This window comes from Mesorhizobium caraganae (genome assembly GCF_016836705.1).
In the GTDB taxonomy this organism is placed as follows: Bacteria; Pseudomonadota; Alphaproteobacteria; order Rhizobiales; family Rhizobiaceae; genus Mesorhizobium; species Mesorhizobium caraganae.
Genome location: NZ_JAFCGY010000003.1, coordinates 1 through 53,075 on the forward strand (window position 1 = coordinate 1; position 53,075 = coordinate 53,075).

66 protein-coding genes and 2 pseudogenes (1 of these 68 running past the window's edge) are annotated in these 53,075 nt (G+C 62.4%); 56 read left to right on the plus strand and 12 right to left on the minus strand.

From position 1 onward, the window contains the following. The 38 genes from JQK88_RS09775 to JQK88_RS09960 form a co-directional block, all read left to right on the plus strand. Positions 1-126, plus strand: a 126-nt coding sequence (locus JQK88_RS09775) for an EF-Tu C-terminal domain-related protein (protein ID WP_446669874.1), incomplete at its 5' end; no start/stop codon positions are given. 67 nt (positions 127-193) lie between these two features. Then, positions 194-502, plus strand: coding sequence for a 30S ribosomal protein S10 (gene rpsJ / locus JQK88_RS09780; protein ID WP_010909272.1), 309 nt, complete (start codon positions 194-196; stop codon positions 500-502). A gap of 61 nt (positions 503-563) precedes the next feature. Then, entirely contained in the window at positions 564-1,292 is a 729-nt protein-coding gene (gene rplC / locus JQK88_RS09785) for a 50S ribosomal protein L3 (protein ID WP_023682606.1), read from the plus strand. Next, entirely contained in the window at positions 1,292-1,912 is a 621-nt protein-coding gene (rplD, locus tag JQK88_RS09790; protein WP_192254280.1) for a 50S ribosomal protein L4, read from the plus strand. Before rplC ends, rplD begins: the two co-directional genes overlap by 1 nt. Further along, positions 1,909-2,202 (plus strand): 50S ribosomal protein L23, encoded by a 294-nt coding sequence (locus JQK88_RS09795; protein ID WP_027170367.1) that lies wholly within the window; start codon positions 1,909-1,911, stop codon positions 2,200-2,202. The genes rplD and JQK88_RS09795 overlap by 4 nt, the downstream gene beginning before the upstream one ends. A gap of 22 nt (positions 2,203-2,224) precedes the next feature. Next, positions 2,225-3,058 (plus strand): 50S ribosomal protein L2, encoded by an 834-nt coding sequence (gene rplB, locus JQK88_RS09800; RefSeq protein ID WP_023706515.1) that lies wholly within the window; start codon positions 2,225-2,227, stop codon positions 3,056-3,058. A gap of 16 nt (positions 3,059-3,074) precedes the next feature. Next, positions 3,075-3,353 carry a 30S ribosomal protein S19 gene (rpsS, locus tag JQK88_RS09805; RefSeq protein ID WP_006205463.1) on the plus strand — a complete coding sequence of 93 codons (279 nt, stop codon included), beginning with the start codon at positions 3,075-3,077 and terminating at the stop codon, positions 3,351-3,353. Between the two features lie 2 nt (positions 3,354-3,355). Then, positions 3,356-3,745 (plus strand): 50S ribosomal protein L22, encoded by a 390-nt coding sequence (gene rplV, locus JQK88_RS09810; RefSeq protein WP_006205462.1) that lies wholly within the window; start codon positions 3,356-3,358, stop codon positions 3,743-3,745. Then, a complete protein-coding gene (gene rpsC, locus JQK88_RS09815) occupies positions 3,745-4,470 on the plus strand; it encodes a 30S ribosomal protein S3 (protein ID WP_013895697.1) in 726 nt (241 codons plus the stop codon). Before rplV ends, rpsC begins: the two co-directional genes overlap by 1 nt. 26 nt (positions 4,471-4,496) lie before the next feature. Next, entirely contained in the window at positions 4,497-4,910 is a 414-nt protein-coding gene (gene rplP, locus JQK88_RS09820) for a 50S ribosomal protein L16 (RefSeq protein WP_006205460.1), read from the plus strand. Positions 4,911-4,923: 13 nt separating this feature from the next. After that, positions 4,924-5,124, plus strand: a complete 201-nt coding sequence (gene rpmC, locus JQK88_RS09825) for a 50S ribosomal protein L29 (protein ID WP_006205459.1) — start codon at positions 4,924-4,926, stop codon at positions 5,122-5,124. Between the two features lie 11 nt (positions 5,125-5,135). After that, positions 5,136-5,375: a 30S ribosomal protein S17 gene (rpsQ, locus tag JQK88_RS09830; protein ID WP_010909280.1), complete on the plus strand. Its 240-nt coding sequence runs from the start codon at positions 5,136-5,138 to the stop codon at positions 5,373-5,375. A 71-nt stretch (positions 5,376-5,446) separates the two neighbouring features. Beyond that, positions 5,447-5,815, plus strand: a complete 369-nt coding sequence (rplN, locus tag JQK88_RS09835) for a 50S ribosomal protein L14 (RefSeq protein WP_006205457.1) — start codon at positions 5,447-5,449, stop codon at positions 5,813-5,815. A gap of 12 nt (positions 5,816-5,827) precedes the next feature. Then, complete coding sequence (gene rplX / locus JQK88_RS09840; RefSeq protein WP_013531428.1) at positions 5,828-6,142, plus strand: 50S ribosomal protein L24; 315 nt, start codon at positions 5,828-5,830, stop codon at positions 6,140-6,142. Then, on the plus strand, positions 6,135-6,734 hold the full coding sequence (gene rplE, locus JQK88_RS09845) for a 50S ribosomal protein L5 (RefSeq protein WP_013531429.1): 600 nt from the start codon (positions 6,135-6,137) through the stop codon (positions 6,732-6,734). Before rplX ends, rplE begins: the two co-directional genes overlap by 8 nt. A 27-nt stretch (positions 6,735-6,761) precedes the next feature. After that, complete coding sequence (rpsN, locus tag JQK88_RS09850) at positions 6,762-7,067, plus strand: 30S ribosomal protein S14 (protein ID WP_010909282.1); 306 nt, start codon at positions 6,762-6,764, stop codon at positions 7,065-7,067. A gap of 12 nt (positions 7,068-7,079) precedes the next feature. Next, complete coding sequence (gene rpsH / locus JQK88_RS09855) at positions 7,080-7,478, plus strand: 30S ribosomal protein S8 (protein WP_006205453.1); 399 nt, start codon at positions 7,080-7,082, stop codon at positions 7,476-7,478. Positions 7,479-7,519: 41 nt separating this feature from the next. Continuing rightward, entirely contained in the window at positions 7,520-8,053 is a 534-nt protein-coding gene (gene rplF / locus JQK88_RS09860) for a 50S ribosomal protein L6 (RefSeq protein ID WP_023682603.1), read from the plus strand. An 87-nt stretch (positions 8,054-8,140) separates the two neighbouring features. Continuing rightward, the gene (gene rplR / locus JQK88_RS09865; protein ID WP_112562358.1) at positions 8,141-8,500 is read left to right on the plus strand and encodes a 50S ribosomal protein L18; all 360 of its coding nucleotides are present in this window, start codon (positions 8,141-8,143) and stop codon (positions 8,498-8,500) included. A 131-nt stretch (positions 8,501-8,631) separates the two neighbouring features. After that, on the plus strand, positions 8,632-9,195 hold the full coding sequence (rpsE, locus tag JQK88_RS09870; RefSeq protein ID WP_006333394.1) for a 30S ribosomal protein S5: 564 nt from the start codon (positions 8,632-8,634) through the stop codon (positions 9,193-9,195). Positions 9,196-9,219: 24 nt separating this feature from the next. Further along, a complete protein-coding gene (gene rpmD / locus JQK88_RS09875) occupies positions 9,220-9,417 on the plus strand; it encodes a 50S ribosomal protein L30 (protein WP_203278192.1) in 198 nt (65 codons plus the stop codon). Positions 9,418-9,439: 22 nt separating this feature from the next. Further along, the gene (gene rplO / locus JQK88_RS09880; protein ID WP_142865528.1) at positions 9,440-9,913 is read left to right on the plus strand and encodes a 50S ribosomal protein L15; all 474 of its coding nucleotides are present in this window, start codon (positions 9,440-9,442) and stop codon (positions 9,911-9,913) included. 191 nt (positions 9,914-10,104) lie between these two features. Further along, the gene (gene secY, locus JQK88_RS09885; RefSeq protein WP_192254278.1) at positions 10,105-11,445 is read left to right on the plus strand and encodes a preprotein translocase subunit SecY; all 1,341 of its coding nucleotides are present in this window, start codon (positions 10,105-10,107) and stop codon (positions 11,443-11,445) included. After that, on the plus strand, positions 11,442-12,050 hold the full coding sequence (locus JQK88_RS09890; protein ID WP_203278193.1) for an adenylate kinase: 609 nt from the start codon (positions 11,442-11,444) through the stop codon (positions 12,048-12,050). Before secY ends, JQK88_RS09890 begins: the two co-directional genes overlap by 4 nt. 207 nt (positions 12,051-12,257) lie before the next feature. Then, the gene (rpsM, locus tag JQK88_RS09895; RefSeq protein ID WP_006205445.1) at positions 12,258-12,626 is read left to right on the plus strand and encodes a 30S ribosomal protein S13; all 369 of its coding nucleotides are present in this window, start codon (positions 12,258-12,260) and stop codon (positions 12,624-12,626) included. 126 nt (positions 12,627-12,752) lie between these two features. Beyond that, positions 12,753-13,142 (plus strand): 30S ribosomal protein S11, encoded by a 390-nt coding sequence (gene rpsK, locus JQK88_RS09900; protein WP_203278194.1) that lies wholly within the window; start codon positions 12,753-12,755, stop codon positions 13,140-13,142. Between the two features lie 101 nt (positions 13,143-13,243). Beyond that, positions 13,244-14,254, plus strand: a complete 1,011-nt coding sequence (locus tag JQK88_RS09905; protein ID WP_032933403.1) for a DNA-directed RNA polymerase subunit alpha — start codon at positions 13,244-13,246, stop codon at positions 14,252-14,254. A gap of 104 nt (positions 14,255-14,358) precedes the next feature. Further along, a complete protein-coding gene (rplQ, locus tag JQK88_RS09910) occupies positions 14,359-14,790 on the plus strand; it encodes a 50S ribosomal protein L17 (RefSeq protein WP_192254274.1) in 432 nt (143 codons plus the stop codon). 189 nt (positions 14,791-14,979) lie between these two features. Continuing rightward, on the plus strand, positions 14,980-16,473 hold the full coding sequence (locus tag JQK88_RS09915) for a DegQ family serine endoprotease (protein ID WP_203278195.1): 1,494 nt from the start codon (positions 14,980-14,982) through the stop codon (positions 16,471-16,473). Positions 16,474-16,574: 101 nt separating this feature from the next. Next, positions 16,575-17,885 (plus strand): replication-associated recombination protein A, encoded by a 1,311-nt coding sequence (locus tag JQK88_RS09920; RefSeq protein ID WP_203278196.1) that lies wholly within the window; start codon positions 16,575-16,577, stop codon positions 17,883-17,885. A 165-nt stretch (positions 17,886-18,050) separates the two neighbouring features. Further along, positions 18,051-18,881, plus strand: a complete 831-nt coding sequence (locus JQK88_RS09925) for an aspartyl/asparaginyl beta-hydroxylase domain-containing protein (protein ID WP_112562348.1) — start codon at positions 18,051-18,053, stop codon at positions 18,879-18,881. 31 nt (positions 18,882-18,912) lie between these two features. Then, positions 18,913-19,299 carry a fluoride efflux transporter CrcB gene (gene crcB / locus JQK88_RS09930; protein WP_192254268.1) on the plus strand — a complete coding sequence of 129 codons (387 nt, stop codon included), beginning with the start codon at positions 18,913-18,915 and terminating at the stop codon, positions 19,297-19,299. Positions 19,300-19,424: 125 nt separating this feature from the next. Then, complete coding sequence (locus tag JQK88_RS09935; protein ID WP_246501659.1) at positions 19,425-19,796, plus strand: CrcB family protein; 372 nt, start codon at positions 19,425-19,427, stop codon at positions 19,794-19,796. After that, entirely contained in the window at positions 19,793-20,131 is a 339-nt protein-coding gene (locus tag JQK88_RS09940; protein WP_203278197.1) for a DUF190 domain-containing protein, read from the plus strand. Before JQK88_RS09935 ends, JQK88_RS09940 begins: the two co-directional genes overlap by 4 nt. Positions 20,132-20,194: 63 nt before the next feature. Then, positions 20,195-21,175, plus strand: a complete 981-nt coding sequence (locus tag JQK88_RS09945; protein ID WP_142865539.1) for an RluA family pseudouridine synthase — start codon at positions 20,195-20,197, stop codon at positions 21,173-21,175. 62 nt (positions 21,176-21,237) lie between these two features. After that, entirely contained in the window at positions 21,238-22,101 is an 864-nt protein-coding gene (locus tag JQK88_RS09950) for a DMT family transporter (protein WP_192254370.1), read from the plus strand. A 61-nt stretch (positions 22,102-22,162) separates the two neighbouring features. Then, entirely contained in the window at positions 22,163-22,954 is a 792-nt protein-coding gene (locus JQK88_RS09955; RefSeq protein ID WP_192254262.1) for an ATP12 family chaperone protein, read from the plus strand. Between the two features lie 180 nt (positions 22,955-23,134). After that, entirely contained in the window at positions 23,135-25,021 is a 1,887-nt protein-coding gene (locus JQK88_RS09960) for an MFS transporter (protein ID WP_203278198.1), read from the plus strand. A gap of 98 nt (positions 25,022-25,119) precedes the next feature. On the opposite strand, the gene JQK88_RS09965 is transcribed toward JQK88_RS09960, so the two are convergent. Then, a complete protein-coding gene (locus JQK88_RS09965; RefSeq protein ID WP_203278199.1) occupies positions 25,120-25,317 on the minus strand; it encodes a DUF2735 domain-containing protein in 198 nt (65 codons plus the stop codon). Between the two features lie 318 nt (positions 25,318-25,635). Here JQK88_RS09965 and JQK88_RS09970 point away from each other — a divergent pair, with 318 nt between their 5' ends. Further along, positions 25,636-26,676, plus strand: coding sequence for a glutamine synthetase beta-grasp domain-containing protein (locus JQK88_RS09970; protein ID WP_203278200.1), 1,041 nt, complete (start codon positions 25,636-25,638; stop codon positions 26,674-26,676). Between the two features lie 133 nt (positions 26,677-26,809). Here the strand turns inward: JQK88_RS09970 and glnA are convergent, their stop codons facing one another. Next, positions 26,810-28,219 carry a type I glutamate--ammonia ligase gene (gene glnA / locus JQK88_RS09975; protein ID WP_112562341.1) on the minus strand — a complete coding sequence of 470 codons (1,410 nt, stop codon included), beginning with the start codon at positions 28,217-28,219 and terminating at the stop codon, positions 26,810-26,812. A gap of 76 nt (positions 28,220-28,295) precedes the next feature. After that, positions 28,296-28,634: a P-II family nitrogen regulator gene (locus JQK88_RS09980; protein ID WP_203278201.1), complete on the minus strand. Its 339-nt coding sequence runs from the start codon at positions 28,632-28,634 to the stop codon at positions 28,296-28,298. Between the two features lie 380 nt (positions 28,635-29,014). On the opposite strand from JQK88_RS09980, the gene JQK88_RS09985 reads away from it, so the two are divergent. After that, positions 29,015-30,538 (plus strand): NAD(P)H-hydrate dehydratase, encoded by a 1,524-nt coding sequence (locus JQK88_RS09985; RefSeq protein WP_203278202.1) that lies wholly within the window; start codon positions 29,015-29,017, stop codon positions 30,536-30,538. After that, positions 30,535-32,535 (plus strand): hypothetical protein, encoded by a 2,001-nt coding sequence (locus JQK88_RS09990; RefSeq protein WP_192254252.1) that lies wholly within the window; start codon positions 30,535-30,537, stop codon positions 32,533-32,535. The genes JQK88_RS09985 and JQK88_RS09990 overlap by 4 nt, the downstream gene beginning before the upstream one ends. A 26-nt stretch (positions 32,536-32,561) precedes the next feature. On the opposite strand, the gene JQK88_RS09995 is transcribed toward JQK88_RS09990, so the two are convergent. Continuing rightward, a complete protein-coding gene (locus tag JQK88_RS09995; protein ID WP_203278389.1) occupies positions 32,562-34,094 on the minus strand; it encodes an acyl-CoA carboxylase subunit beta in 1,533 nt (510 codons plus the stop codon). Positions 34,095-34,157: 63 nt separating this feature from the next. On the opposite strand from JQK88_RS09995, the gene JQK88_RS10000 reads away from it, so the two are divergent. From JQK88_RS10000 to JQK88_RS10010, 3 genes are all read left to right on the plus strand, one after another. Next, positions 34,158-34,394, plus strand: a complete 237-nt coding sequence (locus JQK88_RS10000) for a transcriptional regulator (RefSeq protein ID WP_203278203.1) — start codon at positions 34,158-34,160, stop codon at positions 34,392-34,394. A gap of 43 nt (positions 34,395-34,437) precedes the next feature. Next, the gene (locus JQK88_RS10005) at positions 34,438-34,689 is read left to right on the plus strand and encodes a type II toxin-antitoxin system RelE/ParE family toxin (RefSeq protein ID WP_376740393.1); all 252 of its coding nucleotides are present in this window, start codon (positions 34,438-34,440) and stop codon (positions 34,687-34,689) included. 356 nt (positions 34,690-35,045) lie between these two features. Beyond that, positions 35,046-36,464, plus strand: a complete 1,419-nt coding sequence (locus tag JQK88_RS10010) for a DEAD/DEAH box helicase (protein WP_376740394.1) — start codon at positions 35,046-35,048, stop codon at positions 36,462-36,464. A 97-nt stretch (positions 36,465-36,561) separates the two neighbouring features. On the opposite strand, the gene JQK88_RS10015 is transcribed toward JQK88_RS10010, so the two are convergent. Together JQK88_RS10015 and JQK88_RS10020 are read right to left on the minus strand one after the other, a co-directional pair. Further along, a complete protein-coding gene (locus JQK88_RS10015) occupies positions 36,562-37,536 on the minus strand; it encodes an alpha/beta hydrolase (protein WP_203278205.1) in 975 nt (324 codons plus the stop codon). A gap of 71 nt (positions 37,537-37,607) precedes the next feature. Continuing rightward, entirely contained in the window at positions 37,608-38,429 is an 822-nt protein-coding gene (locus tag JQK88_RS10020) for an SDR family oxidoreductase (RefSeq protein ID WP_192254231.1), read from the minus strand. 216 nt (positions 38,430-38,645) lie between these two features. Between JQK88_RS10020 and JQK88_RS10025 the strand changes: the two genes are divergently transcribed. The 6 genes and pseudogenes from JQK88_RS10025 (at position 38,646) to JQK88_RS10050 (ending at position 43,160) form a co-directional block, all read left to right on the plus strand. Beyond that, positions 38,646-39,680 (plus strand): cysteine synthase A, encoded by a 1,035-nt coding sequence (locus tag JQK88_RS10025; RefSeq protein ID WP_192254229.1) that lies wholly within the window; start codon positions 38,646-38,648, stop codon positions 39,678-39,680. Further along, positions 39,680-40,423, plus strand: coding sequence for an alanyl-tRNA editing protein (locus JQK88_RS10030; RefSeq protein WP_203278206.1), 744 nt, complete (start codon positions 39,680-39,682; stop codon positions 40,421-40,423). The genes JQK88_RS10025 and JQK88_RS10030 overlap by 1 nt, the downstream gene beginning before the upstream one ends. Before the next feature lie 39 nt (positions 40,424-40,462). Continuing rightward, positions 40,463-41,314 carry a 3-mercaptopyruvate sulfurtransferase gene (gene sseA, locus JQK88_RS10035; protein WP_203278207.1) on the plus strand — a complete coding sequence of 284 codons (852 nt, stop codon included), beginning with the start codon at positions 40,463-40,465 and terminating at the stop codon, positions 41,312-41,314. 5 nt (positions 41,315-41,319) lie between these two features. After that, a complete protein-coding gene (locus JQK88_RS10040) occupies positions 41,320-41,883 on the plus strand; it encodes a GNAT family N-acetyltransferase (RefSeq protein WP_203278208.1) in 564 nt (187 codons plus the stop codon). 95 nt (positions 41,884-41,978) lie between these two features. Next, positions 41,979-42,548, plus strand: a pseudogene (locus JQK88_RS10045) (OmpA family protein). A 144-nt stretch (positions 42,549-42,692) separates the two neighbouring features. After that, on the plus strand, positions 42,693-43,160 hold the full coding sequence (locus tag JQK88_RS10050) for a DUF1203 domain-containing protein (protein ID WP_203278209.1): 468 nt from the start codon (positions 42,693-42,695) through the stop codon (positions 43,158-43,160). A 420-nt stretch (positions 43,161-43,580) separates the two neighbouring features. Here JQK88_RS10050 and JQK88_RS10055 read toward each other — a convergent pair. After that, positions 43,581-43,829 (minus strand): annotated as a pseudogene (locus tag JQK88_RS10055) (outer membrane protein); the annotation flags it as partial. Positions 43,830-43,883: 54 nt separating this feature from the next. Then, entirely contained in the window at positions 43,884-44,999 is a 1,116-nt protein-coding gene (gene ald / locus JQK88_RS10060; RefSeq protein ID WP_192254219.1) for an alanine dehydrogenase, read from the minus strand. A 156-nt stretch (positions 45,000-45,155) separates the two neighbouring features. Here ald and JQK88_RS10065 point away from each other — a divergent pair, with 156 nt between their 5' ends. Then, a complete protein-coding gene (locus JQK88_RS10065) occupies positions 45,156-45,629 on the plus strand; it encodes an Lrp/AsnC family transcriptional regulator (protein WP_112395099.1) in 474 nt (157 codons plus the stop codon). Here the strand turns inward: JQK88_RS10065 and JQK88_RS10070 are convergent. Both JQK88_RS10070 and JQK88_RS10075 read right to left on the minus strand, forming a co-directional pair. Then, complete coding sequence (locus tag JQK88_RS10070; RefSeq protein WP_192254217.1) at positions 45,626-46,039, minus strand: hypothetical protein; 414 nt, start codon at positions 46,037-46,039, stop codon at positions 45,626-45,628. The genes JQK88_RS10065 and JQK88_RS10070 overlap by 4 nt on opposite strands. Positions 46,040-46,209: 170 nt before the next feature. Continuing rightward, positions 46,210-46,803, minus strand: coding sequence for a 5-formyltetrahydrofolate cyclo-ligase (locus JQK88_RS10075; RefSeq protein ID WP_203278391.1), 594 nt, complete (start codon positions 46,801-46,803; stop codon positions 46,210-46,212). A 251-nt stretch (positions 46,804-47,054) separates the two neighbouring features. Here JQK88_RS10075 and JQK88_RS10080 point away from each other — a divergent pair, with 251 nt between their 5' ends. Beyond that, positions 47,055-48,320 (plus strand): NAD(P)/FAD-dependent oxidoreductase, encoded by a 1,266-nt coding sequence (locus JQK88_RS10080; RefSeq protein ID WP_203278210.1) that lies wholly within the window; start codon positions 47,055-47,057, stop codon positions 48,318-48,320. A gap of 137 nt (positions 48,321-48,457) precedes the next feature. Next, complete coding sequence (locus JQK88_RS10085) at positions 48,458-50,437, plus strand: bifunctional 2',3'-cyclic-nucleotide 2'-phosphodiesterase/3'-nucleotidase (protein ID WP_203278211.1); 1,980 nt, start codon at positions 48,458-48,460, stop codon at positions 50,435-50,437. A gap of 33 nt (positions 50,438-50,470) precedes the next feature. On the opposite strand, the gene JQK88_RS10090 is transcribed toward JQK88_RS10085, so the two are convergent. Then, on the minus strand, positions 50,471-51,721 hold the full coding sequence (locus JQK88_RS10090; protein WP_192254209.1) for an SAM-dependent methyltransferase: 1,251 nt from the start codon (positions 51,719-51,721) through the stop codon (positions 50,471-50,473). Between the two features lie 259 nt (positions 51,722-51,980). Between JQK88_RS10090 and JQK88_RS36900 the strand changes: the two genes are divergently transcribed. Both JQK88_RS36900 and JQK88_RS10095 read left to right on the plus strand, forming a co-directional pair. Next, positions 51,981-52,115, plus strand: coding sequence for a hypothetical protein (locus JQK88_RS36900; protein WP_281401903.1), 135 nt, complete (start codon positions 51,981-51,983; stop codon positions 52,113-52,115). Between the two features lie 113 nt (positions 52,116-52,228). Continuing rightward, on the plus strand, positions 52,229-52,519 hold the full coding sequence (locus JQK88_RS10095; RefSeq protein ID WP_192254207.1) for a Dabb family protein: 291 nt from the start codon (positions 52,229-52,231) through the stop codon (positions 52,517-52,519). A gap of 27 nt (positions 52,520-52,546) precedes the next feature. Here the strand turns inward: JQK88_RS10095 and JQK88_RS10100 are convergent, their stop codons facing one another. Then, positions 52,547-52,780, minus strand: a complete 234-nt coding sequence (locus JQK88_RS10100; protein ID WP_203278212.1) for a hypothetical protein — start codon at positions 52,778-52,780, stop codon at positions 52,547-52,549. Between JQK88_RS10100 and JQK88_RS10105 the strand changes: the two genes are divergently transcribed. Then, a protein-coding gene (locus JQK88_RS10105) for a VOC family protein (RefSeq protein WP_192254205.1) crosses the window boundary here: on the plus strand, positions 52,763-53,075 show its beginning. The gene runs 560 nt beyond the window's last position; 313 of the gene's 873 nt are visible here — the first part of the coding sequence; the start codon lies at positions 52,763-52,765; its stop codon lies beyond the right edge, outside the window. The genes JQK88_RS10100 and JQK88_RS10105 overlap by 18 nt on opposite strands.

Consider the following 53,075-nt stretch of genomic DNA (forward strand, 5'->3'; position numbering starts at 1 on the left):
GGCGACAACATCACGGTCGATGTCGAGCTGATCGTGCCGATCGCCATGGAAGAGAAGCTGCGCTTCGCCATCCGTGAAGGCGGCCGCACCGTCGGTGCCGGCATCGTCGTCACCATCAAAGAATAATTAGACTTAAACCGATCTGTCGCGGGCGCGGAGTTGCCCGCGCCGCGCCAGAACAAGGAAGTGACGCATGAACGGACAGAATATCCGCATCCGCCTGAAGGCGTTTGATCACCGGGTGCTAGACGCCTCGACGAAAGAAATCGTGTCGACGGCCAAGCGCACCGGAGCAAACGTCCGCGGCCCCATTCCGCTGCCGACGCGGATCGAAAAGTTCACGGTCAACCGGTCGCCTCACGTCGACAAGAAGAGCCGCGAGCAGTTCGAGATGCGCACGCACAAGCGTCTGCTCGACATCGTCGATCCGACCCCGCAGACGGTCGATGCTTTGATGAAGCTCGATCTGGCCGCCGGTGTCGACGTCGAGATCAAGCTCTAAGGGAATGAGAGCGCGGTAAGGGGCGGTGCCCCTGGCCCGGAACTCTAAAGGAATTGAACCGATGCGTTCAGGTGTGATTGCAAAGAAGGTGGGAATGACCCGCATCTATAATGATGCCGGGGAACATGTTCCCGTCACCGTTCTCCAGATGGAGAACTGCCAGGTCGTGGCTCAGCGCACGCAGGAGAAGAACGGCTATACGGCCGTCCAGCTCGGCGTTGGCCTCGCCAAGGTGAAGAACACGTCGAAGGCGATGCGCGGCCATTTCGCGACCGCTTCCGTCGAGCCGAAGGCGAAGGTCGCCGAGTTCCGCGTCTCTGCCGACAACATGATCGATGTCGGCGCCGAGATCACCGTCGAGCACTTCGTCGCCGGCCAGAAGGTCGATGTGACGGGCACGACGATCGGCAAGGGTTTCCAGGGCGTCATCAAGCGCCACCACATGGGTGGTGGCCGCGCGACGCACGGTAACTCGGTTTCGCACCGTACGCATGGCTCGACCGGCCAGCGTCAGGACCCGGGCAAGGTGTTCAAGGGCAAGCATATGGCTGGCCACATGGGCGACACCCGCGTCACCACACAGAATGTCGAGATCGTTTCGACCGACGCCGATCGCGGCCTGATCCTGATCCGCGGTGCGGTTCCCGGATCGAAGGGCGCCTGGATCCTGGTCCGCGATGCGGCCAAGGTGGCACTGCCGGCCAATGCGCCGAAGCCTGCCGCGATCCGCGCCGTTGCTGCCGAGAGTGGCGCGAAGAACGAGGCTCCGGCCGCAGAGGGAGCAGAATAATGGATGTCAAGATCACAACGCTTGGCGGCAAGGACGCCGGCAAGGTGAAACTCTCCGAGGAGATTTTCGGCCTTGATCCGCGCGAGGACATCCTGCAGCGCGTCGTGCGCTGGCAGCTGGCCAAGCGCCAGCAGGGCACGCACAAGGCCAAGGGCCGCGCCGAAATCGCGCGCACCGGCGCCAAGATGTACAAGCAGAAGGGTACGGGCCGCGCCCGCCACCATTCGGCACGCGCTCCGCAGTTCCGCGGCGGCGGCAAGGCCCACGGCCCGGTCGTTCGCAGCCACGAGCACGATCTGCCGAAGAAGGTTCGCGCCCTGGGCTTGCGCCATGCTCTCTCGGCCAAGGCCAAGAGCGCGTCGATCATCATCATCGACGAGCTGAAGCTGACCGAGGCCAAGACGAAGGCGCTGATCGCGAATTTCGCGACGCTGGGCCTGACCAACGCTTTGGTGATCGGCGGTGCCGAGCTTGACCAGAACTTCAAGCTGGCAGCGACCAACATCCCGAACATCGACGTGCTGCCCATCCAGGGCATCAACGTCTACGACATTCTTCGCCGCGGCACGCTGGTCCTTTCGAAGGCCGCCGTCGAGGCTCTCGAGGAGCGCTTTAAATGACCGACCTTCGTCATTACGACGTGATCGTCTCGCCGGCGATCACCGAAAAGTCGACCATGGCTTCCGAGAACAACCAGGTCGTCTTCAACGTCGCCAAGAAGGCGTCGAAGCCGGAAATCAAGGCCGCTGTCGAAGCGCTGTTTGGCGTCAAGGTTACGGCCGTGAACACGCTTGTCCGCAAGGGCAAGATCAAGCGCTTCCGCGGCACGATCGGCCGCCAGAGCGACGTCAAGAAGGCGGTAGTGACGCTGGCCGACGGCCAGTCGATCGACGTCGCGACGGGTCTCTGAGCTAGGCCGCGAGGACAGGACAATGGCACTTAAAAAATTCAACCCGGTAACGCCGAGCACCCGCCAGCTGGTCATCGTCGACCGCTCGGGCCTCTACAAGGGCAAGCCCGTCAAGGGCCTGACCGAAGGCCTGACCAAGTCGGGCGGCCGCAACAATCACGGCCGCATCACGGCCCGCTTCATCGGCGGCGGTCACAAGCGTTCGTACCGCATCATCGACTTCAAGCGCCGCAAGTTCGACGTCGTCGGCACGGTCGAGCGCATTGAATACGATCCGAACCGCACCGCCTTCATCGCGCTGATCAAGTACGACGATGGCGAGCTGTCCTACATCATCGCCCCGCAGCGCCTTGCCGCCGGCGACAAGATCGTGGCCGGTGAATCGGTCGACGTGAAGCCGGGCAATGCGATGCCGCTGGCCTCGATGCCGGTCGGCACGATCGTCCACAACATCGAGCTGAAGCCAGGCAAGGGCGCCCAGGTTGCTCGTTCGGCCGGCGGCTACGGCCAGCTGGTCGGTCGCGACCAGGGCATGGCAATCCTGCGCCTCAACTCGGGCGAGCAGCGTGTCGTTCACGGCTCCTGCATGGCCACCGTCGGCGCCGTGTCGAACCCCGACCACGGCAACATTAACGACGGCAAGGCCGGCCGCACGGTCTGGCGCGGCAAGCGCCCGCACAATCGCGGCGTGACCATGAACCCGGTCGACCATCCGCATGGCGGTGGTGAAGGCCGCACCTCCGGTGGCCGTCATCCGGTCAGCCCGTGGGGCAAGCCGACCAAGGGCAAGAAGACGCGGTCCAACAAGGCGACCGACAAGTTCATCCTGCGCTCGCGCCATCAGCGCAAGAGCTAAGAAGAGGTAACGCCAAGTGACTCGTTCTATTTGGAAAGGCCCCTTCATCGACGGCTACCTTCTCAAGAAGGTGGACAAGGTTCGTGAAGGTGGTCGCAATGAGGTGATCAAGATGTGGAGCCGTCGCTCCACCATCCTGCCGCAGTTCGTCGGCTTCACCTTCGGTGTCTACAACGGCCAGAAGCATGTTCCCGTCTCGGTGAACGAGGACATGGTCGGTCACAAGTTCGGTGAATTCGCTCCGACGCGGACCTATTACGGTCACGGCGCGGATAAGAAGGCGAAGAGGAAATAATCATGGGCAAGGCCAAAGCTCCGCGCAGGCTTGCTGACAACGAAGCGCGCGCCGTTCTGCGCACGATCCGTATCAGCCCGCAGAAGCTGAACCTGGTTGCCGCGCTGATCCGCGGCAAGAAGGTCGCGACAGCGCTTTCCGACCTCGAATTCTCGGCCAAGCGGATTTCCGGCACGGTCAAGAAGACGCTGGAATCGGCGATCGCCAACGCGGAAAACAACCACGACCTCGATGTCGATGCGCTGATCGTGGCGGAAGCCTATGTCGGCAAGTCGATCGTCATGAAGCGTTTCCACGCTCGTGGTCGCGGTCGCGCCAGCCGTATCGAGAAGCCGTTCTCGCACCTCACGATCGTCGTTCGTGAAGTCGAAGAAAAAGGGGAGGCCGCATAATGGGCCAGAAAGTCAATCCGATCGGTCTGCGCCTCGGCATCAACCGCACCTGGGATTCGCGCTGGTTCGCGAACACCGGCGAGTACGGCAAGCTGCTGCATGAGGACATCAAGATCCGCAAGTATCTTGAGAAGGAACTCAAGCAGGCCGCGATCTCCAAGGTCGTGATCGAGCGTCCGCACAAGAAGTGCCGCGTCACCATCCATGCGGCGCGTCCGGGTCTGATCATCGGCAAGAAGGGCGCCGACATCGAGAAGCTTCGCAAGAAGCTGATGGAGATGACGAAGTCCGAGACGCACCTCAACATCGTTGAAGTGCGCAAGCCGGAAATCGACGCGACGCTGGTCGCCCAGTCGATCGCCCAGCAGCTCGAGCGCCGTATCGCGTTCCGCCGCGCCATGAAGCGCGCCGTTCAGTCGGCGATGCGGCTTGGTGCCGAAGGCATCCGCATCAACTGCGCCGGCCGTCTCGGCGGCGCCGAGATCGCGCGCATGGAATGGTACCGCGAAGGCCGCGTGCCGCTGCACACGCTGCGCGCCGATGTCGATTACGGCACGGCCGAAGCGAACACGGCGTATGGCATCTGCGGCGTCAAGGTCTGGGTGTTCAAGGGCGAAATCCTCGAGCACGATCCGATGGCTTCGGAGCGTCGCGCGACCGAGGGTGATGCTGCGCATGGCGGTGGTGGTGATCGCGAACGCGGTCGTCGTCGCGAAAACGCCTGATTATTTAGGAATTTGGAGTTAGAACGATGCTGCAGCCAAAGCGCACAAAGTTCCGCAAGCAGTTCAAGGGCCGTATCCATGGTACCGCAAAGGGCGGCACCAACCTGGATTTCGGTGGTTTCGGGCTGAAGGCGCTTGAGCCGAACCGCGTCACCGCGCGTGAGATCGAGGCGGCCCGCCGCGCGATCACTCGTGAGATGAAGCGTGCCGGCCGCGTGTGGATCCGTATTTTCCCAGACGTGCCGGTGACGTCGAAGCCGACCGAAGTGCGCATGGGCAAGGGCAAGGGCGCTGTCGATTACTGGGCGGCGCGCGTCAAGCCGGGCCGAATCATGTTCGAGATCGACGGCGTCAACGAAGAAACCGCCCGTGAGGCGCTGCGTCTCGGCGCGGCCAAGCTCTCGGTCAGGACGCGCTTCGTACAGCGCATCGCAGAATAAGGACGGGCTGATCATGAAAGCCGAAGACATCCGGACCAAGACCCAGGACCAGCTGACCGACGATCTGGCCAGCCTGAAGAAGGAGCAGTTCAACCTGCGCTTCCAGAAGGCCACTGGCCAGCTCGAGAAGACCGCGCGCGTGAGGCAGGTCCGCAAGGACATTGCGCGTATCAAGACCATCGCTGCGGAAAAGTCCGCGGCCAAGAAGGCTTAAGGACGAAAACCATGCCAAAGCGCATTCTGCAGGGCACCGTCGTCAGCGACAAGAACGAGAAGACGGTTGTCGTCAAGGTCGAACGGCGCTTCACGCATCCCGTGATGAAGAAGACCGTGCGCATGACCAAGAAGTACAAGGCGCACGACGAGAACAACGCCCACAAGGTCGGCGATCAGGTGTTCATCCAGGAATCGAAGCCGATTTCCAAGGACAAGCGCTGGATCGTCGTATCTTCGGATCAGGCGTAAACAACGAATTTTGGACAGACCGGGGAGGGGCTTTGAGCCCGTCCCGTTAGAAAAGAAGAAGGCGGCCAGTCATGATTCAGATGCAAACAAACCTCGACGTCGCGGATAATTCCGGCGCGCGTCGTGTCATGTGCATCAAGGTGCTGGGCGGCTCGAAGCGGAAATACGCTTCCGTGGGCGACATCATCGTGGTGTCGATCAAGGAAGCCATTCCGCGCGGCCGCGTTAAGAAGGGCGATGTGATGAAGGCGGTCGTGGTTCGCACGGCCAAGGACATCCGCCGCCCGGACGGCAGCGTGATCCGTTTCGACAAGAACGCGGCCGTTCTCGTCGACAACAAAAAAGAGCCGATCGGCACGCGTATCTTCGGACCGGTTCCGCGCGAACTCCGTGCCAAGAACCACATGAAGATCATCTCGCTCGCGCCTGAAGTGCTGTAAGGAGCTGGACCAATGCAAAAGATTAGAAAAGGCGACAAGGTCGTCGTGCTGGCCGGCAAGGACAAGGGCCGTTCGGGCGAAGTCCTCTCGGTTCAGCCGAAGGAAGACACCGCGCTGGTGCGCGGCGTCAACATGATCCGTCGTCACCAGAAGCAGTCCCAGTCCCAAGAGGGCGGGATCATCACCAAGGAAGCGCCGATCCAGCTGTCGAACATCGCGCTGGCTGACCCCAAGGATGGCAAGCCGACCCGCGTCGGCTTCATCTTCCAGAAGGACGGCAAGAAGGTGCGCGTCGCCAAGCGCTCGGGAGAAGTCATCAATGGCTAAGGCTCAAACCACGAAGCCCAAGGCTGAAAGCAAACAGTCCAAGGCCCAGAACACGCCGCGCCTCAAGCAGGTCTACAACGAGACCATTCGCAAGGCGCTGCAGGAGCAGTTCGGCTACGACAACGAGATGCAGGTTCCGCGCATCGACAAGATCGTGCTGAACATGGGCGTCGGCGAAGCGACCGCGGATTCGAAGAAGCCTTCGATCGCGGCCGAAGACCTGGCGATGATCGCCGGCCAGAAGGCCGTCGTCACCCGCGCCCGCAACTCCATCGCCGGCTTCAAGGTCCGCGAGAAGATGCCGATCGGCGCCAAGGTCACGCTGCGCAAGGAACGCATGTACGAGTTCCTCGACCGCCTCGTGAACATCGCACTGCCGCGCGTTCGCGACTTTCGCGGACTGAATCCGAAGAGCTTCGATGGCCGTGGCAACTACGCCATGGGCATCAAGGAACACATCGTGTTCCCGGAGATCAACTACGACAAGGTTGATCAGATCTGGGGCATGGACGTCATCGTTTGTACGACCGCGAAGACGGACGACGAAGCCAGGGCATTGCTCAAGGCCTTCAACTTCCCCTTCCGCCAGTAACGGCAGCGAGAAAAGGAAAAATCTGAAATGGCAAAGACCAGCTCAGTCGAGAAGAACAACAGGCGCCGCAAGCTTGCCGACCAGTACGGTCCCAAGCGCGCTGCCCTGAAGGCGATCATCATGGACCAGTCCAAGCCGATGGAGGAGCGCTTCCGCGCTCAGCTGAAGCTTGCTGCCCTGCCGCGCAACTCGGCCAAGATCCGCATCCGCAACCGCTGCGAAGTTACCGGCCGTCCGCGCGCCTATTATCGCAAGCTCAAAGTATCGCGCATCGCGCTTCGTGATCTCGGCAATAACGGCCAGATCCCGGGCCTGGTCAAGTCGAGCTGGTAAGGAGGACATAACATGTCATTGAGCGATCCTCTCGGCGATATGCTGACCCGCATCCGCAACGCGTACGGCCGTAAGAAGTCGAGCGTCTCGACGCCGGCTTCGCGCCTGCGTACCCGCGTCCTCGACGTGCTGAAGGCTGAAGGCTATATCCGCGACTACAGCCAGACCGACTTCGACAACGGCAAGTCCGAGATCGAAATCGAGCTGAAGTATTTCGACGGTGCTCCGGTCGTGCGTGAAATCGCCCGCGTCTCGAAGCCTGGCCGCCGCGTTTACGTCTCGGCCAAGTCGATCCCGCACGTCGCCAACGGCCTCGGCATCGCCATCCTTTCGACGCCGAAGGGCGTGATGGCCGATCACGAAGCACGCGAACAGAATGTCGGCGGCGAAATCCTCTGCCAGATTTTCTAATTCGGCAGACCTGAAACAAGAGAAGTGACGAGGACAACAAAATGTCTCGTATTGGAAAGAAACCCGTTTCGCTGCCGCAGGGCGTGACCGCGACCGTCAACGGCCAGACCGTGACGGCGAAGGGCCCCAAGGGCGAGCTGAAGTTCGTGGTGAACGACGAAGTGCTGGTCAAGATGGAAGGCAGCGAAATCGCTGTCCAGCCGCGCGACCAGACCAAGACCGCCCGCTCCAAGTGGGGCATGTCGCGCACGCAGATCGTCAACATCCTGCAGGGCGTCAAGGACGGTTTCGAGAAGAAGCTCGAGATCACCGGCGTCGGCTATCGCGCCGCCCTTCAGGGCAAGAACCTGCAGCTGGCTCTTGGCTTCAGCCATGACGTCGTCTACGAGACGCCGGCCGGCATCACGATCACTGTGCCGAAGCCGACGGAAATCACCGTGACCGGCATCGACAAGCAGCAGGTCGGCCAGGTTGCCGCCGAGATCCGCGAGTATCGCGGTCCGGAGCCCTACAAGGGCAAGGGTGTCCGCTATGCCGGCGAGAAGATCGTCCGCAAGGAAGGCAAGAAGAAGTAAGTTTAACGCCGCGGGGAGCGGTCGCGGGAGGCGCTTTCGCCTACCGCACAAGGCGGCCCCCGTTTTTTGAAGGCAAGGAAGACCATCATGGGTACCAAGGAATCCACGCAGCGCCGTGCGCAGCGCGTTCGCCGCCAGATCAAGAAGGTCGCCGGCGAGCGTCCGCGGCTGTCGGTCCACCGCACGTCGAAGAACATCTACGTGCAGGTTATCGACGACGCCAAGGGCCATACCATTGTCGCTGCTTCGACGCTCGAGAAGGACCTCAAGGGTTCGCTCAAGACCGGCGCCGACACCGCGGCTGCGGCCGCGATCGGCAAGCTGATCGCCGAGCGCGCCGCCAAGGCTGGCGTCAAGGAAGTCGTCTTCGACCGCGGCGCCTACATCTATCACGGCCGCGTCAAGGCGCTAGCAGAGGCTGCCCGTGAAGGTGGCCTGAGCTTCTAATTGCTTGATCCCGAAAAGTTGCAGACTTTTCGGACAAGATCATGCAAGGAAAATAATTCGCCCCCGGTGACCCACAGAGGCACCGGATCTTATCAGCAACCGTGCTTCCGGAAAAAAACAAGGAACAGGATATGGCACAGGAACGTAGGGATGGCGGCCGCGGCCGCGATCGTGAAGAGCGCGATGACGGCATGGTGGACAAGCTCGTCCACATCAACCGCGTCGCCAAGGTCGTCAAGGGCGGCCGTCGCTTTGGTTTTGCAGCACTCGTCGTCGTCGGGGACCAGAAGGGCCGCGTCGGCTTCGGTCACGGCAAGGCGCGCGAAGTGCCGGAAGCCATCCGCAAGGCAACCGAATCGGCAAAGCGCGACATGATCTTCGTGCCGCTGCGCTCGGGCCGCACGCTGCACCACGACGTCGAGGGACGCTGGGGTGCGGGACGCGTGCTGCTGCGCGCCGCCAAGCAGGGTACCGGCATCATCGCTGGCGGCCCGATGCGCGCTGTCTTCGAGACGCTCGGCATGCATGACGTGGTCGCCAAGTCGATGGGTTCGTCGAACCCCTACAACATGGTTCGCGCCACCTTCGATGCACTGAAGAGCCAGATGCATCCCAAGGATGTGGCTGCTGCGCGCGGCATCAAGTATTCGACCCTTCAGGCCCGCCGCGGCACCGCCGTTGCGGCTGAAGAATAGTCGATCTGACCAGGGATTTTGACCATGGCCAAGAAAGCAACCAAGACCATCACCGTTGAGCAGATCGGTTCGCCGATCCGCCGCCCGAGGGAACAGCGCGCAACGCTGGTCGGCCTCGGCCTCAACAAGATGCACAAGCAGCGCACGCTGGAGGACACTCCGTCGGTGCGCGGCATGATCGCTGCCGTCCAGCATCTCGTCCGCGTCGTGGACGAGGGCTGAGCAAAAGCGCAGGAGAACTCAGATGAAACTCAACGATCTGCGTGACAAGGACGGCGCGACGCACTCCAAGAAGCGTCTCGGCCGTGGCATCGGCTCCGGCTCGGGCAAGACCGGCGGTCGCGGCGTCAAGGGCCAGAAGGCGCGCTCCGGCGTCGCCATCAACGGCTTCGAGGGTGGCCAGATGCCGCTCTACAGGCGCCTGCCGAAGCGTGGCTTCAACAACATCTTCGCCAAGAGCTTTGTCGTCGTGTCGCTGGCTCGTATCCAGACGGCGCTCGATGCCAAGAAGCTCGACGCCAAGGCGACCGTGACGGCCGAGGCACTGGTTGCCGCCGGCGTCATCCGCCGCGTCAAGGACGGCGTGCGCATCCTCTCGGACGGCGAGCTCAAGGCAAAGCTTGCCTTCGACGTCGCCGGCGCTTCGAAGGCTGCGATCGAGAAGATCGAAAAGGCCGGCGGTTCGGTCAAGCTGCCGGAAGCGGCCGCTGCCGAGTAACGGCAATTTGAAGCGCGCTTGGCAGGAACGGCCTCCGTTTTTGCTCACGATTGCGCTTTGATCCGATCAATTGAGCGGCCGCGTCAACGCGGCCGCTTGCATGTTGAGAGCCCGGAGCTTATCTCGTGAGCTTCGGTGAAACGCGCCGCCTGAGCTGCGGGCATCGAGCGTGACCAAGCGGAGAATCAGGCATGGCTTCGGCTGCTGAACAACTAGCCTCGAATCTGAATTTTGCGGCCTTCGCCAAGGCGGAGGATCTGAAGAAGCGAATCTGGTTCACCGTCGGCGCGCTGCTTGTCTATCGTCTCGGCACCTACATCCCGCTGCCCGGCATCAACCCGGACGCGTTCGCCCAGGCCTTCTCCTCGCAAGCCAAGGGCGTGCTCGGCATGTTCAACATGTTTGCCGGCGGCGCCGTGCAGCGCATGGCGATCTTCGCGCTCGGCATCATGCCCTACATCTCGGCCTCCATCATCATGCAGCTGATGACCTCGGTCATTCCCTCGCTGGAAGCGCTGAAGAAGGAAGGCGAGCAGGGCCGCAAGGTCATCAACCAGTACACGCGTTACGGCACGGTGCTTTTGGCGCTGGTGCAGGCCTATGGCATTTCGGTTGGCCTGGAAGGCGGCAACGGCATCGTCAACGATCCCGGCATGTTCTTCCGCATCTCGACCGTCGTCACGCTGGTTGGCGGCACCATGTTCCTGATGTGGCTGGGCGAGCAGATCACCGCACGTGGCATCGGCAACGGCATTTCGCTGATCATCTTCTCGGGCATCGTCGCCGGCCTGCCACGCGCCATCTCCGGCACGCTGGAACTCGGCCGCACCGGCGCCTTGTCGACCGGGTTGATCCTGGCGATCATCGTGCTGGCCATCATCGTCATCGCGCTCATCGTGTTCTTCGAGCGCGCACAGCGCCGCCTGCTGATCCAGTATCCGAAGCGCCAGGTCGGCAACCGCATGTTCCAGGGCGACACCTCGCATCTGCCGCTGAAGCTCAACACGTCGGGCGTCATTCCGCCGATCTTCGCGTCGTCGCTGCTGCTGTTGCCGGCAACGGTCGCCGGCTTCTCGCAGACGACAAACCTGCCGGCCTGGGCAAGCACCGTGCTCGCCTCGCTCGGCCATGGGCAGCCGCTCTACATGCTGTTCTATGCGGGGATGATCGTGTTCTTCGCATTCTTCTACACGGCCATCGTGTTCAACCCGAAGGACACCGCCGACCAGCTCAAGAAGCATTCCGGCTTCATCCCGGGCTACCGTCCGGGTGAGCGCACCGCCGATTACATCGACTATGTCCTGACGCGCATCACCGTCGTCGGCGCCATCTATCTGGTGCTGGTGTGCCTGCTGCCCGAATTCCTGATTTCGGCGACTGGCGTACCTTTCTACCTCGGTGGCACATCGCTTCTGATCGTGGTCAGTGTAACCCTCGATACGGTGGCGCAGATTCAGGGTCACCTGATCGCGCACCAGTATGAGGGCCTGATCAAGAAGTCGAAGTTGCGCGGGGGGAAGAAGGCCAGATGAGATTGATATTGCTTGGGCCGCCAGGGGCGGGCAAGGGGACGCAAGCACAAAGACTGGTAGAGAAATACGGCATACCGCAGCTGTCGACGGGCGACATGCTGCGGGCGGCAGTGCAGGCCGGCACCGAAGTCGGCAAGCGCGCCAAGGCGGTGATGGATGCCGGCGAGCTGGTTTCCGACGCCATCGTCAACGCCATCGTCGCCGAGCGCATCGATCAGCCCGATTGCGCCAACGGTTTCATCCTCGACGGCTACCCGCGCACGCTGGTACAGGCCGATGCGGTTGAATCGATGCTTGCCGAGCGTGGCATCGCACTGGACGCGGTGATTGAGTTCGTCGTCGACGACAAGGCGCTGGTCGGCCGCATCGTCAAGCGGGCCGAAGACGCCAAGGCCGCCGGCCAGCCGGTGCGCAAGGACGACAACCCGGTGGTGTTCGAAGAGCGCCTGCGGGAATATTACAAGAAGACCGCCCCGCTGATCGGCTATTACTACGCCAAGCGCACGCTGAAGAGCGTCGACGGCATGGCCGGCATCGACACTGTGACGGCGGAGATCGAAGCGCTGCTCGCCGCAGTGACGCGGGAGACCGTTACGGCAAAGTAAAGATTGCGCTTGACTGGAACGGTTCGCTGGGTTATGGCGGCCCGTCTTCCTATCAGGCATGAGGCTTGCTTGTCCGCAAGGGCAAGGCAGCCGTATTGAAACTAGGAAACTCCCGCATGGGCCGGCCTCCACCGGACGCGGGGTAATTTGAACAGCGCCGGGCCTGCCTTTTGAAGGTTGGCCGGCCCACATGGAGAAGAGAAGAATATGGCTCGTATAGCCGGCGTCAACATTCCGACCAACAAGCGCGTCGTCATTGCGCTTCAGTACATTCACGGCATTGGCAAGAAGTTCGCCCAGGAGATCGTCGACAAGGTCGGCATCCCGGCCGAGCGCCGCGTCAACCAGCTGACCGACGCGGAAGTGCTGCAGATCCGCGAGACCATCGACCGCGACTACCAGGTCGAAGGTGACCTGCGCCGCGAAGTGTCGATGAACATCAAGCGGCTGATGGACCTCGGCTGCTACCGCGGCCTGCGTCACCGCCGCTCGCTGCCGGTTCGCGGCCAGCGCACGCACACCAATGCACGCACCCGCAAGGGCCCGGCCAAGTCGATCGCCGGCAAGAAGAAGTAAGTGAGCGAATAGCGAGTAGCCGTTAGCGAGTAGGGATCCCTAATCGCTAATCCCTACTCACTACTCGCTTCCGAAGGTGGAGCCGCTGGCATTACGGCGGTGTAGAGATCAACTGAAAGGACTATCATGGCCAAGGAAGCCGGTCGTGTTCGCCGTCGCGAACGCAAGAACATCTCGTCGGGCGTTGCCCACGTCAATTCGACCTTCAACAACACGATGATCACCATCACCGACGCGCAGGGCAATTCGATTGCCTGGTCGTCGGCCGGTGCCCAGGGCTTCAAGGGTTCGCGCAAGTCGACCCCGTTCGCTGCCCAGATGGCTGCCGAAGACGTCGCCAAGAAGGCCCAGGAACACGGCATGCGCATGCTCGAAGTCGAGGTCTGCGGACCTGGCTCCGGTCGTGAATCGGCGCTTCGCGCCCTGCAGGCGGCCGGCTTCACCATCACCTCGATCCGTGATGTGACACCGATCCCGCACAATGGCTGCCGCCCGCGCAAGAAGCGCCGCGTCTAAGACATTACCGAACGCCGCGCGAGCGCCTCTGGCGCTCCTCCACGGCACTCCAGGTCGCCCGCCACGATTGGATGGTGGCGGGTCAACGGAAGGAAAGCATCATGATCCAGAAAAATTGGCAGGAACTGATCAAGCCGAACAAGATCGAGTTCTCGTCGAAGAAGAAGACGCTGACCACGCTGGTCGCCGAGCCGCTCGAACGCGGCTTCGGCCTGACGCTCGGCAACGCGCTGCGCCGCGTGCTTCTGTCTTCGCTGCGCGGTGCGGCTGTGACCGCCGTGCAGATCGACGGCGTTCTGCATGAATTCTCGTCGATCGCCGGTGTGCGTGAAGACGTGACCGACATCGTGCTCAACATCAAGGAAATCGCTATCCGCATGGAAGGCGATGGCCCCAAGCGCATGGTCGTTCGCAAGCAGGGCCCGGGTGCGGTTCTGGCTGGCGACATCCAGACGGTTGGCGACGTCGAGATCCTCAACCCCGACCACGTCATCTGCACGCTGGACGAAGGCGCGGAAATCCGCATGGAATTCACCGTCGACACCGGCAAGGGCTACGTGCCGGCAGAGCGCAACCGTGCCGAAGACGCGCCGATCGGCCTTATCCCGGTCGACAGCCTGTATTCGCCGGTCAAGAAGGTCTCCTACAAGGTCGAGAACACCCGCGAGGGCCAGGTTCTCGACTATGACAAGCTGACCATGACGATCGAGACCGACGGTTCGATCTCGGGCGAGGACGCGGTGGCATTCGCTGCCCGCATCCTGCAGGACCAGCTCGGCCTGTTCGTCAACTTCGACGAGCCACAGAAGGAAGTCGCTACCGAAGCCGTCACCGAGCTCGCCTTCAACCCGGCGCTGCTCAAGAAGGTCGACGAGCTCGAGCTTTCGGTGCGTTCGGCCAACTGCCTGAAGAACGACAACATCGTCTACATCGGCGATCTCATCCAGAAGACCGAAGCCGAGATGCTGCGCACCCCGAACTTCGGCCGCAAGTCGCTGAACGAGATCAAGGAAGTCTTGGCGGCGATGGGCCTGCACCTCGGCATGGAAGTGCCGGACTGGCCGCCGGAAAACATCGAAGACCTCGCCAAGCGTTACGAAGATCAATATTGAGCATGAATTCCAAGGATCGGCGGCGTGGGCCGCTCGATCCGACGGTCATGCAGAAAACCATCAGAGGCCATGGCCTCTTGAACAACTGAAGAAGGAAAAGAGCCATGCGCCACGGTTTCAAAGGCCGCCGCTTCGCCCGAAGCATTAGCCATCGCAAGTCGATGTTCGCCAACCTCGCCGTGTCGCTGCTCGAACATGAGCAGATCGTCACCACCTTGCCCAAGGCGAAGGACCTGCGTCCGATCGTCGAGAAGCTGGTGACGCTTGGCAAGCGCGGCGACCTGCATGCGCGCCGCCAGGTCATTGCCCAGATCGGCAATGAAGGCGTCGTCAAGCGCCTGTTCGACACCATTGCGCCGCGCTACGCCGACCGCAATGGCGGCTACCTGCGCATCATGAAGGCGGGCTTCCGCCACGGCGACAATGCCGCCATGGCGGTCATCGAGTTCGTCGACCGCGACACCGACGCCAAGGGCGCCGGCGACCGCGCCCGCCTCGAGGCCGAAGGTGTCAATGAGGAAGCCGCGGCCGCATAAGGCTCGGTATCGCAAATGACTTCAAGGGGCCTTCGGGCCCCTTTTTTGTATTGTCGCGAGGGCATGCCTCGCCAAGCGTTTTTGCCTGCCGGGCGAGTGCTTTTGCACGACAATCGCCGTATTTCAGTGCATTAGCCTTTCATTCTGCACAATCGTCGGGACAATGACGCCCGATCTGGAGGATTCGGAATGCACTTCAAACGGCTGTTTCTTGTTGCCCTTTGCGCGCTGGCCGCCTTTGCCGCGGCACCGGCCGTGAGGCAGGCGCTGGCCGAGGACGCCGCCAAGCCAGCCGATCCGGGCCTCTCCGATGTGCTGACCGATCTGTTGCATGGCGTCGAGGGCGAGAACGGCACCTCCGGTCCCGACAAGCGTGTGCCGTTCGGCCGCGAAGAGGTGCAGCTTTCGTTTGCGCCACTGGTCAAGCAGACGGCGCCGGCGGTGGTCAATGTTTATGCCTCACAGACGGCCAAGGTCACGTCACCCTTCGACGGCGATCCTTTCTTCGAGGAATTCTTCGGTCGCGCGCAGCCGCGCGCGCAATCTTCGCTCGGCTCGGGCGTGCTGGTTGACCCGAGTGGCGTGGTCGTCACCAATTTCCACGTCATCAAGGACGCCGACGAGGTCAAGGTCGCGACCGCCGACGGGCGCGAATTCACCTCGAAGGTCATGCTCAAGGACGAGACGCTCGACCTTGCCGTGCTCAAGATCACCTCCGACAAGCCGTTTCCGGTGATCGCCATCGGCGATTCCGACGCGCTCGAGGTCGGCGACCTGGTGCTGGCGATCGGCAATCCGTTCGGCGTCGGCCAGACCACCACCAGCGGCATCGTTTCGGCGCTTGCCCGCAGCCATATCGGCGTTTCGGATTCGGGCTATTTCATCCAGACCGACGCTGCCATCAATCCCGGCAATTCCGGCGGCGCGCTGATCAACATGGGCGGCCAGCTGGTCGGCATAAACACTGCGATTTACAGCCGCAGCGGCGGCTCGATCGGCATTGGCTTTGCCATCCCGGCCAACATGGTGCGCGCTTTCGCCGACGCGGCCAAGGCGGGGCTCGATTTCTTCGAGCGGCCCTATATCGGCGCCGAGTTCGAAGCGGTCACACCGCAGATTGCCGAATCGCTCGGCATGGAGAAGCCGGCCGGGGCGCTGGTCTCGTCTGTCGAGGAGGCTGGACCGGCGGCCAAGGCAGGGCTGAAGCCCGGGGATGTGGTGCTGCAGCTCAACGGCACGACCGTTGACGGCATCGAGGCGCTGGATTACCGCATGGCGACGCTGTCGATCGGCACCAAGGCCAGCTTTGCTGTCCTGAGCAAAGGCCAGCAGGCGACGATGGACATTGCGCTGGAGCGTGCGCCGGAGGGCGCCAAGGCCTCGGAAGTGACGCTGCATGGCCGCAGCCCGTTCTCGGGCGCCAAGGTCGCGGAACTGTCGCCCAGGCTTGCACAGCGGCTTGGCCTGCGCACCGACCTCAAGGGCGTCACCGTGGTCGACATCAACCGCGATTCGCCGGCCGCCGATTTCGGCTTCCAGCCCGGCGACATTGTGCGCGAGGTGAACGGCACGACTGTCGATACGGCGGCGACGCTGGCGCAGCTTGCCCAGCAGGATACGCGCTGGTGGCGCTTTACCGTCGAGCGTGGCGGGCAGATACTGCGCCAGGTGTTGCGTTACTGAGGCGCTCTTCCCATTTAGAGCATGATCCCGAAAAGTGGGAACCGGTTTTCGGATAAGATCATGCTCCAAAAGAGTGGGATCGCTCCAACAAAAAGACTTGCATGGCCGATCTGTTCAGCGTCGATGAACCGGAAAGAGCGCCACCCGGTCGGCCGCTCGCCGACCGGCTGCGCCCGAAAAACCTCGGCGAGGTCGTTGGCCAGGAGCATCTGACCGGGCCCGATGGCGCGCTGACGCGGCTGATCAATTCCGGCTCACTCGGCTCGATGATTTTTTGGGGGCCGCCGGGGACCGGAAAGACGACCGTTGCGCGGCTGCTGGCCGGCGAGACCAGTCTTGCCTTCGAGCAGATCTCGGCGGTGTTTTCTGGCGTCGCCGACCTGAAGAAAGTGTTCGAGGCGGCAAAGCTGCGGCGCGCCAATGGCCGCCAGACGCTGCTGTTCGTCGACGAGATCCATCGCTTCAACCGCGCCCAGCAGGATTCTTTCCTGCCGGTCATGGAGGACGGCACGGTCGTGCTCGTCGGCGCCACGACGGAGAATCCCTCCTTCGAGCTCAATGCCGCGCTTCTATCGCGGGCGCGGGTGCTGGTCTTCCATTCGCTGGGCGAGGAGAGCATCGCCAAACTGATCACGCGGGCGGAGGAGACCGAGGGCAGGGCGCTGCCGCTCGACGACGAGGCGCTGGCGATGCTCATCCGCATGAGCGATGGCGACGGTCGTGCCTCGCTGACCTTGGCCGAAGAGGTCTGGCGCGCTGCCAAAGCTGGCGAGGTTTTCGATCCCGAAGGGCTGCAGCGCATCGTCCAGCGCCGTGCGCCGATCTACGACAAGGGCCAGGACGGCCATTACAATCTGATCTCGGCGTTGCACAAATCGGTGCGCGGGTCCGATCCCGACGCGGCCCTCTATTATCTTGCCCGCATGTTCGATGCCGGCGAGGATCCGCTCTATCTCGGCCGCCGGCTGGTGCGCATGGCGATGGAGGATATCGGGCTGGCCGACCCGCAGGCGCTGGTCGTGGCCAACGCAGCCAAGGACGCCTATGACTATCTGGGCTCGCCCGAAGGCGAACTCGCCTTCGCCGAGGCGACCGTCTATCTCGCCACCGCGCCCAAATCCAACGCCGTCTACACCGCCTTCAAGGCGGCCACGCGGGCGGCGAAGGAGTTCGGTTCGCTGCTGCCGCCCAAGCACATCCTCAACGCGCCGACCAAGCTGATGAAAGAGGAGGATTACGGCGCCGGCTACCGCTACGACCATGACCAGCCCGATGCCTTTTCCGGCCAGGACTATTTTCCGGAAAAGATGGGCCGGCAGACCTTTTACGATCCGCCCGAACGCGGCTTCGAGCGCGATATCCGGAAACGGCTGGACTATTGGGCGAAGCTGCGCAGCGAGCGGGAAAAATAGGCTTGCGCGCGCCTGTGGTTTTTCGCCCACCTCAGCGCCGCGCGATGGCATTGTGCGTGGGGACAAAAGACCCTATCAAGGCGCACGGCCTCGGGGGTGGCCGTCGCTAAGATGCTTGGCGATTGTCGTCGCAACAGGAATCGCGCCCGACGGCGCGAGAAAAAAATGAAAAAATCCCTTCGCAAATCCCTTCGCCAGGCTGTGATTGCACTGCCGCTGCTTGCGCTCGGCTTCTATTTCATCCCGATCCTGACTACGATCTGGATCGTCTGCGGCCTGATCGATGTGCTGCGCAACGCCAACAAGGACCTGTCGCTGTTGCGCGGCTATTTCCTCGGCAACGGCATTTTCACCTGGCTGCTGTCGCCCTTCAACCTTCTGGTCGACCTGCTCTGCTACCGGAACCCGGGCGTGTGGAAGCTGGAGCAGTTTCCCGCCGACTATCAGCGCGAGGTCAACGAGGTTCTCGACGTCTTCAAGGCGCGCAAGGACGAGATCATCGCCGATATCGACGCCAATTTCGGCACCGGCCGTCGCGGCATGTATGTCTATCAATGGTACGGCAAGCACAAGATCGACAACGTCGCCGAATTCAACAAGGATTTCAAATACATCAAGACCATTGCCGTCTCGGTCTTCAGGGGCAAGGAATCGACCTCCTGGCATTTCGGACCGCTGCGGCTCAGCCTGCGCATCCTCTACAATCTCCTGCCGGTGAAGGCAGAGGTTTTCGTCGAGTGCAACGGCGCCAGGAACTACTGGCACGACAACCCGCTCTATATTTTCGACGACACGCTGCTGCACCGCTCGGTCAACGAATATGACGGGCGCCGCTACTGTGTGTTCATGGACATCATCCGTCCGTCGCCATTCCCTGGCTTCATCGCCGGCCTTCTCGCCATCGTTTCGGTCACCGTCGAGCGCATCAATTCCATGTTCTACAAGAACTGGAAGATGATCGGCTCGAGCAAGGCAAAGAAGGTCGAGACAACCTGACGCGTAGTCTTGACCGGCAAGAGGGAGCGCGATGTATCACCTGTTGCTTGTCTGTCTTGGCGGCGCGATCGGCGCGATGGCCCGCTTCTTCCTGTCCGGCTTCATCGCCCGCCGAGTCGGCGAGACCTTTCCGTGGGGTACGATGGTCGTCAACGTCTCGGGGGCGTTTGCGATCGGCGTCATCGCGCATGCGGTGGCGCGCGACGGAATGCCCGGCATCTGGGCCTTTGCAGTTACCGGCTGCCTCGGCTGCTATACCACGGTCTCTTCCTTCAGCCTGCAGACGCTGGCGCTGGCGCGCGAGGGTGAATGGTTGCGCGCCGGCGGCAATGTGCTGCTTTCGGTTGTTCTGAGCCTCGGTGGCGTGACGCTGGGCTTTGCCGCGGGAAGTCTCCTGATCGGCAACGGGGCGCTATGAGCAGTCCGCGGAAGCTTCGCTCCGGCGGAACGGACGCTGCCGCGGCAGGGCACGCGGCGCGCCTCATTGGCTGGCGTAAAACGAGTGAAACGGTTCGGATCTATGCTACCGTGGCAGCCGGCAGCATGATCGGCGGCGTGCTGCGAGCGCTTGTCTCATTGGCGAGCGATGCCTTGTGGGGCAGTGGATTCCCCTTCGGCACGCTCCTCGTGAACATTGTCGGCTCATTCCTCATCGGCTTCTATGCCACATTGACGGGGCCGGAAGGCCGCGTCTTCGCCAGCCCGTTGCAGCGCCAGTTCTTCATGGCCGGCTTCTGTGGAGGCCTGACGACCTTTTCCGCGTTCAGCCTTGAAACGCTCATCCTCGCGCAAGGCGGGGAGCTTGTGGTGGCGGGGCTCAATATCGCGATCTCCGTGGTGGCGTGGCTTGCCGCCGTCTGGCTTGGCCACATCTTTGCAATGCGCCTCAACCGACTGAGAGGGTCCGGGCAATGAAAATACCGACACAGGCGCAATTGCTGCGCATATTCATCGGCGAGAACGACAGGGCAGACGGCCGTCCGCTGTATGAGGCAATCGTGCTCAAGGCTCGCGAAATGCAGATTGCCGGCGCGACCGTCCTGCGCGGAGCGATGGGGTTCGGCCATTCCAGCCGGCTTCATACCACGAAGATCCTCCGTTTGTCGGAGGATCTGCCGCTTGTGATCGAGATCGTCGATGGCGAGGAAAAGATAGCCGCTTTCCTGCCAATACTTGAGACAATCATGACAAGCGGTCTGATCACGCTGGAGAAAGTTCAGGTTCTGCAATATGGAACCGACAACGGATGACCGAGTATGAGGTTGCGGGTGTCGGCGAATGCCGTCGCGTGCCGCGGAACGGCGATTGGAATTATGGCAGGCGTTGAACAGATCACAGTAGAGGCCGGCGAGGCGGGCATGCGGCTCGATCGCTGGTTCAAGACCCATTTCCCCGGCCTCGGGTTCGGCCATCTGCAGAAGTTGCTGCGCTCCGGCCAGATCCGTGTCGATGGCGGCCGGGTCAAGGCCGACAGCCGTGTCGAGCCCGGCCAGGTGGTGCGCGTGCCGCCGCTCGAGGTCGACAAGAAGGGCGAGAGCGCGCTTACCGGTCACTCGATCCGCAACCAGGGCGACGCCGATGTGCTGGCCAAGATGCTGATCCACGAAGACCCGAAGGTCTTCGTCTTCAACAAGCCGGCTGGCCTGGCCGTGCAAGGCGGTTCGGGCGTTACCCGCAATGTCGACGACATGCTGGAGGCATGGCGCAGCCAGAAGGGCGAGAAGCCGCGCCTAGTGCACCGGCTCGACCGCGACACGTCGGGCGTGCTGGTGGTTGCCCGCACCAGGCTTGCGGCGATGAAGCTCTCCGAGTCCTTTCGCGCACGTGAGACCAAGAAGACCTACTGGGCGCTGGTCAAGGGCGTGCCGCCCAAGCGCGAGGACAAGATCTCGACCTGGCTGATCAAGGAGCCGACCGAGGACGGTGATCGCGTGCGTGTGGCCGCCCATGGTGAAAAAGGCGCCGACCATGCCGTGTCCTACTACCGGATCATCGAGCAGGCGGCGCAGACGATGACCTGGCTGGAAATGGAGCCCTACACCGGCCGCACCCACCAGCTTCGCGTTCATGCCGCCTATATTGGCTGCCCGATCATCGGCGACCCCAAATATTTCGAGGCCGACACCAATTGGGATTTCCCGGGCGGCATTCAAAACCGCCTGCATCTGCATGCACGCCGCATCGTCATTCCGCACCCGGACAAGGGCGTCATCGACGTCACCGCGCCGATGCCGCCGCATATGCGCCAGAGCTGGAACCTGATCGGCTTCGACGACGCCAGTGCGGAGGACTGACATTGGCCGTTGCCTCGGCATTGGATCGCCGCGACGCGGTCGATTTGGCGGCTGCTGCAATCATGGTCGGGCTGACCTTTTCCTGGGGGTTGAACTATGTCGCCGCCAAGATTTCCTATGCCGGCTTCGACCCTGTTTTCGTCTCGATCGCACGCTCGATCATTGGCGGGCTTTGTGTCCTCGGCTGGTGCTGGCTGCGCGGCATCAGGCTGTTCGAGGCTGACCGGTCGCTGGTCGCAGGCATCATTGTCGGCGTGCTCTTCGGCGTCGAGTTCCTGTGCCTCTATATCGGGCTGGAATACACGACCGTTGCCCGCAACACGCTGCTGGTCAACGCCATGCCGTTCTGGGTCCTGCTCGGCGGCCATTTCCTGCTTGGCGAGCGCATCAATGCGAGGAAGCTTGGCGGTCTCGTGCTTGCCTTTTGCGGCCTGGTGGCGGTGTTCTCCGACGGGATTGTCGGCGGCAACAAAGTGACTCTGATGGGCGATCTTCTCAGCCTCGGCTCCGGCATTCTGTGGGCGGCGACCAGCATCGTCATCAAACGCTCGAAACTGGTCGAGACCAGCGCCGAAAAACTGTTGCTCTACCAGCTGGCGGGCGCCGCCGCCGTCGGCTTCCTGGTGATACCGTTCGCCGGCCCGCCGATCCGTGACGTCACTGCCTTGTCGACATGGGCGCTGCTGTTCCAGGCCATCTATGTCGTTGCCTTCACCTATGTGTTGTGGTTCTGGCTGCTTCGGCGCTATCCGGCATCGGGCCTGTCGAGCTTTGCCTTCCTGTCGCCGGTGTTCGGTGTGCTGTGCGGCGCTGTCATTCTGGGCGAGGCGCCGACGGTCAGGATCTTTGTGGCGCTTGGGCTGATCGCCATCGGCCTGATCATTGTCAACCGGCCGGCGCGCAAGCAGGTTTTGACAAATTTATAGAGCATGATTTTGTCCGAAAACCGCTTCACACTTTTCGGCGTCATGCTCTAAGGAGTTCGAGATGCGCGATATCCTCAACGACCTCGAAGCAGGCAAGCAGCTCTCCGATCCGGATCCGGTGCGCCGCGCGCAGATCCAGATGAAGACGCACCTGCCGAAGCGTTTCTACAAGGACGTTTCCGTCGTGCCGGTGGACGAGGGCTTTGCCGTGCATCTCGACGGCAAGCCGGTGCGCACGCCGGGTAAGGCGTTGCTGGCGCTGCCCACCGAGACGGCGGCAAAGTTGGTAGCCGGCGAATTCGACGCGCAAGGCGAGACCATCGATCCCGTCACGATGCCGGTGCTGCGTCTGGTCAACACCGCCATTGACGGCGTCGCCAGCGACCCGCAGGCGGTGCTGGAGGACGTGTTGCGTTTCGCGTCGTCCGATCTCACCTGCTACCGCGCCGACGCGCCGCAGGGGCTGGTCGAGCGCCAGAACCGGCATTGGGATCCGGTCATCGACTGGGCGCGCAGCGCGCTCGGTGCTCGCTTCAACCTTGCCGAAGGGGTGATTCATGTCGAGCAGCCGCGCGAAAGCATCGCCGTGCTCGGCGCTCATCTTGCCCAGCGCGCCGAGCCGCTGCGGCTGGCCGCCATCCATGTCATGACCTCGCTGACCGGGTCGGCGCTGCTGGCGCTTGCAGTCGACTACGGCGCGCTTGACGGCGAGGCGGCTTGGGCCGCCGGCCATGTCGATGAGGACTGGCAGGCCGAGCATTGGGGCCATGACGCCGAGGCCGTGGCCCGTCGCTCGGCCCGCAAGCGCGACATGATGGCCGCCGTCAGCCTGCTGGAAGCGCTCAAGGGCTGATCTCCGGTCTTTGCCGCACTGCACCTAATACGAAAGTCATAAACCCAATGTCGGTCTGCCTCCGGCCGCCGCTTTCTGTCATTTTTTACGCCGATGGCTGGGCTGAGTCGCGTTCAGAGGGAGCGCCGACCGTGACGCCCGGCATCGAAGACAGACGGGATCTCACGGGAGGACATTTCCATGGCAATGGCATCGACCGCCGGCGGAAGCAGCCGCGGCATGACGCGGGAGGAGAAGAAAGTCATCTTCGCTTCCTCGCTCGGCACGATTTTCGAATGGTATGATTTCTATCTCTATGGCGCATTGGCGGCCGCGATCGGCACCACATTCTTCGCCACTTATCCTGAGGCGACGCGCAACATCTTCACGTTGCTGGTTTTCGCCGCCGGCTTCCTGGTGCGTCCGTTCGGCGCGCTGGTGTTCGGCCGCATCGGCGATCTCGTTGGCCGCAAATACACATTTCTTGTCACCATCACGATCATGGGCCTGTCGACCTTCCTGGTCGGCCTGCTTCCCGGCTCGGCGAGTTGGGGCATTGCGGCGCCCATCATCCTGGTTGGGTTGCGCATGCTGCAGGGCCTGGCGCTTGGCGGTGAGTATGGTGGTGCGGCGACCTATGTCGCCGAACACGCTCCCGACGACCGCCGAGGCTTCTATACGTCGTGGATCCAGACAACGGCCACACTTGGCCTGTTTCTGTCGCTGATTATCATCCTGATCGTGCAGAATTCGCTGAGCAAGGAGGATTTCGCGGCCTGGGGCTGGCGTATTCCATTCCTGGTCTCGGCCATCCTGCTCGCCATATCGGTCTGGATTCGCCTGTCGCTTGCCGAATCGCCGACCTTCCAGCGCATGAAGGACGAGGGCAAGGGCTCCAAGGCGCCTCTGTCGGAAGCTTTCGGCCAGTGGAAGAATGCCAAGATCGCCTTGCTGGCGTTGTTCGGCTTGACCGCCGGCCAAGCCGTGGTCTGGTACAATGGCCAGTTCTACGCGCTGTTCTTCCTGGCCAATGTGCTCAAGGTCGATCCGCAGTCGGTCAACATCATGATCGCAATCGCGCTGGCGCTCGGCTCGATCTTCTTCGTCGTGTTCGGCTGGCTCTCCGACAAGGTCGGCCGCAAGCCGATCATCATGGCCGGTCTGGCGCTGGCGATCGTCACCACCTTCCCGCTGTTCAAGGCGCTGACCTGGGCCGCCAACCCGGCGCTCGCCACCGCGCAGCAGAACACGCGTGCCACGGTGACCGCCGCACCGGGAGACTGCAAGTTCCAGTTCAATCCGACCGGAACACGCAAGCCTCTCACTTCGTGCGATATTGCGACCGACTTCCTTGCCAAGAGCTCCGTACCCTACGACATCATTACGACGGCGGCACCGGGAACCGCGGCCAGTGTGAAGATTGGCACCGAAACGGTGGCGTCCTATGATGCCGTGGCAGCCGCGGACAAAGCGGCTTCAAACGATGCTGCCTTCAAGAAGGCGGTCAACCTCGCGCTTCAGGACGGCGGCTATCCGCTGAAACGTGCTGCCGCCAAGGTTGCCGACCAGAAGCTCGACGCCTTTGTCGCGGCCAATCCCGAATTGAAACTCGACGCGGCAGCCATTCGCGCCGGTGAAAAAGCCACTGTCCCACTCGCCCAGGCGGTCAAGGACAAGGTGCTGACGGCGGATGACGCCGCCGGCGCCACCGACGTGACGGTCTACAGTGTTCCAGCGGCCGGTGCGTTCTCGATGTTTGCCGACCCGGCAGCCGTCAACTGGGCAAAGGTCATCGGCATCCTGTTCATCCTGGTCGTCTACGTGACCATGGTCTACGGGCCGATCGCGGCGATCCTGGTCGAGATGTTCCCGACCCGCATCCGCTATACCGGTATGTCGCTGCCCTATCACATCGGCAATGGCTGGTTTGGCGGCCTGCTGCCGGCGATCGTGTTCGCGCTCAGCGCCTCCAAGGGCGATATCTATTATGGCCTCTGGTATCCGGTGGTGATCGCGGCGATGTCGCTAATCATCGGCATGATCTTCGTCAGGGATACGCTGGGAACCGACCTGCACACCAAGCAGTAGGCGCTGTTCCTGCGTTCAACAAAAAACCCGGCGCGAGCGATCGCGCCGGGTTTTTCTTTTGTTCAGGCCTGCTTTCAGCTTGCTAGCCCGGAAAACGGCTAGCTCTTGTGAGGCTGCTCGGCTTCCGCGATGGCGGCCTCATGGTACCAGGCCTCGCCATGACCCAAGGGATGATCGCGCAATGAGGCAAGCTCTGCCGCGAACTTGGCCTTTACGCCTAAGTTTGAGGCAGCCGCACGCGCTGCCACCGGGAACATCAGGATTTTTGCCGACGGACGGGCTGACGTGATTTCCATTGTCGGTCTCCTTTCTTCTGGAGAGGCTTGTCGATTCATCTTTCCATCAAAGTAGGTCCTGCAATCTGTTTAGGCAAGATGCCTAAAGAAAGATCAGCATTTGCCTGTTATTTAAGCAAATTCTGCCTTTGATCGATCCCGGCGCATTGCTTAGGCGGCTTGGCTGAATCGCCGCGATGACAAGGCAATTTTGACGCACCCCGCGCAGCGGAAATGGCACATGACTTGCATTTTATCGACCGGCAGCCGGTCTGCCGGATGGCTCGGCGCGCGCCGGCGTCATCCAGCTTCGGTGATCAAGCAACGAGAGGCTCTAGAATGACGAAATACAAGCTCGAGTACATCTGGCTCGATGGATACACCCCGGTCCCCAATCTGCGCGGCAAGACCCAGATCAAGGAATATGCCGAGTTCCCGACGCTCGAGCAGCTGCCGCTGTGGGGCTTCGACGGCTCCTCCACGCAGCAGGCCGAAGGCCACAGCTCCGACTGCGTGCTGAAGCCGGTCGCTGTGTTCCCCGATCCGGCCCGCACCAATGGCGTGCTGGTGATGTGCGAAGTGATGATGCCCGATGGCGTGACGCCGCATGTCTCCAACAAGCGCGCCACCATCCTCGACGACGAGGGCGCCTGGTTCGGCTTCGAGCAGGAGTATTTCTTCTACAAGGACGGCCGTCCGCTCGGCTTCCCCGAGAGCGGTTATCCGGCGCCGCAAGGCCCGTACTACACCGGCGTCGGCTACTCCAATGTCGGCCCGGTCGCCCGCCAGATCGTCGAGGAGCATCTCGACCAGTGTCTCGCCGCCGGCATCAACCATGAAGGCATCAACGCCGAAGTGGCCAAGGGCCAATGGGAATTCCAGATCTTCGGCAAGGGCTCGAAGAAGGCCGCCGACCAGATGTGGATGGCCCGCTATCTCTTGCAGCGCCTGACCGAAAAATACGAGATCGACATCGAGTATCACTGCAAGCCGCTCGGCGACACCGACTGGAACGGCTCGGGCATGCACGCCAACTTCTCGACCGCCTATATGCGCGAAGTCGGCGGCAAGGCCTATTTCGAAGCGCTGATGGCTGCCTTTGACAAGAACCTGATGGACCACATCGCCGTCTACGGCCCGGACAATGACAAGCGCCTGACCGGCAAGCACGAGACCGCGCCGTGGAACCGGTTCAGCTACGGCATCGCCGACCGCGGCGCCTCGATCCGCGTGCCGCATTCCTTCGTCAACAACGACTACAAGGGTTATTTGGAAGACCGCCGCCCGAACTCGCAGGGCGACCCCTACCAGATCGCCTCGCAGATCCTGAAGACGATCGCGGAGGTTTCGACCAGCGCCCAGGTTTCGGCGGCGGCTTGAGCATTCGCTGAGGCGGAGACTTGGTCTCCGCCTCGATCTGCTCTGGCGGCATCCGACGCCAGTCGTCCGAACAAACAAAAACCCCGGCGTCTGAACTGACGCCGGGGTTTTTGTTTGTCTCTGAACCGATCGCTCAGACCGAATAGTACATATCGTATTCGACCGGGTGCGGGGTCATTTCGAAGCGCATCACCTCGGCCATCTTGAGCTCGATGTAGCTGTCGATCTGGTCGTCGTCGAAGACGCCGCCGGCTTTCAGGAAGCCGCGGTCCTTGTCGAGGCTCTGCAGCGCTTCGCGCAGCGAGCCGCAGACGGTTGGGATCTTCTTCAACTCCTTCGGCGGCAAGTCGTAGAGGTCCTTGTCCATCGGCTGGCCCGGGTGGATCTTGTTCTTGATGCCGTCGAGGCCCGCCATCAGCATGGCGGCGAAAGCGAGGTAGGGGTTCGCGCCCGGATCGGGGAAGCGGACCTCGACGCGCTTGGACTTTGGCGACGAGCCGAACGGGATGCGGCACGAGGCCGAGCGGTTGCGCGCGGAGTAGGCGAGCAGCACCGGCGCTTCATAGCCAGGCACCAGGCGCTTGTAGGAGTTGGTCAGCGGGTTGGTGAAGGCGTTGATCGCCTTGGCGTGCTTGATGATGCCGCCGATGTAGAACAGGCAGCTCTCCGACAGGCCGGCATATTCATTACCGGCGAAGGTCGGCTTGCCGCCCTTCCAGATCGACTGGTGGACGTGCATGCCCGAACCGTTGTCGCCGAAGATCGGCTTCGGCATGAAGGTCGCCGTCTTGCCATAGGCATTGGCGACCTGGTGCACGACATACTTGTAGATCAGCATCTTGTCGGCGTTGCGGACCAGCGTGTCGAACTTGATGCCGAGCTCGTGCTGGGCGGCGGCCACCTCATGGTGATGCTTTTCGACGCGCACGCCCATTTCGGCGAGCACGGTCAGCATTTCGGAGCGCATGTCCTGCGCGCTGTCGATCGGCGGCACCGGGAAGTAGCCGCCCTTGATACGCGGGCGGTGGCCGAGATTGCCGGTCTCGTAATCGGTGTCGTCGTTGGACGGCAGTTCGGTGGAGTCCAGCTTGAAGCCGGTGTTGTAGGGGTCGGCCTTGTACTTGACGTCGTCGAAGACGAAGAACTCGGCTTCCGGGCCGACAAAGATCTGATCGCCGATGCCTTCGGCCTTCATGTAGGCCTCGGCCTTCTTGGCGGTGCCGCGCGGGTCGCGGTTGTAGGATTCCCCGGAGACCGGATCGAGGATGTCGCACAGGATGACCATGGTCGACTGGGCGAAGAACGGATCCATATGGACGGTGTCGGGATCGGGCATAAGCACCATGTCGGACTCGTTGATCGCCTTCCAGCCGGCAATCGAGGAGCCGTCGAACATGACACCGTCGGCGAACATGTCTTCCTCGACCTCGATGACATCCATCGTCACGTGCTGCAGCTTGCCCTTCGGATCGGTGAAGCGCAGGTCGACGAATTTCACGTCGTTATCCTTGATCTGCTTCATGATGTCTTTGGCTGTCGTCATGTCATTTCTTCCCTGTCTGATGACGTTTCGAGGAGTTATCGGAAACCAGAAACCGAGATATCTGAAATCAGAAACCTCAGACGGCGTCCATCCCCGTTTCACCGGTACGGATGCGAATGACTTCCTCGATGTTGGAGACGAAGATCTTGCCGTCGCCGATGCGGCCGGTCTGGGCCGCCTTGCGGATGGCCTCGATGGCGCCTTCGACGGCATCGTCGCCAAGCACGACCTCGATCTTCACCTTGGGTAGGAAGTCGACGACATATTCGGCGCCGCGATAGAGTTCGGTATGGCCTTTCTGGCGGCCGAAGCCTTTGGCCTCGGTGACGGTGATGCCTTGCAGGCCGGCCTCCTGAAGCGCTTCCTTCACTTCGTCTAGCTTGAACGGCTTGATGATCGCTTCGATCTTTTTCATGTAAAAAGTGGCCTCCACTGCCAAAAAGACGGGTTGTGCGCCCCGCTTGCGCCTCCATCAAGCACGAACTGTGCCAATTTCAGCCCACGAGAAGCGGTTTCGCGCAATTCCAATGCCGCGCCGGGCCGGGATGCACATTCGCGTCATCCACTGCTTCGGAAGCGGCGCGGGTGTTCGGAGCCTACACATTGCCGCTCCGGCCGTCTGCACGATAATTAGGCAGGTCGCGTATTTTGCGGGCGCGCGCGGATCCGTGGCGCCAGTCTGCGAAAGGATTGGCCGCACGCCATCTCGGCGGCTGGCCGTTTGCTTCGAACCCGAAACTGGACAATGCTCGACCAGGACAAAGAGGCCTTGGGCGAAATGCGGATCGGCAATTCATGAGCAACGAAGTCCTGTCGCCGGCCGAGATGGGCGAAGCCGACCGGCTGGCAATCGCCGCCGGTCCGTTCGATGGTTATGGCCTGATGCAGCGCGCTGGCGAAGCGGTCGCTGCCGTGGTCCTGGCGCGCTATCCCGCTTCGAGCCGCGTCCACGTGCTGTGCGGCCCCGGCAACAATGGTGGCGACGGCTATATCGTGGCGCGGTTGCTTGGGGAAAGTGGTGTCGATGTCACGCTGTGGGTGTCCGGTGAGCCGAGGGCAGGCAGCGATGCGGCGATTGCCGCGGCCGAATGCTCGCTGGAGCGCCGGCCCCTGGCGACTTTCGTCGCTGAGCCGGGCTCGTTGATTATCGATGCTCTCTATGGCGCGGGGCTGTCCAAGGACCTCTCGGGTGATGCGGCGCGTGCCGTAGACATTGCCGCCGGCCTGTCTGTCGTTGCCGTCGATTTGCCTTCAGGTGTTTCCGGTGACAGCGGCCACATTCTCGGCGCGGCGTTTCGTGCCGACATCACCGTCACCTTCGCGCGCAAGAAACCGGGACATCTGCTGTTGCCCGGGCGCGAGCGATGCGGCGAGACCGTCGTTACCGACATCGGCATTGGCGACGACATCATCGCACAGGTCGCGCCGCGCACATTCGAAAACAAGCCGGCGTTCTGGCTCGAGACGTTGCCGGTGCCGGCGGTCGATGCGCACAAATACAGGCGCGGTCATGTCGGCGTCTTCTCCGGCGGACCGTCGGCGACGGGCGCGGCGCGGCTGGCGGCACTTGCCGCTGCAAGAAGCGGGGCAGGGGCGGTAACCGTGCTGTCGCCGGGAAATGCCATGCAGGTCAACGCCGCGCATCTGACCTCGATCATGCTGCGCAAGACCGACGCTATCGAGGACGTGCACGACTTTCTCGGCGATCGCCGGTCGTCGAGCTTCGTCCTCGGCCCGGGCTTTGGTGTCGGTGACAAAGCGCGCGATTTTGCCCTCGCCGTGCTCGCCAGAAAACGGCAAGAGGGTGGTGTCGAGGGACTGGTGCTCGATGCCGACGGCATCACGTCCTTCCGCAACACGGGCCCTACATTGTTCGAGGCAGCCAGCAGGCCGGATGCGCCAGCGCTTGTCATGACGCCGCATGAGGGCGAGTTCGGCCGGCTGTTTGCCGACATCGCTGGTGACAAAAGCCTCTCAAAGCTCGCCAAGGCGCGTGCGGCCGCAGCCCGCGCCAATGCCATTGTTATCTACAAGGGCGCCGACACGGTGATCGCGGCGCCGGACGGCCGCGCGGCAATCAACGCCAACGGGGCGCCATGGCTTGCCACCGCCGGTTCTGGTGATGTGCTGGCAGGCATCATTGCCGGGCTCTTGGCGCAAAGCATGCCATGCTTCGAAGCAGCCTGCGCCGCGGTCTGGATCCATGCGGAAGCCGGCAGCCGCTTCGGTCCGGGGCTTATAGCCGAGGATCTGCCGCTGGCCCTGGTGCCGGTGCTGCGTGAACTGGTCGAGCCACGGCAGAAGGTGCTGATCGGATGAAGTTTTTCGCGCTTGTCGTTGCGGCCGTCATGGCGCTGTTCGCATCGCACAGCGCGCGCGCCGAGCAGCCGGTGACCATCATCGACGATCCGGCGGTGCTCGCTGCCCTCGATGCCAAGGGTTTTGGTTTCGCCGGCATTTTCGCCGTCGATGGCGAGGACGATCTGAAATCAATCTACAGCGAGGCGCCGGCCTATCATGCAATCGTAGACATGGTGGCGGCTGACATTGCGGCCCTGCGCGCCGAGATGAAGGCTGGCGGGCGCACGCTCTATGAGGTGACCGACGGCAATGTCGGCCGCATCATGGACATGCGCTGGCTGCAGACCGAAGCCGCGCGCTTCCGCTTGGTCGGTGTCGTCAACCGGCTCGACCGGCGCGATTTCGCCGCGCTGCAAGGCGACAAGAGCTGCGGCGAGGTGCGCTTCATCTACCGCCTGGCCTACAGCTTTCGCAAGAACGGCAAGGTCCTGGCCTCGCGCCTGCCATTCAACTTCAGCGCCGTCTACAGCGTTGAGCCCGATGCCGATGGCGGCTGCGTCGGCGTTGCCGGGCGCTGGACGCCGCAGCTCGACGAAAACGTCGATGCCGGCTGGCTGGCCGGCGGACCGCTGGAACCGGAGGAACTGACTTTCAAGCAGCTCGAGCTCAACGCGCAAGTGGTGCGCTTTCCCTCGGGACAGGAGACCGAGTTCGGCGGGCAGGCGGCCTATCTCATGCGGATTTTTGGCATCGATGGCGCTACCGTCAGCGAGAAGCCGCTGGAGAACACGCCCAATGTCGCACGGCTCTCGGACGATGCGGCGCTGAAGAAAAGGCTCGCCGATTATGTCAGCGCCAATGTCGCGGCGGTCGATCTCGGCGTCTATGAAATCCCCGACGAATTCCTGGCGAAGAAGATCATCTCGTGGTCGACCTTCGGCAGCGCCAGGCAGGCCAACCATCCGTTCACGCCGCTGTTCCAGCCGGCGGATTTCGCCGGCCTCGACTATGCGGCTCTGAAGCTGGTGCGCACGCCGGAGGCGCTGGTCGAGCGGCTGGACAATGGCGCCTGCCAGGGCTGTCACCAGGCGGGCTCGACGGCCGGCTTTCATTTCATCGGCCTCGATGACAAGACGACGTCGCCGCTCAACCGCATCGAGGTCGGCATCTCGCCGCATCTGCATGCCGAGATCCCGCGACGCCAGGCCTGGCTGCGTGCCACGCAGGAGGGAAAGGAGCCGAACCGGTACCGGCCGCTGTCCTTCGCCCCACCCGCGACGTGGAGCGATGCCGGCGATGTCGACTACGCGCCGGCCGAGATGGCGATGCCGTGCCTGATGCCGGACGATGAAAAACGCTTCGGCGCGACCTGGCAATGCGGCGGCGGCACCGTCTGCACGCCGCTGGCGACCGCCTCAGGCGTGCGCACCGCGTTGGCGCAGTGTCTGCTGCCGAAGGACAGCCCAAAGATGTTCTCCGGCCATCCCTGCCTGACCGGCTCGATCGCCAGCAACCCGTCGCAGCCTTTCAACGATCGCTACAAGATCACCGGCCAGTTCGCCGCTTTCGCACCGAGCTTTTCGCGAACCGCTTACACCTGCCGGCCGCCGAAGATCGGCGTGCCGGCAGGCATCGCCTACCGCGCCTGCGACGACAAGGACCGCAGCTTTGCCGCCTTCAAGGCGGGCAAGCCGATGCCGTCCGAAATCTGCGGGATGGTCGGCGGCAAGAAATTCGACACCTGCGTGGCGACCAACAATTTCGACCAATGTCTTGGCGGCGCGGTCAATCGCGGCAACCGTCCCGCCTGTTCGGCCGATCATTTCTGCCGCGAGGACTATATGTGCCAGTCGCTGCCGCCGGACACGCCGGGTGCTGGCAAGGTGAAGGGCATCGGCTTCTGCTCGCCGACCTATTTCATCTTCCAGATGCGCATCGACAACCACGCAACACCCTGGGCCAGCGCTACCGCCGCCACAAGGGATGCGGGGTTCGGCGCGGCGGAAGAGGAGTAGGGTTTCTCAAGGGTTGTCTGGAAGTACTACAGCGGGATGTTGTCGTGTTTCTTCCAGGGGTTCTGCATGTCCTTGTTGCGCAGCATGCGCAGCGCCCGCGCAATGCGGCGGCGGGTGGAATGCGGCATGATCACCTCGTCGACATAGCCGCGCTCGGCGGCGACGAAGGGCGACAGGAAGCGATCCTCGTAAGCCTTTGTATGGGCTGCGATCTTTTCGGCATCGCCGATGTCCTTGCGATAGATGATCTCGACCGCGCCTCTCGCCCCCATCACCGCGATCTGCGCCGTCGGCCAGGCATAGTTCATGTCGCCGCGCAGATGCTTTGAGGCCATCACGTCATAGGCGCCGCCATAGGCTTTGCGGGTGATGACGGTGATCTTCGGCACGGTCGCTTCGGCATAGGCGAACAGCAGTTTGGCGCCGTGTTTGATCAGGCCGCCATATTCCTGCGCGGTGCCCGGCAGGAAGCCCGGAACATCGACGAAAGTGACGATGGGAATGGAAAAGCAGTCGCAGAAGCGCACGAAGCGCGCCGCCTTGCGGCTGGCGTCGGAATCGAGCACGCCGGCCAGCACCATCGGCTGGTTGGCGACGAAGCCGACGGTGCGGCCTTCGACGCGGCCGAAACCGGTGACGATGTTCCTGGCGAAGCTCTGCTGGATCTCGAAGAAATCGCCTTCGTCGGCGACCTTCATGATCAGCTCCTTGATGTCGTAAGGTTTGTTGGCGTTGTCCGGGATCAGCCGGTCGAGCGACAGATCATGGTCGGTGACCGACTGGTAGCATTCGATCTCGGGAAGCTCCGACGTGTTGGAGGCCGGCAGCAGATCGACCAGCCGACGCATCTGCAACAGCGCCTCGACGTCATTGTCATAGGCGCCGTCAGCGATCGAGGATTTTGTCGTGTGGACGGAGGCGCCGCCCAGGCTCTCGGCGGTCACCGTTTCGTTGGTGACGGTCTTCACCACATCCGGCCCGGTAACGAACATGTAGGAGGTGTCGCGGACCATGAAGATGAAGTCGGTCATCGCCGGCGAATAGACGTCGCCGCCCGCGCAAGGGCCCATGATGACAGAAATCTGCGGGATGACGCCGGAGGCCAGCACGTTGCGCTGAAAGATCTCGGCATAGCCGCCAAGGGCCGCCACGCCCTCCTGGATGCGGGCGCCGCCAGCGTCATAGAGGCCGATGATCGGCGCGCGGTTGCGCAGCGCCATCTCCTGCACCTTGATGACCTTTTCGGCATGGGCTTCGGACAGCGAGCCGCCGAACACGGTAAAGTCCTTGGCGAAGAGATAGACCGGGCGGCCGTTGACCGTGCCCCATCCAGTGACGACGCCGTCGCCGGCGATCTTGGTCTTCTCCATGCCGAAGTCGGTCGAGCGGTGCTCGACATACATGTCGAACTCCTCGAACGAGCCCTCGTCGAGGAACACCTCGATGCGTTCGCGCGCGGTGAGCTTGCCCTTCTTGTGCTGGGCGTCGATGCGGCCCTGGCCGCCGCCCAAGCGGGCGATGTCGCGGCGGCGCTCGAGTTCCTTCAGCACGTCCTTCATCGCTCGGTCCCCCATGCGCGATACTTCTTGGCAGGCATTCGCCAGATATGGCAGAATAAGCCTATGAAGAACAACGTAGAAATATCCGAAGATCTGAACCGCCGGATTGAAATGCTGACCTCGCGCTCGACACTTACGCGCGATCAGATCATTGAGGACGCCCTGTCCCATGGGCGTTCGTTGGCGTGGCAGGAAAAGTGGGTTGCCGGCGTTCAGGCGGGAATAGAGGCTGCCGACCGCGGCGATTTCGCCAATGAAGAGGAGATCGCGACCGTTCTCAACAAGTACAGTCAGGCATGAGCCTCGGTGCGAATTGTCTGGACCCGACACTATCTGATCGAGCTTGCGTCAAATCGGCGATTACATCGGCCAACATAATCCGCGGGCTGCTGCCCGGGTGGTCAAGGAGATTCATTCAAAGACCGCCAGGCTGTTGTCTGCCAATCCGTTTATCGGCCGAGTTGGCGAGATCAAAGGCACGCGTGAGTTGGTGATTCCGGGCACGCCTTATATTGTCGCGTATCGGGTAAAGGACACTCAGATGGAAATCCTGTTTGTCCAACACGGCGCCAGGAAATGGCCCGATGAGGTTTAAGCGGACATTTCCAACCGCTTCCTAGCCGCCTTTGTTGCGCTGCAACATGACGCCCCTTGCATTCCGGGGCGAACTCAGCCATATGCAGCCCATAGGCGCTTGGGCCGGGAGATTCCGGCCTTCTCGACAAATGAGACTGGTTGCGTCTGTTTTCCCTCTTTCCGGTTGAACGGCAAGGTGGCGGAAAAGCCCCGTGGCATGATGCCTGCGGGCACGACAGCGCAGCCGAGTGGACGTTACCGTCCGCCCGCCTTGTCGTTTCATATCAAATTTTCGACGGCAGGTTGCGCCCTGCCGCATCGATGTTTGCGGCTAAGGCCGCGTGAAAGAAGACTATTTTGACCAACGAAAACACTATGACCGGTAGCAACACTGTGACCGGCAACACTGCGGAACTCACCGGTTTCGCAGCCCTTGGAATCACCGGCGCGCTGCTCAAGGCGACGCACGGCGCCGGCTTCACCGAGCCGAAGCCGATCCAGACGCAGGCGATCCCGCCGCAGATGGAAGGCCGTGACATTTTCGGTATCGCCCAGACAGGCTCCGGCAAGACCGCGGCCTTCGCGCTGCCAATCCTGTCGAAGATCATCGCGCTCGGCACCAAGCGCCGGGCCAAGACCACCCGTGCGCTGATCCTGGCGCCGACGCGCGAACTCGCCGTGCAGATCGAGGACACCATCAAGATCCTCGCCAAGGGCGCGCATGTCTCGACCGCGCTCGTGCTTGGCGGCGTTTCACGCTTCAACCAGGTGAAGAAGGTTGCGCCCGGCGTCGACATCCTGATCGCTACGCCCGGCCGTCTGACCGACCTGGTGCGCGAGGGTGACCTCATTCTCTCCGACACCAAATGGCTGGTGCTGGACGAGGGCGACCGCATGCTCGACATGGGCTTCATCAACGACGTCAAGCGCATCGCCAAGGCGACCGCGCCCGACCGTCAGACCGTCCTGTTCTCGGCCACCATGCCCAATGAAATCGCCGAGCTGGCGAAGGGCCTGTTGAAGAACCCGATCCGTGTCGAAGTAGCGCCGCAAAGCACTGCGGCGGCCGAGATCGTGCAAGGCGTCGTTTTCGCCCGCACCAAGCAGAAGCGCCAGGTGCTGTCGACCATGCTCGCCGACGCGGCGATGAAGTCCGTCATCATCTTTTCGCGCACCAAGCATGGCGCCGACCGGGTGACCAAGGACCTCGAGCGCGACGGCTTCAAGGCCGCCGTCATCCATGGCAACAAGTCGCAGAACGCCCGCCAGAAGGCGCTCAACGATTTTCGCGAGGGCTCGGTGCGCATTCTGGTGGCGACCGATATCGCGGCGCGCGGCATCGACGTTCCCGGCATCAGCCATGTGGTGAATTTCGACCTGCCGGATGAGGCGGAAAGCTATGTCCACCGCATCGGCCGCACCGGCCGTAACGGCATGGAGGGCATTGCAATCACGCTTTGCGATCCTTCGGAAAACAGCAAGCTGCGCCAGGTCGAGCGCATCATCCGCAGCAAGCTGCCGATCGTTGCCGACCATCTCGGCAGCCCCGATCCGGTGCGCAATCCGGCTGAAAAGAACGAGCGCTTCGAGCCGGCCAACGATCGCAACGACCGCAATGGCCGTCGCGACGGCAGGCGCCCCGGTGGCCAGAACAACGGCTTCGGCAAGAAGCGTTTTGGTGACAAGCCGGCCTTTGCAGGTGCGGGCGAGCGCAAGCCGGAAGGCGCCAAGCCCTTCAAGGGCAACAACAAGCGCCGCTTCGGCGGCAAGCGGCCTGCGGCGCGGGCTGCCTGATCGGACAATCGGCCAGGCGCGTCGCGCCTGGCTTGATTGCTGACTGTAGAAATGAGGACGGCCCGAGCAATGCTCCGGCCGTCCTTTTCGTTTGCGGCTACTCGGTAATTGCCTTCACCCAGACCACAATCCGCTGCGCCAGGAATGCCGTGGTCGACGGCGACAGCGCGTCGCCGGCAATGACGTGGTTGTCGGAATCGCCATTGTCGTCGACCGGCACCAGTTCGTGCGCGGCGCCCCAGCGGCCGGCGATCTCGCGGGTGCGGTCTTCCCGCACCACGCTGTCTGAATCCGAGAAGATGAAGAGAGCCGGTATCGTCGCTTTTTCCACCGGTGCTGCGTAGGCAAGCTCGGTCAATGCTGCCATCGGCAGTACGGCCGCCATCGGATAGGTGTGCGTCCAGAGTTTCTCGTGCAGCGCATTGCGGGTCGGAAAGCTGCGCTCCTTGCCGCCGACAAGCTCGGCGATCTGCCTGCCCCAGGGCATGGTCAGCAGTTCGGCGCCTGAAGCCCTGACGCCGAAATTCGGCGAGATGAACGCGATTGCGGCGACGCCGTCAGATGCGCCAGGCTCAGTCGCCGCCCATGCCGCCAGAGAGCCGCCGGTCGAGGTGCCGATGACGATCACCTTGTCGCCGATGGCCCGGCCGATGGCGAGCGCCTCCTCATAGTCGTTGATCCAGGCGTTAACGCTGCCTTGCGCCATTGCGGCGCCGTCCTGCCCATGGCCGGTGAGGCGGGTGTAAAAGAGGTTGGCGTCGAGCTGGTCGGCGACCTCGTCGGCCAGCGGTCGAACCTCGCCCTTCGATGCCGAAAACCCGTGGATATAGACGATCGCTAGCGGCGTCTTGGCGTGAACCATCGGGTCGGCCCAGATGATTTCTTTCTCAAGCCCGTCGCGGATGTTGGGCACGGCCGCCTCTTCACCCGCCAGATAGGCCTGCGGATCATCGCCGATCGCTTTGGGATCGAAATGGATCTTGGTGTCGACGGGAACGCGCGGACCAAGCAGGACGGCCAGGATGAGGATGACGACGACGCCCAGCACCGCAAGCACGATCCGTCGCCCCATCGCAGACTCCACGCAACAAATCTCAACCTATGGCGGCTGCTGCACCCAAGCAACAGCCGGCCTGTGGACAGTTAGTCGTTCGGCGGCTTGCGATCGAAATTCAGTGGCCGGCCTGTCCAGCGGGTCGCCGTGCTGATGAACCAGCGGCAGAAGGGCCTCGGCAGCAGCGCCAGCAGCTTCAGCCCCCAACTCAGCCGGCGCGGGAAGGTGACCTCGAAGCCGCCGGACTCGATGCCGCGCAGCATGCGTCGCGAGGCGCGGTTGACCGGCATCAGTCCCGGCATCGGCAGCATGTTCTTTTCGGTCAGCGGTGTGTCGATGAATCCCGGATTCATCACCTGGACGCGGACATTCATCTTGTCGAAATCGTATTTCAGCGACTCGGCCAGGATGTTGATCGCCGCCTTCGAACCGCCATAGGCCGCCGTGGTCGGCCAGCCGAAATAGGCGGTCACCGAGCCGACAAGCACGATATGGCCGCGCGCGCGGATACGCATGCGCTCCATCAGCGGGACGAGACCATTGATGATGCCGAAATAGTTGACCTCGAAGGATTGGCGAAAGTCGCGGACCCTAAGGTCTTCGCCGGGCGTGGCGATGTAGTTGCCGGCGTTGAAGACGGCGAGCACGATCGGGCCGAGATCCTTTTCGATCGCCGCCACAGTGCTTGCCATGCGCGGCTCGTCGGTGACATCGCAAGGGTAGGCAACCACGCGTCCCGGCATCTGTGCGGTCTCGACGATGAGCGCGTCGATCGGATGCTCGTCAAGCGCGCTCACCGCGACGACAAAGCCCTTTGCCGCAAGGTCCTTGGCCAGAGCACGGCCGATGCCGCTGCTGCCGCCGGTGATCCAGGCGACGCCATGCTTCGGGTTGGCCCGGTAAAGTGTCATTCTGCGCCCTGCCGATCTGTCATTAGTGCTCTAGCGGTGAAAAAATCGAATGAAAAGAGCGCTTTTCCGCACAAGGTTGAAATGATCGTCATCGCGCGTCATCTGGCGGCAGGAGATTGCAGTACCCGAAATGCGACTGGACCAGGCGAATTCTTGCCTTGAAACGCAAGCTTCGGGTTTCTAGGGTCTCGCCGCAGCTACATGAAGGAATCCCGGATGCCCCGTTCTGTGATCGAAGCGATCGGCAACACGCCCCTGATCCGCCTCAACAAGGCTTCGGAGCTGACCGGCTGCGAGATCCTGGGCAAGGCCGAGTTCATGAATCCGGGCCAATCTGTCAAGGATCGCGCTGGCCTGTTCATTATCCGCGACGCCGAACAGCGGGGGCTGTTGAAGCCGGGCGGCGTCATCGTCGAAGGTACGGCCGGCAATACCGGAATTGGCCTGACGCTGGTCGCCAAGGCGCTGGGCTATCGCACCGTGATCGTCATTCCCGACACGCAGAGCCAGGAGAAGAAAGACACGATCAAGGTGCTTGGCGCGGAATTGATCGAGGTGCCGGCGGTGCCTTACAAGAACCCCAACAACTATGTGAAACTGTCGGGGCGGCTGGCCGAGCAGATGGCGCGTTCCGAGCCGAATGGCGCGATCTGGGCCAACCAGTTCGACAATGTCGCCAATCGCGACGGCCATATCCGCACCACCGCGGAAGAAATCTGGACGCAGACCGGCGGCAAGGTCGACGGCTTCGTCTCGGCTGTGGGTTCGGGCGGCACGCTGGCCGGCGTCGCCTTCGGGCTGAAGGCCAAAAGCAAGGACGTCAAGATCGCGCTCGCCGATCCGCTCGGCGCCGCGCTCTACTCCTTCTACACCAGCGGCGAATTGAAGTCCGACGGCAGCTCGATCACCGAAGGCATAGGGCAGGGGCGCATCACGGCCAATCTCGAAGGGTTCACGCCGGACTTCTCGTTCCAGGTTCCGGATGAGGAAGCGCTGCCGATCGTCTTCGACCTGATCCAGGAAGAGGGCCTGTGCGTCGGCGGTTCGACCGGTATCAACATTGCCGGCGCGATCCGGCTGGCGCGCGAGCTTGGCCCCGGCCACACCATCGTGACCATCCTGGCCGACTACGGCACGCGTTATCAGTCGAAGCTGTTCAACCCGGACTTCCTGCGCGAGAAGAAGCTGCCGGTACCGGGCTGGATGGACGAACGCAGCACAATTTCAGTGCCGTACGAGAAGGTTGCCTGATGGCGCACAAGACCGAAGCGCTGTTTCGCGACGACGCCTATCTGACGACGGCCGAAGCCACGGTGGTCGCGATCAACGAGCGTGGCGGCATCATTCTCGACCGGACGATCTTCTACGCGACATCGGGTGGCCAGCTAGGCGACACCGGCACATTGGAGCGCGCCGACGGCAGCCGCATTGCCATTGCCGCCACCATCACTGGCGAGACCAAGGACGAGATCATCCATGTGCCGGCGCCGGAGCAGCCGGTGCCCGAAATTGGCAAGCGGGTGAAACTCGCCATCGACTGGGAGCGGCGGCATCTCCTGATGCGCATGCACGCCGCCTGCCATCTGCTCACCGTCGTCTGTCCGTTTCCGATCACCGGTGCCGCGGTTTCCGAGGATGACAGCCGTGTCGACTTCGACGCTCCGGATGCCGGCTTCACCAAGGAAGATGTTACCGCCGGGTTGATGGAGCTTGTGCTTGCCGATCATCCGATCTTCATCAGGCTGATCACCGACGAGGAACTGGCGGCCAATCCGGGCCTGGTGAAGTCGAAGAATGTCCGCCCGCCGGTCGGCACTGGCAAAATCCGCCTGGTTTGCATCGGCGACAATGCTTCGGTCGACAGCCAGCCCTGCGGTGGCACCCACGTCAAAAGCACCGGCGAGATCGGCGAGATCCACATCGGCAAGATCGAAAAGAAGGGCCGCGAGAACCGGCGTTTTCGCATTCGCTTCGGACCGATGCCTGCGGCTTGAAACCAAGATGCTTCGCGTGCGCGGGGCGGGAGAAAAAGAATGGCCGATGACAGCCCTTTCACCGTCAATGCGGACTGGTTGCAGAGCCGGCTTGGTGAGCCCGGCCTGACGATCGTCGATGCGTCCTGGTATCTGCCGGCGCAAAAGCGCGATGCGCGCGCCGAGTATGAGGCGGCGCATATTCCGGGCGCGCGCTTCTTCGATCACGATGCGGCCTCGGACCCGGATGCCAAGCTGCCACACACGCTGCCGTCGCCGCAGCATTTCGCGCAATATGTCGGCACGATGGGCATTTCGGCCGACGACACCATCGTCGTCTATGACGGCCCGGGTTTCTTCTCGGCGCCGCGCGCCTGGTGGATGTTCCGCGTCATGGGCGTGTTCCAGGTCTATGTGCTGGACGGCGGCTTCGACCGCTGGAAGGCGGCGGGCCGGCCGGTGACGGCGGAACCGACGAAGATCGCGCCGAATGTGTTTTATGCCGATTTCGATGCCGCCCGGGTCGCCAGCCTCTCCGACATGCGGCGCATCGTCGAAACGAAAGAGAGCCAGATTGCGGACGCCCGTGGCGCCGGCCGCTTCACCGGAACCGAACCCGAGCCGCGCGCCGGTGTCCGCTCCGGTCACATGCCTGGCGCGCGCAACCTGCCTTATTCGGCGCTGTCGCAAGGTGGCGAGCTGTTGTCGAAGGATAGGCTGCGCAAGGCCGTTGAGGATGCCGGCATCGATCTGTCGAAGCCTGTCGTCACCTCGTGTGGCTCTGGCATCACCGCAGCTGTCGTCACGCTGGCGCTGGAGACGCTTGGCCACACCGACAACAGGCTCTACGACGGTTCATGGACCGAATGGGGCGGGCTGGCCGATACGCCCGTTGCAACGGGCAAGGAATGATGGCGATGGAAAACGGCGTGTTGGACGACATCGAGGTTACGGTGACGTTTCTGGAAATGCATGTACCACCGGCCTATTCGCCGCCGGTGCCCTACAACAAGCAGATCGCGCTGTTGAAGACCAAGGACATTCCGCTGCATTTCTACCGCTACCTGATGGATCGGGTGGGGCGCAAATGGCATTGGGTCAATGTGCTGCGGCTGGACGATGACGAGCTTGCGGCCGGCATTCACCGCGAGGACCGCGACATCAGGGTGCTTTATCTCGACGGCGCGCCGGCGGGGTTCTTCGACCTCAAGCCTTATCTGCCGGAAGAGGTCGAGCTCGCTTATTTCGGCATGATGGAGCATGCGACCGGGCAAGGCATCGGCCGCTGGTTCCTGGGCGCGGCGATCGCCGCCGCCTGGTCCTACGGGCCGAAACGGGTGACGGTGCAGACCTGCACGCTCGACCATCCGGCCGCCTTGCCGCTCTACCAGAAGCTCGGCTTTGCGCCGGTGGCGCAAAAGAAGGAGACCGTGCATCCGCTGCCTTTTGCCGAGCGCTCGGCCAGCGTCATGCGGCCCTAATCTCTCCGAAAGCTGAACCAGCCGTTCATCGGCGCTTCAGGCTGCCTTTGCCATGGTGGCGTCAACACTGATGGGCCGTTGCCGAGGAGAAAGATATTCTGAGCCGACGTACATTTGCCGCAGCGCTGATTGCAGTGCTTGCGGTGCCGACCTTTGGGCCGACCTTGGCCGCCGCACAGGCGACCACGCCGTCGGCGGCAACGATCGAGCGACAGCTCGACGCGGCGCCCCGGGTGAAACTGCGCCCGAACCAGCGCGTCACCATCCGCGAATTCAAACGGCGGCCGGATCTGAGGCGCCAGGCGCGCTCGATCGACATCCAGTCGATCAATTTCGCCTTTGGCTCGGCGGCCATTTCCAGTTCGCAATACGGCAAGATCGAGAACATCGCCGACGCGCTGGAGCGCATCCTGCGCCGCGATCCCCGCGCCCGTGTGCTGATCGAAGGCCACACCGATGCGGTTGGCTCCTTCCAGTAGAACCAGGTCCTGTCGGAGCAACGCGCCGCCTCGCTGAAGCGCACGCTGGTGCGCGAATTCGGCGTGCCGGGCTATGCGCTGGAAACCGTCGGTTATGGCGAGGAATTCCTGCTGGTGCAGACCCAGGATGAGAACTGGCGCAACCGCCGTGTGACGCTGCGCCGCTTCGACGATTTCATCCGCTGACCAGGACAGGTTTCTGAAGCAATGTTTCAGCAGTCCGGCTTGAAATGGCCGGGCTGCTGGCGGCCTCACAGCCTTGGCAGGAATCGGGTGGGAGGCACCTGCGTGGCGGCATATTCTCAGGTCAAAGACACCGGAGATTCAGCCATGACCGTTCAGTTCAAAGCCTTGCCGACAGAAGACGTCAGAGCGCTGCAGCGCGGCGGTCCGGACGCCTATGGGCAGACGCCCGAACGCAGGATTTCCGATGGTGACGGCGTGCCTTGCCGGCATTGCCTGAGAAACGTCGCCGAAGGCGATGGCTATCTGATCCTGGCCTATCGGCCGTTTCCTGAGTTGCAGCCCTATGCCGAGACCGGACCCATCTTCCTGCATGCGCAGGAGTGCGAACGCGCCGCCGAGACAGAAGCGCTGCCGGATATGCTGGAGAGCAGCGACTATATCGTGCGCGGCTATGGAGCCGATGACCGCATCGTCTATGGCAGTGGCGGCGTCATCCCGACGGACGCCATTGCGGCGCGGGCGAAGACGCTGTTTGAGCGCGATGACATCGCCTATGTCCATGTCCGCTCTGCACGCAACAATTGCTATCAGTGCCGCATCGACCGCGCGTGACGGCGACGCAAAAAAATGCCCGCCGGTCGTCTGGCGGGCAGTTGGGAGCCGTGTGACGGATGCTGCCGCCGAAGAGGTCTGCATAGGAGACATCAGGCGTTCGGGAGGCAGCTGGGGCCGTCAAGTTGGCGATATCTGTCTGCGCAGGTTTTTCGATTGCCTGATGTGAAGCACTTCACACAGCGCCCAGCGATCGTCGAAACATGGAGGCACCGGTTGAGAGCTGTCGCACTCCCGTCGTATTCATACGCTAAGAGAGAGATGTCGATGGATTTGCCGACCGCGGATGAACCGGCGGGAATCTCGACGACTGAGGAAGCGGGGCTTTGGCTCCGCTTTTTTGTTGCCGACTTTGTTCCACGCAAAGAAAAAGCCCGCCGGAATTGACCGACGGGCTTTTGACCGCTGCCGATGCTGCTTTTAGTTGAATTTATACTTCGCACCGATGCGAACGGTCTGGAATGAAGGTTCGTCGGTGATGAGACCGTCCGAACCGAAATCTTCTTTCTCATACTGCGAATAGCGGTATTCGAGACCCAGCGTCATGTTGCTGGAAACGGCCGTTTCGAGGCCGCCACCGATCGAGAAGCCGCTCGAACCCCAGTCGACAATGTCGCCGATGGTGGAATTCTCAGCCATCGGATAGAACTGCTTGAATTGCCAAGAAAAAACCCGCCGGAGCGAACCGGCGGGCGAGACAGGAGGAAACTCTTTTTGGTGAAATCAGGCGGCCAGGACCGCCTTGGGTTCTACCAGCTCGTAGCCGAGCGCTTCGGCGATAGCGCGGTTGGTGATCTTGCCCCTGTGGACGTTGAGACCGTTGCGCAGATGATGGTCGTCAACAAGCGCCTTCAGGCCCTTGTCGGCGAGCTGCAGGCCGTAATGCAGCGTCGCGTTGTTGAGCGCGTGCGCCGAAGTGACCGGCACGGCGCCAGGCATGTTGGCGACGCAGTAATGGATGACGCCATCGACCTCGTAGGTCGGATCGGCATGGGTGGTGGCGTGCGAGGTCTCGAAGCAACCGCCCTGATCGATGGCGACGTCGACCAGCACTGAGCCTTTCTTCATGCCCGACAGCATTTCGCGGGTCACCAGCTTGGGTGCCGCCGCGCCCGGGATGAGCACGGCGCCGACGACGATGTCGGCGGAGAAGCATTCTTCTTCCAGCGCCTCGACAGTGGAATAACGGGTGTGGACACGGCCGGCAAAGAGGTCGTCGAGCTGGCGCAGGCGCGGGATCGAACGGTCGATGATGGTGACGTCGGCGCCAAGGCCGGCGGCCATGCGGGCGGCATGCAGGCCGACGACGCCGCCGCCGAGCACTGTGACTTTACCGGGCAGCACGCCGGGCACGCCGCCGAGCAGTACGCCGCGGCCACCATTGGCCTTCTGCAGCGCCGTGGCGCCGGCCTGGATCGACAGGCGGCCGGCGACTTCCGACATCGGCGCCAAGAGCGGCAGGCCGCCGCGGTCGTCGGTCACGGTCTCATAGGCGATTGCCGTGACGCCGGAGGCGAGCAGGCCCTTGGTCTGCTCGGGATCGGGAGCCAGGTGAAGATAGGTGTAGAGGATCTGGCCATCGCGCAGCTGCACCCATTCATTGGGCTGCGGCTCCTTGACCTTGACGATCATGTCCGACTTGGCGAACACATCTGCGGCGGTCTTGGCAATGGTGGCGCCGGCGGCGCGATAGGCATTGTCATCGGCGCCGATGCCAGCGCCGGCGCCGGTTTCGACCAGCACCTCATGGCCATGCGCGACATATTCGCGGACAGAGCCCGGCGTCAGGCCGACGCGGTATTCGTGGTTCTTGATTTCCTTGGGGCAACCGACGCGCATTCTTCTTCTCCTGATCCAGCCCTTGGGGCTCGTTCCCTGTATTAATGTAGTCAACCACGAATCGTTGCGCGGATGTTTGCGAATGCGCTTGCGCGCCATGATGCGTTTCGATAATCGTTGCGCCAAATTGCAGGATTTTCGCAGGAATCACGAAAAATGCCGCTCGACAGGATCGATATCGCCATTCTTGAGACTTTGCAGAAGGATGGGCGCATACCCAATGCGGCGCTCGCCGAGCGGGTCGGCCTGTCGCAGTCGGCCTGCTCGCGGCGCCTCGACAATCTGGAGAAATCCGGGACCATTCGCGGCTATCACGCCCGGCTTTCGAATGCAGCGCTCGGGCACCAGATGACGGCGATCGTGCACATCTCGTTGTCGGGGCAATTCGAAAAGACGCTGTCGGATTTCGAGGCGGCGATCAAGCGCTGCCCGAATGTACTGTCCTGCCACCTGATGTCAGGCGAATACGACTACATCCTGCGCATCGCCGCCAAGGACCTGGTCGATTATGAGCGCATCCACAAGGAATGGCTGTCGGCGATGCCGCATGTGACCAAGATCAACTCGTCGTTTGCCTTGCGCGAGATCGTCGATCGCACGGCCATGGGGATGAAGCCGGAACTGGCTTAACGCCAAAGGCACACCCGGACGTCCTTCCCGACATAGCACGCGCCTTCGCGGCGAAGTTCTTCCCAGCGTTCATCACCGTGCGTTGCGCGAATGTCGGAGTTCCCATAGCCCTCCCAGACATCACCGTCCTTGTAGACAACTGCCCAGTAATCTTCGGACATTTCACCAGCGCCACTATGCGTGTCGGGATAGTCGATCCCTGCAAAAACCTGCCGAGGCCCCTGGATATTAAAATCGCCGCCCTTCTCGATTTGATAGGAGCACTTTCCGGATATTCGAGTCTGACCGTCAACAGTGAGCAGGCAGCGGCCCCATTTATAACCGCTCGGCAAACGATGCTGTGGTTGCGCGTGCGAAAACGAACAGGAAAACGCAATTGCGAGGGCCGCCGCTATAGTTCGTCCGATCATCTTAGCATCCGTTGTTAGGCAGCCAATCTAAAGAGCGACCGGACACTTTTGGATCCGCCCAGAGCGCATGTCGAAACGGTCCGCCGCAGCAAGATTATGCTTTTTGTCGACCAAGTCGGATTTTTGTCACCGCGAAGAAATCCAGCTGGTCTCATTTTCCAAACGGGCTCTCAGGCCTCGGTCACCAAGCGATCCATCGGGATGTCGTGCGGCTGCGGGTAGATGGTCGCGATGCGCTGCAACCCGTAGCCGACCCCGATGACCAATGGCTTGAACGGCATTGCCGCCAGCGTGCGGTCGAAGAAGCCGCCGCCGTAGCCCAGGCGGTAGTTTTGCGGATCGATGCCGACGATCGGCGAAATGACGATGTCGGGCAGCACCGGATCGCCTTCGGCGGGGATCGGGATATTCCAGACGCCTTTTTCCAGCCGGTCGCCAGGAACGTAGGCGCGGAAGATCAGCGGCTGGCCCTTCTCGATGACGATGGGGAGCGCCGTGCGGCCACCGCGTTCATTGACCGACGCTATCCAAGGCCGCAGGTCCGGCTCGCCGCGAAACGGCCAGTAGAGGCTGACTATGCGGCCGGCAATGTCGCCGATCACCGCGTCGAGACCTTCGGCGATACGCTGCGACATCGCCGTCCGCATGTCGGCGGAAACCGCCAACCGCGCCGCGATCAGCCGTTCGCGCTCAGCCTTGCGCCAACGTCGTACGTCGGTCCAGTCGGTCAATGGCGCGCGAAATTCCGGATCGAGTTCGTGCATGAAGCAAGGCGGCGAAGAATATTGCGCCGGGCCTTCGCCGTCTTTCGCGCCGTGACTATCTTTGGCCATGCCTCACTCCCGTGGTTCCTTCCCCTGCGAGGCTATACCCGTCTGAGCCTGCCGACATGGGCATTCGCGACATTGGAGGGCGAGTCCGGGGTAGCCTTGATGCATGGCAGTCTTGCGCTCCACCACATTGTTGCGGTGCACAAAAATCACTAGATAAGGACGGTGAAAACGAGGTGAGTGCGATGAACGAAACGAGCCATCATGTCGTTGTCGTCGGTGCAGGATTCGGAGGTCTCGAACTGACCCGGGCACTGGCCGGTGCACCGGTGCGCATCACCATGATCGACAAGCGCAACCACCACCTTTTCCAGCCGCTGCTCTACCAGGTGGCAACCACATCGCTGGCGACCTCGGAAGTTGCCTGGCCGATCCGTCATCTGTTGCGCAAGCGCAAGGACGTGACGACGCTCCTGGGTAATGTCACCGGCGTCGATCGTGCCGGCAAACGCGTGCTGCTCGAGGACGGCAGTTCGGTTTCCTATGATACGCTGGTGCTCGCCACCGGCGCGCGCCACGCATATTTCGGCCATGACGAATGGGAGCCTTTCGCGCCCGGGCTGAAGACGCTTGAGGACGCCACCACCATTCGCCGGCGCATCCTGCTTGCCTTCGAGCAGGCCGAGCGTGAAACCGATCCGGCCACGCGCCAGGCGCTGCTGACGCTGGTTATCGTCGGCGGCGGCCCGACCGGCGTCGAGCTTGCCGGCACCATTATTGAACTCGCGCATGAGACGCTGCGCGGCGAATTCCGCAAGATCGACACGCGTGATGCGCGCGTGGTGCTGGTCGAGGCCGGCGACCGCATCCTGGCCAATTTCGCGCCGGTACTGTCCGACTATGCGCGCAAGGCGCTGGAACGGCGGGGCGTCACGGTCGAGCTTGGCCGCGCCGTCACGCGGCTGGATGCCGAGGGTGTCGTGTTTGGAGACACGCATCTGCCGGCGCGGACAATCCTCTGGGCCGCCGGCGTTGCCGCTTCGCCCGCGGGAGAATGGCTGGGGGTGCCGGTCGACCGGGCAGGCAGGGTGATGGTCGAAGCCGATCTGACGGTGCCGGACAGTCCCGAGATTTTTGTCATCGGCGACACCGCGCATGTCCTGCGGCCGGATGGCAAGCCGGTGCCAGGCGTGGCGCCCTCCGCCAAGCAGGAGGGTAAACATGTCGCCGCGACGATCAAGGCGCGGCTGGCAGGCGATAGCGCGCCGCGTCCTTTCCGCTACAAACATGCCGGCGACCTGGCGACGATCGGCAAGTGGGCAGCCGCGATCGATTTCGGCTGGATCAAGCTTACCGGCTGGTTCGCCTGGTGGCTGTGGGGTGTGGCGCACATCTACTTCCTGATCGGCTTCCGCAACCGGCTGTCGGTATCGCTTAGCTGGCTATGGATATATTTCACCGGCCAGCGCAGTGCGCGGCTGATCACCCAGGGCGACGAGGACAAGGGCTGAGGTCTTCCCTTCGGCCACGGCAATTCATCCAGCCGTCACCTTTTGCTGATCGACTGACTTCCCGATGGACATGGCCAGTTTTCGGCGCGAAGGTTTCGGCGGGGCTGGGATGTTCACGTCGCTGGGAAGGAAAACCAATGTCGCCTTTGCTCCACCCCGTCTCCCGTCGCGGTTTTCTTGCCGGCGCCGCTGCCAGCGGAGCGCTGATCGTGCTGCATCCGTTCTCCGCCGGCGCTGAGGCCAATCAGGCGCATCTGAGGATCATGGAGACGACGGACATCCACGTGAATGTTTTGCCGTACGATTACTACGCCGACAAAGCGAACGACACGATGGGCCTGTCGCGGACGGCCTCGCTGATCGCTGCGGTGCGCCAGGAAGCCACCAATGCGATGCTGATCGACAATGGCGACCTTTTGCAGGGCAATCCGATGGGCGACTACATCGCCTACGAGAAGGGACTGAAGGACGGCGACCTGCATCCGATCATGAAGGGCATGAACCTGCTCGGCTATGAATGTTCGACACTCGGCAACCACGAGTTCAATTACGGCCTGTCGTTCCTCGACAAGGTTCTGGCCGGGGCAAATTTTCCGTTCGTCTGCGCCAATCTGATCCGCGGCACCGAACTCGCCGCCAGCCCGCGCGACGACAAGCTCTATCTCAAGCCGTACGTTATCCTGGACAAGAAGATCAAGGACGGGTCGGGCGCCGAGCAGCCGATCAGAATAGGCATTATCGGTTTCGTGCCGCCGCAGATCATGGTCTGGGACCTGAAGAACCTGGAAGGAAATGTCCGGACGCGCGACATTGTCGAGGCGGCCAAGGCCTGGGTGCCTGAGATCAAGGAGGAGGGCGCCGACATCGTGATTGCGCTCTCGCATTCGGGCATCGATATCAAGCAAGGCTACGGAATGGAGAACGCCTCGTTCTTCGTTGCCGGCGTCGAGGGCATCGATGCGGTGTTCACCGGCCATCAGCATCTCGTCTTCCCCGGCAAGAAGGATTTTCAGGCGCTTGATGGGGTCGACACGGAGAAAGGCACGCTGCAAGGCAAACCGGCGGTGATGGGCGGCTTCTGGGGCTCGCATATGGGCCTGATCGACCTGCTTCTGGAACGCGACGGATCGAAATGGCGCGTGGTCTCGGCGACCTCGGAGGCACGGCCGATCTACGAACGCGTCGACAAGGTGAACAAGCCGACGGTGGCGGACGACCAGCGCATCGTCGATGCGCTGAAGGCGGACCATGAGGCGACACTTGCCTATGTCCGCCGTCCGGTCGGCAAGACCTCGGCGCCGCTCTACTCCTATTTCGCGCTGGTGGCCGACGATCCGTCGGTGCAGATCGTCAACCAGGCGCAGAGCTGGTATCTCAAGGACATTCTGAAGAGCACGCAGTGGAAGGATGTGCCGCTGCTGTCGGCGGCAGCGCCCTTCAAGGCCGGCGGGCGTAACGGCGCCGACTACTACACCGACGTGCCGGTGGGCGACATCGCCATCAAGAATGTCGCCGATCTCTATCTCTATCCGAATACGGTGCGCGCGGTTGAGATCACCGGGGCGCAGGTCAAGGAATGGCTGGAAATGTCGGCCGGCATTTTCAAGAAGATCGAGGCCGGGAAGGCCGACCAGGCGCTGATCGACACCGAATTCCCGTCCTACAATTTCGATGTGATCGACGGCGTCAGCTACAAGATAGACCTGTCGCAGCCGCCGAAATACGATGCCAAGGGTGGCGTCGCCAATGCCGGCTCCAGCCGCATCGTCGGCCTCAGCTTCGATGGCAAGCCCATTGATCCAGCAGCGAAATTCGTCGTCGCCACCAACAATTACCGCGCTGGCGGTGGCGGCAATTTCCCTGACATCAACGCCTCGAAGATCATCTACGAAGCGCCTGACACCAACCGCGATGTGATCGTGCGCTATGTCGTCAGCGAGGGCACGATCAATCCGTCGGCCGACGACAATTGGTCGTTCACGCCGCTGCCCGGAACCAGCGTCTTGTTCGAGACCGGTCTCAAAGCGAAGGATTTTATTTCAGGGGTGAAATCGCTCAAGATCGAGCCGGTCGGCGAGGGCGAAGCCGGGTTTGCGAAATACCGCATCCTGCTTTGAGGGAACGAACGGGCGGGCAAATACCCGCTCGCACTACGCCTTGTAGACCACCTGGCGCACGTCGATGTAGCTGGCTCTGAAGCCGGCTTCGCAATAGTGGAGATAAAACTCCCAGAGCTTCTTGAAGCGGTCGTCGAAGCCGAGCGGGACCATCTTTTCCCACGACTGCCAGAAGCGGTTGCGCCATTCGGCCAGCGTGCGAGCATAGTCGTCCGGAAAGACGCGCTCGCACAGATGGGCGAGACCATGGTCTTTGCCCAGCGACTTCAGGATCGACGGCGTCGGCAGCATGCCGCCCGGGAAGACATAGCGCTGGATGAAATCCGGCCGCGCGCGATAGGTGTCGTAGGCGGCTTCGTTGATGGTGATGATCTGCAGGCCGGCGGTGCCGCCGGGTCTCAGGCAGGCCTTCATCTTGTCGAAAAACACCGGCCAGTATTTTTCACCGACCGCCTCGAACATCTCAATCGACGCGATGCGATCGTAAGTGCCTGTTTCGTCGCGGTAATCCTGCAGCTTGATGTCGACCTTGTCAGACAGTCCGGCCTTCTGGATGCGCTCCTTGGCAAAGTCGTGCTGTTCGCGGCTGATGGTCAAGCCGGTGACGCGGCAGCCGATCTCGCGCGCGGCAAATTCGGCAAAACCGCCCCAGCCGCAGCCGATCTCCAGCACATGGTCCTTCTTGCCGATGCCGGTGTCCTTGGCCAAAGCGCGATATTTGGCGGCCTGCGCGCTTTCCAAATCGTTGGCGCCGGTGGCATAGAGCGCCGACGAATAGGTCATGCTGGGATCGAGCCATTGCTTGTAGAAGGCATTGCCGAGGTCGTAATGCGCTGAAATGTTGCGCTTCGAGCCGGTGCGGGTGTTTTCGTTGAACCAGTGGCGGATGCGCTGGACGGTGTTGATGAACCAGTTGGCGCCGCCGGCGACGCGTTCGCCGATGGCCGAGTTGACGACGAACAGTTCGAGAAAGCTGGTCACGTCAGGGCTTTCCCAGTCGCCATCCATGTAGGATTCGGCAACGCCGATGGTGCCGCCGGAAAAGGCGCGGCCGGGCAGGCGCCAGTTCTTCAGCACCAGTTCGGCGTCGGGACCGGGCGCATTGCCACCGACAAGAACGGCGCGGCCGTCCGGCATCCTTACCTTGAGCGAGCCGTGCGGCAGTTTCATCGCCGCCGACAGCACCATGCGCGCCTTGGCCGGCAAGCCTTTGACGATCTCGGCGAAGTTGAACTCGTCCAGCCTGATGGCGTCGCCGACGCCCTTGTGTTCCCTAGCAGCCATCCCACATCCCCCTGGACTTCCGCGGGGACGGCGCAAGATCTGCCGGCCTCCACATCCTCCACATTTCATTCGCAGGCGTGAACGCCGCTGCCCGCGTGGATTTTCGCCACAATCTTCCATGGCATTGGCCGAAACTTCAAGAGGCAAGCTTTGTGAGGCACTGACCCAGGTCGCCGGCCTGAGGCCAGAATCCGCAGGAGCGCGCGGCCCTCGGCGAAATCACTATGGTTCCGAACAGCCACATACGTTAGCTTCAGTCATGCGTTACGTCGTCGTCATCATGGCCATCGCCTTTTTCCTGATCTGGGATGGCCTCTATAATCAGGGCCGCTATCTCGACACGACGGTCAGGGAGATGTCGCGCATCGTGCGCTACGTCACCGGCGGGGGCTAGTTTAGCGCCTCTGCAAAGTCGCCTCCCGGGGGCGCCGGGCGCGACATCGTGGCGGTTGACGCGACGGTTCCGCTCACACAAAACATGCCGGCAAATCGATCGAGGAGGCAGGCGTGATCCGGCATATCGTTTTCTTCAGCGCGCGGCGCAAGGACGATGTCGAGGCTGTGCGCACGGGCTTGCTCAACCTGGGCAATATCCCGCATTCAAACCTGTTCGAGGTGACGCTCAACACCAAGGTCGACCCGCTGTCGGACGCGATCGACGTGGTCGTCTATGCCGAGTTCGAGGACGAGGCGGCCTTGGCCGCCTACAAGGCGCACCCGCTCTATGCGGAGACAACCAGCCGGGTCAAACCATTGCGCGAATTGCGCTATTCGGCCGATGTCGTGGCGGTGGCCTGATCAGTCCGGCAAGGGGCCTCGCCTTCTTCACAGCCGGAATTCATACATCGACGTGCGCGAGCAGCCGAAGCCTGCCTTGAACGGCTCGTCGCCAATGGTGAAATCAGGTGCCGCCGTCCGCTGCCCACGCCGCCATGACAAGGTCGAGTGCGATGCGGCCGCGCGGGCGGACGCCATCGCGATCCGGGCGCCACCGGCGGAAAGGCTTGAACCGATGTCCGGAATGATGCACACCGCGCCGGCATGACCAGCGCAACCCATCCGCTTGACCATCTGGTGCTGCCGACGGCGAGCCTCGCCGTGGCGCGGGCGCGGCTGACGTCGCTTGGCTTCATCGTCGCGCCAACCGGCATACACCCCTTCGGCACCGAAAATTGCTGCGCCTTCTTCGCCGACGGCACCTATCTCGAACCGCTGGCGATCGGCGACGAACAGACGGCAGCCCGCGCGATTGCCGACGGCAATGTCTTTGTCGCGCGCGACCGGCTCTATCGCGCGAGCCTGGGCGATGAGGGCTTTTCCGCCGTAGTGCTGGGCACTGGCGACGCCGATGCGG

Bases quoted from the DNA above. Each gene is read 5' to 3' on its own strand.
- rpsJ (WP_010909272.1), top strand. From the start codon at position 194: ATGAACGGACAGAATATCCGCATCCGCCTGAAGGCGTTTGATCACCGG.
- rplC (WP_023682606.1), top strand. From the start codon at position 564: ATGCGTTCAGGTGTGATTGCAAAGAAGGTGGGAATGACCCGCATCTAT.
- rplD (WP_192254280.1), top strand. From the start codon at position 1,292: ATGGATGTCAAGATCACAACGCTTGGCGGCAAGGACGCCGGCAAGGTG.
- JQK88_RS09795 (WP_027170367.1), top strand. From the start codon at position 1,909: ATGACCGACCTTCGTCATTACGACGTGATCGTCTCGCCGGCGATCACC.
- rplB (WP_023706515.1), top strand. From the start codon at position 2,225: ATGGCACTTAAAAAATTCAACCCGGTAACGCCGAGCACCCGCCAGCTG.
- rplV (WP_006205462.1), top strand. From the start codon at position 3,356: ATGGGCAAGGCCAAAGCTCCGCGCAGGCTTGCTGACAACGAAGCGCGC.
- rpsC (WP_013895697.1), top strand. From the start codon at position 3,745: ATGGGCCAGAAAGTCAATCCGATCGGTCTGCGCCTCGGCATCAACCGC.
- rplP (WP_006205460.1), top strand. From the start codon at position 4,497: ATGCTGCAGCCAAAGCGCACAAAGTTCCGCAAGCAGTTCAAGGGCCGT.
- rpmC (WP_006205459.1), top strand. From the start codon at position 4,924: ATGAAAGCCGAAGACATCCGGACCAAGACCCAGGACCAGCTGACCGAC.
- rpsQ (WP_010909280.1), top strand. From the start codon at position 5,136: ATGCCAAAGCGCATTCTGCAGGGCACCGTCGTCAGCGACAAGAACGAG.
- rplN (WP_006205457.1), top strand. From the start codon at position 5,447: ATGATTCAGATGCAAACAAACCTCGACGTCGCGGATAATTCCGGCGCG.
- rplX (WP_013531428.1), top strand. From the start codon at position 5,828: ATGCAAAAGATTAGAAAAGGCGACAAGGTCGTCGTGCTGGCCGGCAAG.
- rplE (WP_013531429.1), top strand. From the start codon at position 6,135: ATGGCTAAGGCTCAAACCACGAAGCCCAAGGCTGAAAGCAAACAGTCC.
- rpsN (WP_010909282.1), top strand. From the start codon at position 6,762: ATGGCAAAGACCAGCTCAGTCGAGAAGAACAACAGGCGCCGCAAGCTT.
- rpsH (WP_006205453.1), top strand. From the start codon at position 7,080: ATGTCATTGAGCGATCCTCTCGGCGATATGCTGACCCGCATCCGCAAC.
- rplF (WP_023682603.1), top strand. From the start codon at position 7,520: ATGTCTCGTATTGGAAAGAAACCCGTTTCGCTGCCGCAGGGCGTGACC.
- rplR (WP_112562358.1), top strand. From the start codon at position 8,141: ATGGGTACCAAGGAATCCACGCAGCGCCGTGCGCAGCGCGTTCGCCGC.
- rpsE (WP_006333394.1), top strand. From the start codon at position 8,632: ATGGCACAGGAACGTAGGGATGGCGGCCGCGGCCGCGATCGTGAAGAG.
- rpmD (WP_203278192.1), top strand. From the start codon at position 9,220: ATGGCCAAGAAAGCAACCAAGACCATCACCGTTGAGCAGATCGGTTCG.
- rplO (WP_142865528.1), top strand. From the start codon at position 9,440: ATGAAACTCAACGATCTGCGTGACAAGGACGGCGCGACGCACTCCAAG.
- secY (WP_192254278.1), top strand. From the start codon at position 10,105: ATGGCTTCGGCTGCTGAACAACTAGCCTCGAATCTGAATTTTGCGGCC.
- JQK88_RS09890 (WP_203278193.1), top strand. From the start codon at position 11,442: ATGAGATTGATATTGCTTGGGCCGCCAGGGGCGGGCAAGGGGACGCAA.
- rpsM (WP_006205445.1), top strand. From the start codon at position 12,258: ATGGCTCGTATAGCCGGCGTCAACATTCCGACCAACAAGCGCGTCGTC.
- rpsK (WP_203278194.1), top strand. From the start codon at position 12,753: ATGGCCAAGGAAGCCGGTCGTGTTCGCCGTCGCGAACGCAAGAACATC.
- JQK88_RS09905 (WP_032933403.1), top strand. From the start codon at position 13,244: ATGATCCAGAAAAATTGGCAGGAACTGATCAAGCCGAACAAGATCGAG.
- rplQ (WP_192254274.1), top strand. From the start codon at position 14,359: ATGCGCCACGGTTTCAAAGGCCGCCGCTTCGCCCGAAGCATTAGCCAT.
- JQK88_RS09915 (WP_203278195.1), top strand. From the start codon at position 14,980: ATGCACTTCAAACGGCTGTTTCTTGTTGCCCTTTGCGCGCTGGCCGCC.
- JQK88_RS09920 (WP_203278196.1), top strand. From the start codon at position 16,575: ATGGCCGATCTGTTCAGCGTCGATGAACCGGAAAGAGCGCCACCCGGT.
- JQK88_RS09925 (WP_112562348.1), top strand. From the start codon at position 18,051: ATGAAAAAATCCCTTCGCAAATCCCTTCGCCAGGCTGTGATTGCACTG.
- crcB (WP_192254268.1), top strand. From the start codon at position 18,913: ATGTATCACCTGTTGCTTGTCTGTCTTGGCGGCGCGATCGGCGCGATG.
- JQK88_RS09935 (WP_246501659.1), top strand. From the start codon at position 19,425: ATGATCGGCGGCGTGCTGCGAGCGCTTGTCTCATTGGCGAGCGATGCC.
- JQK88_RS09940 (WP_203278197.1), top strand. From the start codon at position 19,793: ATGAAAATACCGACACAGGCGCAATTGCTGCGCATATTCATCGGCGAG.
- JQK88_RS09945 (WP_142865539.1), top strand. From the start codon at position 20,195: ATGGCAGGCGTTGAACAGATCACAGTAGAGGCCGGCGAGGCGGGCATG.
- JQK88_RS09950 (WP_192254370.1), top strand. From the start codon at position 21,238: ATGGTCGGGCTGACCTTTTCCTGGGGGTTGAACTATGTCGCCGCCAAG.
- JQK88_RS09955 (WP_192254262.1), top strand. From the start codon at position 22,163: ATGCGCGATATCCTCAACGACCTCGAAGCAGGCAAGCAGCTCTCCGAT.
- JQK88_RS09960 (WP_203278198.1), top strand. From the start codon at position 23,135: ATGGCAATGGCATCGACCGCCGGCGGAAGCAGCCGCGGCATGACGCGG.
- JQK88_RS09965 (WP_203278199.1), bottom strand. From the start codon at position 25,317: ATGGAAATCACGTCAGCCCGTCCGTCGGCAAAAATCCTGATGTTCCCG.
- JQK88_RS09970 (WP_203278200.1), top strand. From the start codon at position 25,636: ATGACGAAATACAAGCTCGAGTACATCTGGCTCGATGGATACACCCCG.
- glnA (WP_112562341.1), bottom strand. From the start codon at position 28,219: ATGACGACAGCCAAAGACATCATGAAGCAGATCAAGGATAACGACGTG.
- JQK88_RS09980 (WP_203278201.1), bottom strand. From the start codon at position 28,634: ATGAAAAAGATCGAAGCGATCATCAAGCCGTTCAAGCTAGACGAAGTG.
- JQK88_RS09985 (WP_203278202.1), top strand. From the start codon at position 29,015: ATGAGCAACGAAGTCCTGTCGCCGGCCGAGATGGGCGAAGCCGACCGG.
- JQK88_RS09990 (WP_192254252.1), top strand. From the start codon at position 30,535: ATGAAGTTTTTCGCGCTTGTCGTTGCGGCCGTCATGGCGCTGTTCGCA.
- JQK88_RS09995 (WP_203278389.1), bottom strand. From the start codon at position 34,094: ATGAAGGACGTGCTGAAGGAACTCGAGCGCCGCCGCGACATCGCCCGC.
- JQK88_RS10000 (WP_203278203.1), top strand. From the start codon at position 34,158: ATGAAGAACAACGTAGAAATATCCGAAGATCTGAACCGCCGGATTGAA.
- JQK88_RS10010 (WP_376740394.1), top strand. From the start codon at position 35,046: ATGACCGGTAGCAACACTGTGACCGGCAACACTGCGGAACTCACCGGT.
- JQK88_RS10015 (WP_203278205.1), bottom strand. From the start codon at position 37,536: ATGGGGCGACGGATCGTGCTTGCGGTGCTGGGCGTCGTCGTCATCCTC.
- JQK88_RS10020 (WP_192254231.1), bottom strand. From the start codon at position 38,429: ATGACACTTTACCGGGCCAACCCGAAGCATGGCGTCGCCTGGATCACC.
- JQK88_RS10025 (WP_192254229.1), top strand. From the start codon at position 38,646: ATGCCCCGTTCTGTGATCGAAGCGATCGGCAACACGCCCCTGATCCGC.
- JQK88_RS10030 (WP_203278206.1), top strand. From the start codon at position 39,680: ATGGCGCACAAGACCGAAGCGCTGTTTCGCGACGACGCCTATCTGACG.
- sseA (WP_203278207.1), top strand. From the start codon at position 40,463: ATGGCCGATGACAGCCCTTTCACCGTCAATGCGGACTGGTTGCAGAGC.
- JQK88_RS10040 (WP_203278208.1), top strand. From the start codon at position 41,320: ATGGAAAACGGCGTGTTGGACGACATCGAGGTTACGGTGACGTTTCTG.
- JQK88_RS10050 (WP_203278209.1), top strand. From the start codon at position 42,693: ATGACCGTTCAGTTCAAAGCCTTGCCGACAGAAGACGTCAGAGCGCTG.
- ald (WP_192254219.1), bottom strand. From the start codon at position 44,999: ATGCGCGTCGGTTGCCCCAAGGAAATCAAGAACCACGAATACCGCGTC.
- JQK88_RS10065 (WP_112395099.1), top strand. From the start codon at position 45,156: ATGCCGCTCGACAGGATCGATATCGCCATTCTTGAGACTTTGCAGAAG.
- JQK88_RS10070 (WP_192254217.1), bottom strand. From the start codon at position 46,039: ATGATCGGACGAACTATAGCGGCGGCCCTCGCAATTGCGTTTTCCTGT.
- JQK88_RS10075 (WP_203278391.1), bottom strand. From the start codon at position 46,803: ATGCACGAACTCGATCCGGAATTTCGCGCGCCATTGACCGACTGGACC.
- JQK88_RS10080 (WP_203278210.1), top strand. From the start codon at position 47,055: ATGAACGAAACGAGCCATCATGTCGTTGTCGTCGGTGCAGGATTCGGA.
- JQK88_RS10085 (WP_203278211.1), top strand. From the start codon at position 48,458: ATGTCGCCTTTGCTCCACCCCGTCTCCCGTCGCGGTTTTCTTGCCGGC.
- JQK88_RS10090 (WP_192254209.1), bottom strand. From the start codon at position 51,721: ATGGCTGCTAGGGAACACAAGGGCGTCGGCGACGCCATCAGGCTGGAC.
- JQK88_RS36900 (WP_281401903.1), top strand. From the start codon at position 51,981: ATGCGTTACGTCGTCGTCATCATGGCCATCGCCTTTTTCCTGATCTGG.
- JQK88_RS10100 (WP_203278212.1), bottom strand. From the start codon at position 52,780: ATGGGTTGCGCTGGTCATGCCGGCGCGGTGTGCATCATTCCGGACATC.